Here is a 56922-nt window from a genome sequence, read left to right on the forward strand (position 1 = left end):
ACAACCTCTCGGGCGCGAACATGGACTTCGAGGAGTTCGCTCGCGCCGTCAACGACGACGGCGTGTTCCGAGGCTTCTGAGGCCACCAGGAGTGTCAGGCTGCGGGTGCGTGCAGGGCCCGTCAACGGATGCCCTTCTCGCTTTGGACGGGGCCGACTGCTGTCTGCGAATCGGGCGCGGTCGGAGCGTGGGGGTGGGAGCAGGGCGACGAAGCGGTCGAGCTCCTGCTGCGCCTCCTCGACGAGCAGTCCTGGATACCGGAAGCCGGCCGCGAGCGCCTGCAGCCGCCCGGCCCACGGCGACACGTTGCACGTCACCACCGCGTGGTCGGAGTGAATCGTCGCACCCTCAAGGCGCCCGAGGATGATCTCCTCCAGCGGATCCCACTCGGCGTGGGAGCTGACCGGCGAGACGAGCCGCTCCCCGGCGCCGTCGTCGACGGTGTCCGCTGACCGGCCGGGTCTCTGTTCTCGCGCCTTAGCTCAGCCGCTTTCGCGTCCTGAAATCCCGCTGCACGGATCATGGATCCAGGGCGGTGACATGATCACTCGCAAAGCGGGCTCCGGTCAGTGGCCCGTCCAGCCCGTGACGTCCTTCCAGACACTGCTGCGCGCCGAGCTGATCGGTATCTGCTCCGGTACATAGTGATCACATCGCGGGTTGTGGCAGGGGCCTGCGGTCCAGTGGGGGACGTAGACCCCCATGCTCTTGTGTCGTTCCACCACGGCATCCACCGGCTGCTTGCATGAGCGGCAGACGTATGCGGACGGCGTGGTCGCCGGGGGTTTCTGCTCACTACTCATAGTTAATACTTTACGACCGCTTTACGTGAAATTGGAGCCGCTTTGGCGTGGTTTTCCAGAGCTGAATCAGCCGCTGCGGTCCCCTTGCCTCCCGTAGGTGTGGTCACCGGACGTCGGGCGGTTCAGCGGGGTCCTGGGGAGCAGGTGGCGGGGCGGGGCCACCTAGGGGCGAGCTTTCGGCGCTGCCGGGCTCGGCGGGCTGAGCGGGATGCGTGCCGTCGGCCTGGTCGGGCGGTGGTCGCAGCATGCTGAGCGCGACGGAAACGGCCAGGACGGTGGCGATGACGGCGAGGCTGATGGGCGAGGGTATTTCGGGAACGGCGGTGCTGATCGTCTCGTGCGTGGCCTGGAGGATGAGCTTGACGCCGATGAAGGCGAGGATGACCGCCAGGCCCGTGCTGAGGTAGTGGAACCGGTCGAGCAGCCCCGCCAGCATGAAGTACAGGGCGCGCAGGCCGAGGATGGCGAAGGCGTTGCTGGTGTAGACGATGAAGGCGTCGCTGCTGACGGCCAGCACGGCGGGCACGCTGTCGACGGCGAAGACGAGGTCGGCGGCCTCGATCGCGGCGACGACGGCCAGGAGCGGGGTGGCAACGCGTCGTCCGGCCTCCTTGACGAAGAAGTGCGGCCCGGCGTACTCGTCCCGCACCGGGACGACCTTGCGGAGCAGCCTGACGGCCAGGCTCTTGCCGGGGTCGAAGCTCTCCTCCTCGCCCTTGAGGATCTTGTACGTGCTCCAGAAGAGGATGGCGGCGAAGACGAACAGTACGGCCGTGAAGCGGCTGACCACCGCCACGCCCGCGGCGAGGAAGACGCCGCGGAAGACCAGGGCGCCCAGGACCCCGAGGAACAGCACGCGGTGCTGGTAGGCGCGCGGCACCTGGAAGTAGCCGAAGATCAGTGCGAAGACGAAGAGGTTGTCGACGGACAGGCTCTTCTCCAGCAGCCAGGCGGTGGTGTACTCGACCCCTGCGGTCGTACCGACCACGAGGAACACCGTCGCACCGAAGACGATCGCCAGGCCCACCCACACCCCGCTCCACGCGGCGGCCTCACGGAAACCGATCACATGGGCCTGCCGGTGCGCCAGCAGATCGACCGCCAGCGACACCAGCACGGTGACGGCGAACACCGCCCACAACCAGAACGGAACGTCATACACGGGCCCGGCCCCTCGAGCGTGGTCGACCGGAGGTCTCTCTTCGAGTCTGGGGCACGCCTCGGCGGTTGTCGCCCAGTGTGGGAGGCGCCAGAGGCCCGGTGACCGGCTGTGGGTCCCCCGTCGCGACGTTTCTTGGAGGCCGAGGAGCCCCGTCCGGCTCGGGATGGCAGTGCCTGGCACTGGCTCACGCCGGTCAGACCGACCTCGGCTCGTCCACGCATCGTGCCGCCCGGCCGGGTCGTCGCCCCGTGACCGGCCTGCCTTTCTCGTGGCCGGGATTGCGCGGGACACGGGGTGCCGGGGAGACTCGAAGTGCACGATGTGGGAACCGGAAGAGGAGCCCTGACGCTCGAGGGCAGGCCGGAGGGCCGGACGCCCGGCTCCCTCATCTGAAGAGAGACCACGATGGCGCACGAAGACGACGCCCAGCAGGCCGTACGGAACACGCCGGGGATGCGCACCGACGGCGACGGCGTCACGCGCCGCCGTCGGCTGCGGGAGCGGCACGTCGAGGAGACGGTCGAGGTCGCGGTGCCGGTACGGACGGCGTACAACCAGTGGACGCAGTTCAAGACCTTCCCGCGCTTTTCGACCGTGGTGCACGGCGTCGAGCAGATCAGGCCCACCGTGGTCGCCTGGACCATCGGCTACGGGCCCCTGCGCCGCCGCTTCGCGGTCGAGATTCTCGAGCAGGACCCCGACGCCTACCTGGCCTGGCGCGGTCTGGAGCAGAAACCCTCCCACCAGGGCGAGGTCGAGTTCAGGCCGACGGAGTCCGGCGGCACCGCGATCACTGTCCGGATGCTCCTGGAACCGCGTGGAGCCGCACGGATCCTCACCCGCTCGTCCAGGGCAGCCCGGCTGACGGCCCGGCTGGTGCGGGGCGAACTCGTGAACTTCAAGCAGTTCATCGAGGGACTGGGGCAGGAGGGCGGTGCTTGGCGCGGCACCATCCGCAACGGCCGCGTGCAGCACGACCGTCCGGAACCGCCCAGGAGCCGCGTGGCCCAGTGGCCTGTCGGCTGACCGGCGTGCCGGACACGGAAAGAGAAAGGCGAACCGATGCAGAACCCGCCCGGCGAGGAGCCGGAGACCACCCTCTCCGTCACACCGCCGAAGAAGTGGGCGGCCGGAGTCCCCGCGGTCGTGCACGCGCTGGAGTACTCCCTGGAGCAGACATCCCCGCGCAACACCGGGGTGGACCTGCTGACCATGAACCAGGTGGGTGGTGTCGACTGCCCCGGCTGCGCATGGGCGGACCCGGCCCCGGGCCGCCGCCATCGCAACGAGTACTGCGAGAACGGCGCCAAGCACATCAACGACGAGGCCACCACGCGCCGGGTCACGGCCGACTTCTTCCGTGAGCACAGCGTCTCGGACCTCGCCGGCCGCTCCGACATGTGGCTCAACCAGCAGGGCCGGCTCACCGAGCCGATGATCAAGCGGCCCGGCTCCGAGCACTACGAACCCATCAGCTGGAACGACGCCCTGGGCGTCCTCACGCAGGAACTGAAAGCGCTGGACTCCCCCGACGAGGCCGTCTTCTACACCTCCGGCCGCGCCAGCAACGAGGCCGCCTTCGTCCTGCAGCTCTTCGCCCGCGCCTTCGGCACCAACAACCTGCCCGACTGCAGCAACATGTGCCACGAGTCCAGCGGCTTCGCCCTGAGCGAGACCCTGGGCACCGGCAAGGGCACCGTCAGCCTCACCGACCTCCACCACGCCGACCTGATCTTCCTGGTCGGCCAGAACCCGGGCAGCAACCACCCACGCCAGCTCAGCGCCCTGGAGGAGGCCAAGCACAACGGCGCCCGGATCGTGGCGGTCAACCCGCTGCCCGAGGCCGGTCTGCGGCGCTTCAAGAACCCGCAGAAGCCGAGCGGGGTCCTCGGACGCGGCACCCAGATCGCCGACCGCTTCCTGCACATCAAGCCCGGCGGCGACCTCGCCCTGTTCCAGGCCCTCAACCTCCTTCTGCTGGAGGCCGAGGACGCGGCGCCCGGCACCGTCCTGGACCACGACTTCATCGACGCCCACACCACCGGCTTCGAGGAGTTCGCCCGGCACGTCCGCACCGTCGACTGGGACGACGTGCGCACGGCGACCGGGCTGACCCGTGCGGAGATCGAGAAGGTCCGCGACGAGGTTTTGAACAGCGAACGGGTCATCGTCTGCTGGGCGATGGGCATCACCCAGCACAAGCACGGCGTGCCCACCGTCCGGGAGATCGTCAACTTCCTGATGCTGCGCGGCAACCTGGGGCGCGCCGGTACCGGCGCCTGCCCGGTACGCGGCCACAGCAACGTCCAGGGCGACCGCACGATGGGAATCTGGGAGCAGATGCCGGACACCTTCCTCGACGCCCTGCAGAAGGAGTTCGGCTTCGACCCGCCGCGCCCGCACGGACTGGACTCGGTGGACTCGATCAAGGCGATGCGCGAGGGTCGCGTCAAGGTCTTCCTCGCCCTGGCCGGCAACTTCGTCCGCGCCGCTCCCGACAGCAAGGCCACCGAGGAGGCGATGCGCTCATGCCGGCTGACCGCCCACATCTCCACCAAGCTCAACCGCTCGCACACCGTCTGCGGCGACACCGCGCTGATCCTGCCGACTCTGGGGCGCACCGAGCGTGACATGCAGGCCGACGGCGAGCAGTTCGTCACCGTCGAGAACTCCATGAGCGAGGTGCACACCTCCCAGGGCCGCCTCGAACCGGCCTCCCCGCTGCTGCTCAGCGAAGTCGCCATCCTGTCCCGGCTCGCCCGCCGCACCGTGGACGGCAAGGCGGACATCCCCTGGGACACGTTCGAAGGCGACTACGGCACCATCCGCGACCGCATCTCCCGCATCGTGCCGGGCTTCCACGACTTCAACGCGCGGGTGACCCGCCCCGGGGGCTTCCAACTGCCCAACCCGGTGAACGAGGGCGTCTTCAACAACAAGGTCGGCAAGGCCCTGTTCACCTGTAACGAGCGCGTGGTCCCCCGGGCACCCGAGGGCCATCTGCTGCTTCAGACGCTGCGCTCGCACGACCAGTGGAACACCGTCCCCTACACCAACAACGACCGCTACCGCGGCATCCACGGCAGCCGCCACGTCGTCCTCGTCAACCCGGTCGACCTGACCGAACTCGGTCTCGCTCAGGGAGATCGCGTCGACCTGGTGAGCGTCTGGGCGGACGGCACCGAGCGCCGGGCCGAAAACTTCGAGGTCGTTCCCTACCAGGCCGCCAAGGGCTCGGCCGCCGCCTACTACCCGGAGACGAACGTCCTGGTGCCGCTGGACAGCGTCGCCGACATCAGCAACCAGCCCACGTCGAAGGGCATCGTCGTGCGCCTCGAACCCACCCTCGACCGAACACAGCCCACCCCCGCCTGACCTGCGGCACGATCCCGACGGGGCCCGACGACATCGGGCCCCGTCGGGGTGTTCGGCGTGGACCTGGTATCGGAGCGGCTGCAGGACCATGACATCAGACTGCCGCTCGTCGTCGGTGAACTCCTGCCCGCGCAACTGGGGGACCAGCTTGCCAAGGTGTCATGAAGCTGTGGCAGGAACCGACGGGTCGAGGTACTCGACGGTGTGCTCGATCTCGCGGACGCCGGCGTGGTTTCCCTGGTCACCACCACACCAGGGCACACCGCTGTGATGTGTCGGATGCCCATCCCTCGAAGGTTGCATGAGGGTTGGCATCGGTCCAAATGCTCCGGGCGGGCCTGCAGGCCGGGGTCCAAGGCCAGCGTGCTGGTGAGCAACAGCACCTGGGCCGTCGGGTGTTCTGGAGCATAGAGGCTGTCTCCGCCGTCGTCGCCGGGGATCGGGTTGGGCTGGATTTCGATCCGCCCGTTGGGGCTCCCTATGCCGCGACGGTGGCGGGGCGCTCAACCGGTTGGCCGCGTTCGAAGCGGGCACCGGCTCGGACGAGGGCGACGAGAGGGGGGTGCATTCACGGCTCGCCACCGCTGCTGGGCGGACTCGACAAGCTTGAAGACCATGGCCAGGGCGGCGGTGCGGGGAGCCGGCGCCGCGAGGGACCTTGGTGCGAAGGCGGGCGGTGACGAACGTGGACTCGATCGGGCTGGTCGTCCGCAGGTGGATCCAGTGTTCGGCGGGAAAGTCGTAGAAGGCCAGCAGCTCAGCAGCTCTGCCTCGTCGTCGGTGATCTTCTTGACCGCCTTGGGGGAACTTCGCGCCGTAGAGCTGGGCGAACGTCTTGAACGCTTTGGCCGCGAGGCCGCGGACCTCGGTGTTGTAGATGTCTTGAAGCGCCTTGCGGGCGCCGGACTGGGTCGACTTCGGCAAAGCGTTGAGCACGTTGGCCGTTTTGTGAACCCAGCACCTCAGATGCCGGGAGGCGGGGAAGACTGCGGCCAGGGCCTTCAGAAGCCGAGCGCGCCGTCGCCGACCGCCAGGACTGGGGCACGCATCCCCGGCGGGCGTAGTCGCGCAGCAGGTCCGCCCAGGACTCGCCCGACTCGCGACAGCCGTTCTTAAGCGCGACCAGCTCCCTGCTGCCGTCGGCGCGCACGCCGAGGAGGACGAGCACGCAGCCAGTCCATCGTGGCCCCCCTGCTCGACCTCCTGACCGATGCCCATACCGGTGGCGGTGGCGAGGGATCTCCAGAGGGGTGGCACGCGACGTGGATGAGACCGGCGGCTACGGGGAAGTCGCTCAAAACCGCCACGCTGGACTGCACCCGGCGGAGCCGGAGGCCCAGCCATGACTCCTCAGCCCCCGGCCGCCGCAGACCGAGCCTCCCGCCCCACTGTTCGACACGCAGACAGCCCTCGTCCGCGCCGGCGAAACTGCGCCAGACCGGTGCCGGCGGAGCCGTCCTCGTCACTGATGTCGAACTGGTGGTTCTGAGTGGGCCGTGGAGTGCTCGGGATGCACACGGCGACGCCCTCGATTCCGCGGCGGACCCTCGGAGTCGCCGCCGTACTGATGCCGGCGTACCACCTGGCGAGCGGCGACGGAGTCAGGAGCGCGGGTTCTTGGTGTACGGGGTGGCGCAGGAATCCAGGGCCCGACCGCCCTCCAGAACAGCTACCTCGATCCGGGCACCCTTGATGCCGCCGGAGTCGGTGGCGTGGGTGCCGAACTCGTTGGTCTTGCCGCTGCCCGAGGCGTTCACCTTCCAGGGCCAGTAGCGGGTCGAGTCGTCACGGCGCACGGTCACCAGACGGGCACCGACGGCGTGCCCGTCCGCCCTTTTGTCGGTGATGGTGAAGGTGACCGGGTTGACGGTGTTGCGGCCGACCCAGGTCCAGGTCGCGCTGCCGCTTCCGGCCCAGTGGGTGCCCGTGAGCACGGAGCAGCTGTAGCCGCCCGCGGCCGAAGCGTCGGGGGCCGCCGGTCCTGCAAGCAGAGTCGCGGCGGCACCGGTGACGGTGAGCGTCACCAGCGTTGTGCGGGAACGGCTCATGATTGTCTTCATCGTCAACCCTCCGTTGTCCAGCGATGTTTCCTCCAGCCTGCCCGGAGCCCTGCGGGGTGTCCTTGGCGTGGAGTCCACACCTCTTCGGGATGCGTCCACTCCTGCGCGTGGGCCTCAGCGCGAGGAGGCGGCCGTAGCTCGGTACTCCGTGGGCGACATGCCGTAGGCCGTACGGAACGCGCGGGTGAACTCAGGGGCGCGGGAGAAGCCCCAGCGGGCCGCGATGGCGTGGACCGGGGTGGATCGCATGGCGGGCTCCGCGAGGTCACGGCGGGCGTGTTCCAGTCGCTGGCGGCGGATCCAGGCGGCGACCGTCTCTTCCTCGTCCTGAAAGAGGCGGTACAGGTAGCTGCGGGAGATGTGATGTTCAGCGGCGATGGTGCGGGGTGTCAGGCGTGAGTCATGAAGATGCTGCTGGACGAAGGCGCGGATGCGCAGGATGAGGGTCTGCCGGTGGGTTTCTGGCGAGAGCGAGTCGCTGGCGTCCAGCGCGTTGGCGAACAGGGCGGACAGCAGGTCGATCACCACGGTCCCGAGCCGGGGCCCGTCGTCCGGCGCGTAGGCATGGTTCTTCTGCGAGAGTTGGGTAAGCAGTTGTGCCAGCAGAGCGCCGAACCCGTCTTGCGTTGTCAGCCGCAGCCCAGCCACCTGGTCGAGCCGGCTGCGGGGCAGCGACAACAGTGCCTTGGGGACCTCCACCCCTACTCCCGCGTGTGGCTTTGCGTCGTCGCCTGCGTGGACGTCGACGGGCCGTGAGGTGTCGATCACACACAGGCTGTCCGGGCCGTGAACCGTCTCCTTCTCGCCCCGGACGGCACGCAGCGCCCCGCTCAGGGGCAGAGACAGGTGCAGGCCCTCCGGATCGGACTGCCGGATGAGTTTCGGTGTCCGCCGGAAGCACACCGGCTCGAATGTCGTCGGCCACACCGACACGGCGCCGAGGTCCAGTACACGCTGCGAAGCCCGGAACCCTGACCAGTGCTCACTGCGCAGCTGAAGGGGTGCGTGTGTCCGCCCGACCAGTTCGCGCCAGCAGTCGAACCGGTCCTCCGGCGGCAGCTCTTCACTCCGGAACACCCTCTCGGGCAGCATGGTTCGCTCCTCGGCCGCTTCACAGGTTCCTGAAAGTGTGCACCTTGCTCGATGCGGACATCGCAGGAGTACGCATGCGCCCGCGAGGCGATCCCCGTCCGGGGCAGCCCGGCCAGGCCTCGCCGCCGAAGCGACCGTGTGGTCGAGTGGCGAACGTGCGGGTGGAGCGGCATCCCCGCCCTGACACTCGTGGTGGTTGCCGGCGGATTCGCCGCCGTGGTCGCGCCCGACTCGGTGTCACAGGACAAGGCCAGCTCTGCCCGGCTCGGACGGCTTGCATCGAGGCCGAGGGTGCCCGGTGAGTGCGGGGATGTTTCGGGGCGCTCAGGGCGAGCGCTGTGGATCGTTCGAATGGGACGTGAAGAGGACCTCCTTCCGGGCGCCTCGTTTCCACCGTCGGGGGGCCGGGCGCAGGCAGGCGGTGATGTGTTTGCCCTCGGTGCGCAGGGCGACGTCGACGGTGTGGCTGACCCTGTGCACCACGTGCATTCCGTGGCCCCCGATGCGGTTCGGATCGCTTGCTTTCATCACCGGCCTGCGGGGTGAGGCGTCCCAAACGGTGATGGCCAGTTCGTCGTGTGTCCAGTGCAGGTTCATCCCGCAGGGGCCGGGTGCGTGCCGGGCGGCGTTGGTGACGAGTTCGCTGACGACGAGTTCGGCGTCCAGGAGCAAAGAGGGCGGTAGGGGCGCGAGGCCGGTGTGCGGGGCATGGCTGAGGAAGGCGCTCAGGGCGAGACGCGCCTCGGCCGCGCGGACGGCGCCTTCGGCCCATTCAGCGCTGAAGCGCAATGCGGCGTGCTCGTCCCTGCCCTGCTCATCCGCCTGCTTCATAAGCGGGATGACCATACGGGATCTTTCGTTGTCGTTTGCTGGATTGAGGTGGAGCTCTCCGACCGCTTACCCGGCCGCGGACCACACATACGGGGACGACGTCTCTTACCCGCCCCGCTGCCTTGCACTTCTCGTCCTCGTGGCCGTCTGGTCGTGGTCGGCGAACGGGCGTCATCAGTGAGTTCAGCGCGGCGTGCCCTGGCAGACATCGGCTTTACCAGCCCCAACCGGGCAGGAACAGATCGCCTCCACCCTGGGCAGACTGGTCCCGCGAGCCGCGCGGGGCGGGAGTTCACCGACGACGAGTGAGAGACCGTCCGCTGACAGAGCGGAGGAGAGCACCGTGCCCGGCGTGGAGTCCGGCCCAGCATGCCGTCGGTCTGCTGACCGCGCGGACGGTGTGCGTTGTCGTCCTGCTCACCGCTCGCTGAACAGCTCCGGGCACGCGGCCGAACCGGACGAAGCCGCCGGGCAGCAGCCAGAGCAGTCGACCTCCGCGATCAGCTGCGCCGACCAGCAGCGCCACACGTCTCAGCCTGACCAGGGCAGGGGAGCGGCCCCGCGGCCTTTTCCCCTTACACCCGTGGGTGATGACCTGGCCGGGAGCATGTCAGGCCACCCGCCCGGTCAGCGTTGGAGCGCGACCCGCCGGACCACGCCGTCGGATGTCCACCGTCGCTGGCGCCACATGCGGCACAAGCTCCTCCTCGACCACAACGATTGCCCTTGGCGCGGCCAGCCGCAGTGGATAACCGCCACGAAGGGGAACTCGGCAATTTCGGCAGAAGCAGGGAGGAAGGGCGTGGATGTGGAGCGAGAGGCGAGTGGACGGGCGATGCTCGCCGGTCTGCTGGACGCCAGTCACCTGATGCCCCTCGACGTGTTGCCGCAGAAGGCCAGCGAGTTTGCCCGGATCGGGGGTTTCACCGACCTGCTCATCTACGTGACGGACCTGGAGCGCCGAGAGCTGCACCTGCTGCCCGGGCCGAACGAAGTCCCTTCGGACACCGCAAGAGACATCCGGATCGAGGGCACCACCCCCGGCCGGGCCTTCCAGTACGGCCGGCTCGCCTCCTCCCTGAAGGAGGCGGCCGGCATCGATTGGTGGCTTCCGATCGTGGACGGCACCGAGCGCGTCGGAGTGCTGCGCGTGCGCTCCGTGTACGACGATGCCCGTGCCCGCGAGGACGCCGACCGCCTCGCCGCGCTCCTGGCGCTGCTGATCGTCGCCAAACGGACCTCAAGTGACACACTCGCCCGGCTGACGCGGACCGAGCCGCTGAACATCGGGGCCGAGATGGCGTGGAACCTGATGCCGCCGAGCACCTATGCCGACGGGCGCATCGTGATCTCGGCGTCGCTGGAGCCGGCCTACCGGATCAGCGGCGACGTGTACGAGTACGCCCTCGACGGCCCCCTGGTGCATCTGACGATCTTCGACGCGATGGGCCACGACAACGCAGCGGGGCTGTGCGGAGCCCTGGCCCTGGGGGCCTGCCGCAACGCCCGCCGCCAGGGCGCCGACCTCGTCGCCAAGGCAGAGGCCGTGGAAGCCGCCCTGATCGACCAGTACGGCCAGCGCCGCTACGTCACCGGCATCCTCGCCACCCTCGACACCCGCACCGGCGTGCTGAGCTGGGTCAACCGCGGCCACCAGCCTCCGATCATCATCCGTGCGAACCGCTGGAGCAGCCACCTCAAGTGTCCGCCGGCCCATCCCATGGGCACCGACCTGGGACTGCCCAGCACCGTCTGCTGCGAACAGCTGCAACCGGGCGACCGCATCGTTCTCTACACCGACGGCATCACCGAAGCGCGGAGCGCCGACGACACCGAGTTCGGCATCGAACGCTTCACCGACTTCCTCATCCGCCACCACGCCGACGACCTGCCCGTCCCGGAAACCCTGCGCCGCCTCATCCGGGCCGTCATGGACTACCACGACGGCCACCTCCAGGACGACGCCACCATACTGATGTGCGAATGGCTGGGCCCTGCCGTCGATCACACCGCGCCGGCAGCAGCCCTGACCGGACTGCCGGCCAGTGATCCACCACCCATCTCAGCCGGCACAAGGAAGGACGGGAGCAACCCGCGATGAACTCCGTCCTGCGCATCGACACGGCCGACACCCGCGGCCAGACCAGTGCCCTCACGGTGACCGGGGACATGGACCTGGCCACCGTCTCCGTCCTGAAAGGCGCCGTGGGCGAGGTCCTCAGCGATCACCGCACCGTGATCCTGGATCTGACCGGTGTCACGTTCTGTGACTCCTCCGGCCTCAACACCCTCATCCTCCTGCGCCGCCGCGCCCAGGACGCCGGCGGCCTGCTGATCCTGGCCGCACCGCCACGGCAGATGATGCGCCTGCTCAGCATCACCGGCGCCGAAAGCGTGTTCGCCATCTATGGCAGCCTGACCGAAGCCTGGCAGGCACACCCCCCTCCTGGCACTCCGCCCACGGCCTGACCGCCCTTGCCCAGGCCATCCCCGGCCCGGCACCTCACCACGGCCCGCCCGGAAACGACCTTCCCAAGACACGGGCGCCTCGAGGTGCCGCCCTACAGCTCGTCACGTTCGAGCTGCGAGGGGGGTGCCCCTATGTCCTGGGTCAAGGGATACGAGGGTGCGTCGGGTCGGTGGTCCGCGCCCCGCTTCTGACTCACACGGCCGGTTTCTCCGTCCTGGTGCGGCTGCGCGCCGGGTGAGCAGCTGGCTGTGCCATGAACTGGCCCTGCCGCGTAGGTTGTGGAAGTCATGCGGGGGAGTGGGAGGTAATGACGCGGAAGAGCCGAGGCTGGACATCGGTCACGATCTTGGCTGCGTGCCCCGGACCGCGGTGAAGACGTTGATCGGTGTGGCGACGGGACGGCCGGGTTCGATACGTGTGCTAATGGTCATGTCTGCTTGTTTCCTGCATCCATGTGCCGGTTATCGCATGTCACGTGCGGCAAGGGCAGCGGTAGACCGTTGGAGAGCAGTCCCCGGCCCTTCGCGCGGGGGGTGCCCCTGCGTGTTCCTGGCCCTTCCCGCTGCCAGGAGTCTCCTTGACCTGAAGTGCGATTGAGCTTTTAGCGTTCTCCTCAGGTTGATCATCTGACGACAGGAGAACGTGCCCGTGATCCTCGTGACCGGAGCCACCGGAAACATAGGAAGTGCGCTGATGAGGGAGTTGCACGCATGTGATGTGGGGCCGTTAAGAGGTCTCACCCGTGACGCTTCACGGGCCACGTTCCCCGAAGGGGTCGAGGCCGTTGAGGGCAACTTGGCGGAGCCGGAATCGTTGAAGCCCGCTCTGGATGGGGTGCGCTCGCTGTTCCTCGTGTCGCGTCTGGGTCCGGATGCCGAGATTGTCGAGGCCGCCCGGCTGGCGGGTGTGGAGCATGTGGTGCTGGTGTCGTCCATCACGGTCCAGACTCATCCGCACCTGGGCCCCGCCGACGAGAATCGTGCGGTCGAGCACCTGCTCCAGGACAGTGGCTTGGCCTGGACGATCCTGCGGCCGACACAATTCGCCTCGAATGCTCTGATGTGGGCGGCGTCGATCCGCGACCATGAAACGGTCCGCGCGCCGTATGCGGACACCGGGCTGCCCACGATCCACCCCGCGGACATCGCATCCGTGGCGCGGGTGGCGCTGACCGAGCCCGGCCACAAGGAGCGGACGTATGCCCTGACCGGTCCGGAGCCGGTGACCGCCCGTCAGCAGGTCGAGGCCATAGCGGCAGCAATCGGGCGGAATGTTCCCTTCGTCGAGATCAGTCGGCAGGAGGCTCACGCCCAGATGGCCGCGGTCTTCGGGGACGAGGCCGCGGACGCGGTGCTCGACGTCACGGGCGGAGACGTCAACGACGAACTGCTGGTGGTGCGCGACACGGTTTCACAGGTCACCGGCTCCCCGGCCAGATCGTTCCGGCAGTGGGCTGCGGAGAATGCCGACCTCTTCCGTTGAGGACACCTGGCCGGTCAGGATTGCGGGTCAGAGTGTGGCGGCCTTCTCGGCGCGGGCTTTGGTCTGGGCGAGACGGTAGGAGTCCGTGCCTGTATCGATGATGATCCGCCAGCAGTTCGCCGACCTCGCCGAAGGCGCCGCCCGTGACCAGATGCCATATCGAGCCTTTCTCGCCGAACTGCTGATGGCCGAGTGCGACGACCGGGCCCGCCGGCGTTTCGAGCGCCGGATCAAGGCCGCCTCCTTCCCCAGGGACAAGAGCCTGGCCAGCAGCGGGGCGAAGGCGGGTATCTCGTTGCTCTTCGCGGTGATCTGGCGCTGGGCGATCACGGTCTGGCAGGCGTGGCGCGGCGGCGAGCAGTGCACGGCGCCGAGGTCGTCACCGTAGCCGCGCACGGTCTTGCCATCGACAGCCAGGCCGATCAGCCTGTCGCCCGCTTCGTCGACCGGGTCGGCGGTGTACCGGGCGGGCCAGGCGCCCACCGCGTCGTCCCGGGCGTCGCCGTCCAGGCGGCCCAAGAGCCGTCCCAACGTGGAGGCGTTCGGTGTGCCGGCAGTCAGCCCGAACCGTTCACGCAGGTCGCAGTCGGTATCCGTGGCGAAGCGGGCGATGGCGGCGAGGCACGTGGTGCGCCGAGGACGGCGACCAGGCACAGCGCGAGCAGGGAGCCCAGACGGTAGCGGCGGCCTCGGACCCGGCGGGGGGATCGGGTATCCGGTCCAGCACGTCCGCCAGGAAGGCGAGCTGCAGCAGTTCCGGATCCGGGCAGGTGGGGTTCACTGCTTTCAGTCGGGCCATTCGGTCACTGGTCGATCTGGCGGGGTGAACCCGCTCGCCACTCACCTGCGAGCGCATCCGTCCTGGCTGCTCACGCTGCGGTCAACCGTTCGGCGGCATCCCAGAGTTCGCCTTCACGCCGTGGATCGTAGGACTCCTCCGACGAGCGGTCCACACGGCTGCGGTCGACGTAGGAACCGGTCGGCGCCCGGGGCGTGCCGAGGACGACGTCAGCGAGGTAGCGGCCCGCGGCGTTGCGGCTGGTGGCGAACGGGGTGAGGGTCATCACCGGCAGGATGCGCCGCATCGCGAACCGGGAGACGGGGTCGGCGTTGCGGGCGAGGCCGGTGCCAGGGACGAAGCCCGGGTTGTAGGCGATGGCGTCGATCCCGGCCGGAAGACGGCGCGCGTACTCGTGCACAAGGTAGATGGCCGCCAGCTTGCTCGTCGAGTACGCAGTGCGCCCGGCGACCACGGTGTGCGGGTTGGGGAAGGCGCCGGTGCGGGCGAGGACGTTCGGCGGCTTCCAGGCCGGGCCGGGCACCATGCCCATGTTGTGCTTGAAGTCGCCGAAGTGGGTGTCGCTGCCGGTGATCACGATCCGGGCGGGAGCGGCGAAGCAGTCCTGGAGCAGGCGAACGAACAGGTGGTTGGCGAGCACGTTGACCGCGAAGGTGGACTCGAACCCGTCGGGTGTCTCGGTGAGCGCGTTCGTGTACTGCATGCCCGCGTTGCCCACGAAGCCGCGCAGCGGTGGGAGGTCACCGCGATCGAGCCGGTCACGGATCTCGGTGGCGGCCGAGCGGACGCTGTCCAGCGAGCCGAGGTCCGCTGAGACGTGCGAGACCGTGTGCCCGCCCGTAGCGAGTTCCGCAGCGAGCTGTGCGCCGGAGGACCCGCGGGCGACGACAAGGAGGTGCACGTCCGGCGACCGGCGCAGGAGCTGCCCGGCGGCGACACGGCCGATCCCGCGGCTCGCGCCCGTCATCACGATGGTGTGCTTCATGGAAGGCTCCTTCACTGCTTCGCCGATGGCGTCCGGCTCGGACACACGTCCACGTTCGCCGCTCGCGCCACCGCCAACCAGTGCCGTCCCCGTCACTAGGACTGGCAGTACCCATGCTCGTCCTGGGCCGCGCGGCGAGAATGACCTCATGGCTTCCTCCCGCTCCGCTTTCGGCGCCCTCGTGCGCGCCTGGCGAGACCGTCTCTCTCCGGCCGACGCCGGCTTCGCCGTGACGGACGGCCGTCGTGCCCCGGGACTGCGCCGCGAAGAGCTCGCGCAACTGGCCGGCGTTTCCGTCGACTACGTCCTCCGCCTGGAACAGGGACGCGCGAAGAACCCCTCGGCCCAGGTCGTCTGCGCCCTCGCACGGGCTCTTCAGCTCTCCCGCGTCGAGCGCGACCAGCTGTACCGAAGCGCCGGGCTCCTGCCGCCGCAGGACGGGACGGTCAGCACCCACGTGCCCGCGGGCATCCAACGGCTCGCCGCGCGTCTGGGCGACGTCCCGATCGGCGTGTTCAGCGCAGACTGGACCCTGGTGCGGTGGAACACCATGTGGAGCGCCGTGTTCGGCGACGCCTCCGTCGTCCCGCCCGTCGAACGGAACCTCGCCCGTGCGCTCTTCGGCAACGGCGTTGCACACGCCTCGATGCTGCCCGTCCAATCCGACCGCGGACCAGACGTCTTCGAGGCGTCGATCGTCGCCGACCTCAAGGACGCGGTGTCTCGCTACCCCAGGGACGCCCAGCTCGATCGTCTCGTGCACGAACTGCGAGCTGTGTCCGACGCCTTCGCTCATCACTGGGCCACGCAGACGACCGCCGCCCAACACACCAGCGACCGCAAGACGATCCGACATCCGGAGATCGGCGACATCCAGCTCGACTGCGACGTCCTCATCGTCCCCGGCGCCGACCTGCGCATGGTCACCTACACGGCAGCGACCGGAAGCAGCGACGCGGGGAAACTGGACCTTCTTCGCGTAACAGGTGGCCATAGCGCCATCGCACTCCCCTGACCGGCGACTGCTGGGAGGCTTCACCAGGTCGACCGGGGCGAACCGTCGACGCCGACACGGCCCCGGCCGGGCGGCTGCTCAGTCGGGTGGGACGGCTGGGTCGATGATCCGATACCCCACCCCGGGTGTGGTGGCGATGACCGGGGGGTCGCCGAGTTTGCGGCGCAGGCGGCTGATGGTCACTGTGACGGTGTTGGTGAACGGGTCGGCGTGTTCGTCCCAGACCTGTTCGAGGAGGTCCTCCGTGCTGAGGAAGGCGGGGCTCGCGTTCAGGAGGGCTTCGAGTACCGCGAATTCCTTGACGGAGAGGTCGAGTTGATGGCCGTCGCGGCTGGCGGTGCGGCGCATCGGGTCGAGTTCGATGCCCGCCGTGCGCAGGGTGCGGGACCGGGCGGCGGGGCGGCGGCGGGCCAGGGCGCGGATGCGCAGGACGAGTTCGGGAAAGTGGAAGGGCTTGGCGAGGTAGTCGTCGGCGCCGAGGGTCAGTCCGCTGACGCGGTCCCCGGGTGAGTCGGCGGCGGTCAGCATGAGGACCATCACGCGGCCGTCTCCCTCGGTGATCATCCGGCAGAGGGTGTCGCCGTGGATGCCCGGCAGGTCGCGGTCGAGCACGACGACGTCGTACGCGTTGACGTCCAGCTTGGCCGCGGCGTCGAGCCCGTCGTGGGCCACGTCCACGGCCATGCCCTGGTCGCGCAGCCCCTCGGCGATGACTTCGGCGAGTGTGCGGGCGTCCTCGACCATCAGGACTCTCAACGCGCCACGCTCGTCTCTGTGTCGGGGGCTTCCGCCGTCGCCCTGCCGTCCGTACGGGGGAGGGTGATGGTGACGCGCAGGCCGCCGTCGGGGCGGGCGCGCAGGTCCAGGGTGCCGTGGTGGGCCTGGGTGATGGCCGCGACGATGGAGAGGCCGAGGCCGCTGCCCTGGCCGGTGCCGGTCCGGTCGGCGCCAAGGCGACGGAAGGGCTGCGTGAGGTCTGCCACCCGCCGCTGGTCGAGGACCGGTCCGCTGGACTCGATGACGAGGGACACTGCGCCTGCGTCGTCTCCTTCGGCCTGTACCGCGACACTGATCCAGCCCTCGGGGTCGTTGTGCGCGATCGCGTTGTCGACCACGTTGTCGACCGCGCGGCGCAGCAGTGTCTGGCTGCCCCACACCCACGCGGAGTCGTCGATCCGGTTCTCACGCACGGTCAGGCCCTTGGCCGCGATGTCCTCTGCCCGTCCGGTGAGGGCGGTCAGCGCGAGGTGGCCGAGGGGGAGGCGCGCCGAGTCGGTGAACTCGCCGTGCTGGGTGCGCGCCAGGACGAGGAGGCTCTCCAGCAGCCGGTCCACCTGGTCGAGTTCGGCGCGCATCCGGGCGGCCAGCGTGGCCGTGGTCTCGGGTACCGGGCCCGGCTTGGCGAGGGCCACGTCCAGGGAGGCCCGCATCGTGGTGAGCGGGGTGCGCAGCTCGTGGGAGGCGTTGGCGACGAAGAGCCGCTGGGCGTCGAAGGAGCCCTCCAGGCGGCCGAGGAGGTCGTCGATGGTGTCGGCGAGGTCCTTCACCTCGTCGCCGGGGCCGCCGATGGCCAGGCGTTCGTGGAGGCTGTCGGCGGTGATCCGGCGGGTGGCCGCTGTCATCACGCGCAGCGGGCGCAGCACCCGGCCGGCGACGAACCAGCCGAGCCCGACCGAGAGCACCGCCATGACGCCGAGGGCGATGGCGGAGCCGACGAGGATCTGCCGGGACTGGGTGTCGTGCGCCTGGGCCAGCTGTTGCTCCAGCTCGTCGATGCGGCCCTGGGCGTGTGCCGCCGTGGCGGGTTGATCGGTGCCGCCGCCGGGGGCCGTTTGGCTGGAGCGCGATCCGCCGGATGCCACCACGGCCGCGATGGCCAGCAGCGCCGTTCCCGACAGCAGGAACAGAGTCACGTACAAGGCGGTGAAGCGGGTGCGGGCAGTGCCACGGCGCAGGCCGAGCCGGGCGGTCAGGCCCATGAGCCGTCGGGGCGGACCCCATCTCATCCGCATGCTCCCCTCTCGCCACCGCACCAGGACACGTACCAGGTCAGGCTAAGCCGAGGCGCCTAACAGCGAGATGACAGTGACCGTTCGGCCCCTGTAACTCGCTCCGTCACAGGGTGGGGCCCATGAGCGATGAGAGTACGAAGGCGACGATCGAGGTCATCGGTCTGCGTAAACGCTTCGGGCCACAACTGGCTCTGGACGGCATGACGTTCATCGTGCGGCCCGGGCGGGTGACCGGCTTCGTCGGCCCGAACGGCGCGGGCAAGTCCACCACCATGCGCGTGATACTGGGCCTTGACGCGGCTGAGGAGGGAAAGGCCCTGGTCGACGGGGTGCCGTACCGCACCCTGCGCCGCCCGCTCCGGCATCTGGGGGCGCTGCTCGACGCCTCCGCGCTGCAGCCGAGCCGTACCGCCCGTAACCACCTGCTGTGGCTGGCCCACTCGCAGGGCGTGCCGGCCCGGCGGGTGGACGAGGTAATCGATCAGGTTGGCCTGGGCAAGGCGGCCCGCCGTAAGGCCGGCGGCTTCTCGCTGGGCATGCGCCAGCGCCTGGGAATCGCGGCGGCGCTGCTCGGTGACCCGCCAGTGGTCATGCTGGACGAGCCGTTCAACGGCCTCGACCCCGACGGCATCGTGTGGATGCGCGGCTTCCTGGCGGAGCTGGCCCGGCAGGGCCGTGCCGTCCTGGTCTCCAGTCACCTGATGAGCGAACTCGAGGACACCGCCGACCATCTCGTGGTGATCGGCCGCGGCCGGGTCGTCGCGGACACCGGCGTGTCCGAGCTGCTCGCCGAGGCGTCCGGCGGCCGGGTCACCCTGCGTACCTCCGCGCCTCCGCGCGCCGCCCAGGTCCTGCACGGCGCGGGTGCCACCGTTCTCGCCACCGGCCCCGACACCCTCGGCGTCACGGGCCTGCCCGACGAGGAGATCGTGGCCCTGCTCGCCCGGAACGGGGTGCCGTTCTCCCAGGTGTCCGCGCACCGGGCGACGCTCGAAGAGGCGTACATGGAGCTCACCCGCGACGCGGTGGAGTACCGGGGCATCCCGGCGGGGGAGGCCACGCGATGACCGCCACCCTCACCCCTCGCCCCCCGGCCGCGAGGCGCGCTGAGCGGGGCGGGTTCCTCAGGGCGCTGCACGCCGAGTGGACGAAGTTCCGTACGGTGCGCGGCTGGGTCCTTGCCATGGCGGGGGCGCTCCTGGTGACGATCGTGGTCGGCCTGCTGGGCACGGCCGCCCCAGCCCCCGGCGGTCGCGGCGCCGACTCCGCCTCGTACCCGAGGGGCCCCGGCGGCGAGGCCGTCAACGACAGCTTCTACTTCATCCACAAGACGCTCACCGGAGACGGCACCCTCACCGTTCCCCTGCGGTCGCTGACCGGTGTGGCCGACACCGGGACCGGCAAGACGGCCCAGGGGGCCCAGGGGGCCCAGCCCTGGGCGAAGGCCGGGATCATCGTGAAGGAAGGCCTCGCCCAGGGATCCCCGTACGCGGCGGTCATGGCCACCGGCGGCCACGGCGTACGCATGCAGTACGACTACACGCACGACACGGCGGGTCCTTCCGGCAAGGTCTCCCAGGAGTCCCCGCGCTGGCTGCGCCTGGTCCGCTCCGGTGACAGTCTCACCGGTTCCACCTCCACCGACGGCTCCCACTGGAGCAAGGTCGGCCATGCGAAGCTGCCGGGGCTTGCGCGCACCGTGCAGGCCGGGCTTTTCGCGACGTCACCGCAGGCGAAGCAGGACACCGCGGCGGGCACGGGCTTCAGCCCTGCCGTGGCCACAGGCACCTTCGGCCGCCCCGCCCTCACCGGCGACTGGTCCCAAGAGGCGTGGCGCGGCACACAGGTGGGTGGCGACGCGGGCACCTCCGGCAGCTACACGAACACCACCAAGGGCGGCTTCACCCAGACCGACGGCGGCGGGTTCACCGTGACCGGGGCCGGTGACATCGCACCGGTCGTCGGCGGGCCCGTCATGGGCGTCGGCTTCTCCGTCGAGAACTTCCTCGTCGGCACCTTTGCCGGGCTGATCGTGGTGATCGCCGTGGGCACGGTGTTCATCACTGGCGAGTACCGGCGCGGTCTGCTGCGTACGACCATGGCGGCAACTCCCCTGCGAGGCTGGGTGCTTGGTGCCAAGGCGCTGGTGGCCGGGGGCGTCGCGTTCGCCATGGGCCTGGTGGCCGCCGCGATCACCCTTCCCGTCGGGGAACGCAGCGCGCTCGGCAGGGGCTTCCATGTCTTCCCCGCCACGTCGGCGACCGAAGTGCGCGTCATGGCCGGCACCGGCCTGCTCTGCGCGGCCGCCGCCGTGCTCGCCCTCGGCGTCGGTGCCCTGCTGCGGCGCAGCGGCACGGCGGTCGCCCTGGTCATCGCGTCGATCGTGCTGCCCTTCCTGCTTGCCACCTCCGGCGTACTGCCCCCGGGCGTCTCGGAGTGGCTGCTGCGGGTGACCCCGGCTGCGGGCTTCGCCATTCAGCAGACCCTGCCGCGGTACGCGCAGGTGCTCAGCGTGTACGAGCCCTCGACCGGCTACTACCCGCTGGCGCCATGGGCCGGCCTCGCTGTGCTGTGCGGATACGCCGCGCTCGCCTTCGGTCTGGCCGTGGTGCGGCTGCGCGGGAGGGACGTATGAGCCTCTTGAGCGGTGCACGACTCACGAGCACGGCGGACGGCGCGTGGCGAGGGGACTTCGGCCGCGCCCTGCACGCGGAGTGGACGAAGCTGCGCACCGCAGGGGGAATGGGCAGGTTGCTCCTGCTCGCCGTCGCGCTGACCGTGGCCGTCGGCTGCGGCACCGCCAAGGCCGTGAAGTGCCCGGACGCGGGGTGCGGCCAGGACGCCGTCAAGCTCGCCCTGACCGGCGTCACCGTCGGGCAGGCGGTCATCGCCGTCTTCGCGGTGCTGGCCGTCAGCGGCGAGTACGGCACCGGCATGATCCGCACCACGTTCACGGCGGTGCCGAACCGGCTCACCGTCCTCACCGCCAAGGCGACGGTCCTCACCACGGGAGTCCTGGCCTCCGGGACGGCTGCCGCACTGGCCTCCCTCCTCACCGGCCGCTACATCCTGCCCGGCAACGGATTCACCGAGGCGCACGGCTACGCCCCGCTGTCCCTGGCCGACGGCCCGACCCTGCGCGCGGCCGTGGGCTCAGTCCTCTACCTCGCTCTGATCGCCCTGATCGGTCTCGGCGTGGCGACGGCGGTACGGGAAGCGGCGACCGCCATCGGGATCGTGCTCGGGCTGCTCTACCTCTTCCCGGTCGTCACCCAGGTCGTCAACGACCCGGAGTGGCAGCGCCACCTCCAGCAGATCTCGCCCATGACCGCCGGGCTCGCGGTCCAAGCCACCGTCCATCTGCGCGAGCTGCCCATCGGCCCATGGGCCGGCCTGGGCGTGCTCGCCACGTGGGCCGCGGCCGCGCTGCTGGTCGGCAGCCTGCTGCTGCACAGGCGCGACGCGTAGCCGAATCGAGCCGTCCGTGAGCACGGTGGCTTCGGGCCTGACACGGTCAACGATCCAGCCGACCGGGAGCGACGCCGGGCGGGTCTTCAGGATGCCGACCCGGACCCACCGTCCGGCGCCGATCGGGCCGCTTCCGCCTCGGGCACGGTGCGGGGGCAGGGCACCATGGACGCCGTGGCGGCGAGGGCGAGGTGTGAGTTCATGTCCAGCTCGAACCGGCCGTAGGGGTTCACGTGGGTCCAGTACAGCGGGGACAGGGCCCGCCGGCGGGCGTCGGTGAGCCGCTTCTGCCACTTCTCCTCGCTCAGTATGTCCTGAAGCAGCAGGGTGTTGACGTGCACCGACGCCGACTGGAGCAGCTGCGGGGCGAGCATGGTCCGGGGGACAGCCGGGTCGGGGGCGTGGGATCACAGGAGGCGGAACCGGCCGCGTCGGCCGGGCGCTCCAGGGGGCAGCGGTCTGCTCCGGCGGCTACCAAGGCGGCCGCGGCGATCCATGCTTTGTGCCATGCCTGGTCCAGGAAGGGGCCTGCGCCCGGGCCCGGGTGAGCCACTGCGTCTTGCCGCTGCGGTGAGCGAAGCGGACCAGGGCGGGGGCGGCATCGCTGGTTTCGCGCCAGTGGCCGGCGCAGCGGTCGGCCACGTACTGCGTGATGGCGGAAACGGCGAGGGCGGCGGCCGTGCGGCGCCAGGACAGGCGCAGCCCGAGCTAGTGGGAGGCGGCCGCCAGAGCGAGGCCCTGCGTTGCAGTGTAGGAGGCGACGTGCCTGACTCAGGCGGCCCCGGTCGGCTCTGGATCGACCGACGCCGGCTGCGGACCACCTACATCGCCCAGCGAGGCAAGCGCGGATGGTCCCTGCCACCGACGATCGACCCCAATCACTCGCCGCAGGTCGAAGGTGATCACTACCTGTCTGCGGCGACACCGGCCCAGCGAGCCGTCCTCGAAGAGATCATCTCCGACGCGCAAGGCGATTTGTGGCGTCAACCTCTGACGTGAGCTTCACCGAAGCGGATCTCCACGGCACCGATCTCCGTGGGACCAAGAATCCAACTGCCGACCAACTCCTGGACGCATACCCGGACACGTCCACCAAGCTGCCTCCCAAACTCGCCCAGAACGTCAAGGTGCGCGCTCGGATCCGGGATTGCGGGTCGCACGGGTATCAGTGCGCGAAAGGGTAGATGAGCCGACCTGACTTGCCCCGTCGAGTCCGAGGGCGGCGAGCTGGATGAACGACGGCGGCCGGTTCCACCGCCGGCACCTGCTCGCCGAAGTCCGCCGTCAGCTCGCCCTTGTGCTGCGTGGACCCGGGCCCGGAGGACCGTGCGGGGATTGCCTCGTACAGGTCCTGGGCGCGGCGGTGGACCAGGCCGGTGCGGTAGCCGTCCGGCAGCGCGGTCAGGGCGGCGATCGCGCAGTCCAGGCCTGGTCGCCGTCGTCATGGGAACAGGCGGCCGTGTCGATAGCAAGGTGCGCGGCATGCTGCTGCCGCATCCAGGAGAGACCGCACGATCCGTGTGCCGACCAGCGGCCCGCACCTGTGTTCGCGGTCCGTCCTGGACAGCACCGGGCGTGGGGCTAGGAGTTGAGGTTCTGGCGCACGTCCAGGGAGCAGCGCAGCCGTACGCCGGGCCCGGGTCGTCCGATCAGCGGGAGCCGTGACACCGTCCTCACCGAACTCTGCTTCTCGCCCAGTGGTGTCCAGACCGTCCTCCCGTTCGCGGCAGAGCGGGTCGAAGGGTCCGTCGGAGCCGAAGGTGCCGCGGGTGCTCTGGACGAGGACCTGGAAGCCGCGCTCCGCCAGCGGCCTGGCCATCTGGCCCCCGACCAGGCCGGCCCTGCCGTAGGGAGTGCGGACCAGTGCGGTCGGCAGGCCGTCGCCGCCGGACTTCGGAATCCAGCGGTCGGCCAGCAGGACGGCCCCGTCGCGCATCGGCACGCGCAGGTCGCGCTGGATGGTCAGGTTCCTGGTGACGGGTGGAGGAAGGCGCAGGGTGCGCTGGGTGATGTGGCTGCCGAGGTTCATCGGAGGTGCCCTCCTGGTGAGGGAGCGGGGGTGGGGCGGTTGGGGGTGAGCGCCGAGGTGAGGCGCAGCAGGCGGTCTGCCAGTTCTTCGGGGACCAGGGGGTCCTCCGCCTCGATCACCCAGTCGTTGACGATTGCGCCGGTCCCGCCGGTGACCAGGCCTTCAGATCCTCGGCCGTGGTCTCGTCGAGGTCGCCGAACTGTTCCCGCAGGCCCGCCGTGGTGATGAGCGAGCCGAACAGCCTGTTCAGCGCGCGTGTCATCGGGAAGGCGCAGGACCCGGTGAGCATGGCGCGGTAGACGGGCCGGTGCCGGGCGAAGTGCCGGGCCATGGCCAGCAGGCGCTCGTGGGGCGAAGAGTTGTCGTCCCCCGCCTCGGCGGCGATGAGCTCCCGCTCGACCAGGTCGGTCGCGGCCGCCACGAGGAGCGCGTCGCGGTCCCCGAACTGGAGGTACACCAGCTGCCTGCTGACGTCGGCGGCCTCGGAGAGGTCGATGACGGGGAGGGCGGTGGTGCCGCGCTCATTCACTATGACCAGGGAAGGACCAGCGCGCCCCAGGCGACGATGGGTCCGAGGGCGACGATGCCGCCGGTGTATCCGATGACCTGGCGGTAGAAGCGGCGGGGGTCCACACCGCGGGCGTTGCTGAGGACCAGTGCGCCGTTGGTGGAGAAGGGCGAGGTGTCCACGATCGTCGTGGAGACGGCGAGAGCGGCGATGAGCCCGGCGGCGCTGAGGTGGCTGGAGAGCAGCAGCGGTACGGCGATCGGGATGATCGCGGTGAGGATCGCGGTGGAGGAGGCGAAGGCAGAGGTGATGGCCACGGTGAAGCACAGCAGCAGGGCGACGGCGATCGGGGCGCCGAGGTTCGCGGCGTGCTCGGAGATGTTCTCGATGATGCCGGCCTTCTCCAGCATGGCGATGTAGGTCATCATGCCCGCGACCAGCAGCAGGGTGGACCAGCTGACACCGTCCACGGCTTTTTCCTGCCGCTTCATGTCCACAAGGGCCAGCAGGGCACCGGCCGCAAGGGCCAGGAAGCCGATCTCCAGATGGAAGCCGAGAGCGCCGACCACGAGGGCCACCAGGCAGGCGAGGGTGAGCCACTGGCGCCAGTCGGGACTGCCGGAGACGGCCGGATCCTCGTCCTCCGCGGCGTCCTCGGAGCCCTCGGCCAGCGGGGCGGGGCGCTTGGCGAGCAGCGCGTAGGTGAGTGCCGACAGCACCAGGTTGATCAGGAAGCTCGCGCTGAACAGCGTCACCGCGGAGACCTGCAGTTCGGTCTTGTCGACCAGGCCGAGCACGAGCGCACCGGAGACGGCTAGCGGGGAGAACGCGCCCGCGTGCCCGCCGCTGATGACCATCATGCCCACGACCAGCGGGTTGAGCTTGTAGCGGTAGGCGAAGTTCATGCCGATCGGCGCGAGGATCGCGACCGCGGCGGGAGTGAAGGTGCCGAACGCGGTCAGCAAGGCGGCCACCAGGAACAGCACCCAGGGGATGAGCGCGACCTTGCCGCGCACCAGCCGTACCCCGGCCGCGACGAGCCAGTCGATGGTGCCGTTGCGGCGGGCGACGGAGAACAGGTAGGTGACCCCGACGATGGTGACGAAGAGCTTCGCCGGGAACCCCTCGAAGATCTCGTCCTCGGTGAGGCCGAGCGAGGCGGTGCCGACGGCGAAGGTGGCGACGAAGGCGAGGATGCCCAGGTTGATCGGCAGCACTGTGCCGACCACGAACATCACCAGCAGCGCGCCTATGGAGATCACTTCAGCAGACATCTTTGTCCTTGGGGCGAGGGGGAGGGGCGCGCCCCGGGGGCGCGAGGGTATCCCGGTGCGGACGGCTGGGGGACCGGCCGACCGAGGTGATGTCCGTCCCGGTTCAGGCGGCTTGCGTGCGGCCTGTTTCCGGGACGTGGACGCGTCCTGTTTCCGGGACGTAGATACGGGCGTCGGCGAGCAGCCGTGCCGCGCGTTGCACGGTGACCCGCCTCGGCAGGCCGTCCCGTACGTCGGTGCAGCGGACCGCGACGATGCCGGCGGGTGTGCCGAGCCGCAGCCATTCGTCGGCCGGGCCGCCCGCGGTCCGGCAGACCACGGAGCCCTCGACGAGCCCGGCCGCGGCGACGGCGACGGCGGAGGTCAGGCCGATCGCGGGGTGCGGGGCGTTCATGCTGAGCATGCGTACCGAGATGTCGTAGTCCTCGGCCCCGAGCCGCTCCCCGAGGGTGGTGGTGTACGGAACGGGCGGGCCCACCAGGCCCACCTTGGGTACCGCGTCGCCCGGTTCTTCGCCCGGCTTGAGCAGCCCCATCGGCGGTGCGGCGGTATGGCGCACGGTGCGCAACCAGGGCACGTCCGTACTGATCCGCTCCAGTGGCTCGGCGCCGGTGCGTCCTGCGCTGAGGGCGTCGATGAGGACGACGGGCGCTCCGGCGTCCACCATGCTCACCCGTACCGGCTCGGCGGCAGCGACCGGCAGGTCCTGCGCGGCCTGCCCGGTGGGGAGCAGTAAACCGGTGGCGCCGCCGGCCGGATCGCGGAAGGTGAGGCCGACGGCGACCCCTCCGGCGCGGGTGCCGGGAACGGCTTGGCGGCCGAAGTGGTGCACGACGCTACCGGTGGTGTCCACGAAACCTTCGAGGACCGCGCCGGTGTTGGTGTTGCGCATCACCACACGAGTCCGGTCACCGGTGATCGCCACCATGCCCTTCGCCACCGCGTACAGGGCGACCCCCGTGGCGCAGTTGCCGCAGTTGCTCGTCCACTCGACCGAGCCCGTGCCGATGCCCACTTGGGCGAAGAGATAGTCCACGTCCACGCCGGGCTCGGGGGAAGCGCTCACAACCGCCGCCTTCGAGGTGGTGGGAGTCGCCCCGCCCACGCCGTCCAGTTCCCCGGGGTCGGTGGCGCCGTACGCGGAGACCAGCAGCTTCTCCAGTTCGCCACGGCCGGATGGGACGTCGACCTGGTTGAACAGCCAGCATTTGCTGGTGCCGCCACGCACCAGGGTCGCGGGAGTGTGCACGTCTGAGCTCTTCCTTGATCAACGAGGGGAGGGAAGGGCCGAGGCGGTGGTTACGGGCGCATTGCGGGCCGGTGAACCGCTCGGCGATTGCGGAGACCTTCGCAGAGGCGTGACTTCGGAACAATCGCAGTTTGCTTCACCTGGGTTTAGCTCAGCTAAAGTCGTCGGCATGCTGAACGTGCGTCGTCTGCTGCTGCTCACCGAGGCCACCGAACGCGGTTCGCTCACCGCCGCGGCGGATGCGCTGGGCATGACCACCTCCGCCGCCTCCCAGCAGATGTCCCTGCTGGAGCGGGAGGCCGGTCAGCCCTTGCTCGAGCGGCTGCCGCGCGGGATCCGTCCCACACCGGCGGGTGCCGCGCTGGCCGAGCGCGGTCAGGCGATCCGCCGTGAACTGCGCGCCGCCCAGGCCGATCTGGACTCCTTCACGGCCCTCGACCAGGGCACGCTACGGCTCGGTTCCTTCCCCACGGCGAGCGCGTCCCTGTTGCCGCTCGCGCTCACCCGCTTCCGCCGCCGCCACACCGGCATCCGCATCGAGGTACGCGCCGGGGTCCTTGCCGAGCTCCGCGAGATGCTGCACACGGGCGAGGTGGAGCAGGGGCTGCTCTGGGACTACGAGTGGAATCGCCTCGACGATCCGGCGCTCTCCCTCACCCACCTCCTGGACGACCCCACGGTCTTGGTCGTCCCCGCCGACTCACCCCTGCGCACCCACCCCTCCGTGCGCCTGGGCGACCTCGCCGAACAGGAGTGGATCATCCGTGCCGACAACCACCCCGTCGCCGATGTCCTTCGCCGCAGCTGTCGCCAGGCGGGCTTCGAGCCGCGGATCGCGTATTCCTCGCACGACTACCAGGAGGCGCAGGCCATGGTCGCCGCCGGGCTCGGTATCGCCCTCGCCCCCCGGCTGGCGCTCACCAGCCGGCGTAGCGACGTACGTCTCCTGCCCTTCGCGTCCGACGTCCCGGCCCCCACCCGCCGCATACTTCTCGCCCGTGCCGCGGCACGCACCGCCACCCCACCCGCCCAGGCGATGGCCCAGGTCCTGCGCGCGGTGGCGCAGCGGTTCGCCGCCCCGGGCCTGCACCGGGCCCAGCTCGGAGCGGTCCGACGGGGCTGAGAACACGGACCAGTACCGGGGCCCCGGCGCGCCCTCGGGCATGGAGCCACGTGGGTACAGGGCATATCGGCTTGATGGTGCGGTGCGCGCCCGGAGACTGAGTGATTGTGTCGGTGAGAAGCAGCAACATGTGACGGTGAGTTCTGGGAACGCCCGGGGGCACTCAGCTGTCGGAATGTCGATGAGTTTCAGCAACGCCGCGAAGTCCACGCCTTGTGGCTCGCTCACGTCTTCGTCATGTAGGTGTGGGTTCGGGTGTAGGGCGTGAAGCCCATGGACTCGTAGAGCTGTCTCGGGACGGGGTAGGCGGCATCTCCGCGGCAGCAGACGCTGATCGTGCCGTAGAAGGTGAGCCGGTCGACGAAGGCCGTGCAGAGCCGGGAATCGGTGAAAATCTGGGCCCAGCCGCCGAAGGCTTCGTCGGAGGCGATAGCGACGCTGTTCTTCTCTTCGCGTTCGGTCAGCACCTGGAACAGCAGCTCGGTGCCGTGCTTGTCGCGAGCATCCATAGCCTCTCGTCCTGCCCGCCCGCGGAACCGAACGCCCAGCCGCCTCCGTGGAAGTGCAAGTACACGCCGTCAACGTGGTCCGGCACGAAGACCCGTGCCTTCACCCCGCCCTCAACGACGCGGTCCTAGGCAGTCCTCGTCAGTGATCGTCACGCTGCCGACGCTCGCAACCGTCCGCGACAACGCCCTGGCACCGTTTGTCGGTGAGCCCCCGTCACACTCCTGTCGTATCAGCGACCAGGCCACCGCGCTCGAGCGCCGGCCTCGCCACGTACAGATCTCCATGGTCGGGACTGGAGCAGCTCCGCGACGGCGAACTGCTGCGTGAGGTAGACGGTTCGCCGCCGTTGCATCGGTCGGCTGAGGCATGTCTGTGCGTGCGAGATCCGCCCAGGGAGAGGCACAGGGCTGGGGCGTGTGTGGAGATGTTGATCAGAATGGAGGACGGAGTCGGTCGGCCCGCCTGGCTTCTGCAAATCGGTGATGAGGAGCCGGTAGCCGACGTCGAGTGCTTCGTGGTCGAGCAGGTCGGCATGTCGGTGGTGTTACCGGCTGGATGACAACGTCGCTGATCTGGGCGAACTTCGGCCCGGAGCTGCGGATCGAGGTATGCCTCGGGCCGGGCTCGCTGCCGTCACTTGCGCAGCCGACACCGGCCGTTCTGCACGCCGGTGCACGATGCACGACTCCGCGATTTCGACGCCGTCGCGGCCGCAGGCGGAGGGCTTGTGGGTCAGGCGGCTTCGTCCCATTGCCGGGGTAAGTCGTCGTCCTCCCGGTGGCCAAGCTCCGCCCTTGTGCAGGACTCCCCTGCGATGAGCGAACCGGGCAGAACCCTGCCCTCCTGCCGCACCAACACCGCCTCCGACCGGCTCGCCCGAGACGCTGCCGGATACCTCGCGCGCAACAACTCCGCCAGGCGCGGGTTGATCTCCACAGCCAAGTGCCGGCCGCGCCCGGCGGGATGTCGTGAGCGCGTGTCGGTGAGAGCCGACCCCCGTCGGGCAAGTTGTGTGCCCATGGGGTGGTGGGGTGGCGGTCAGTGCAGCCGTCGCACGTAGGCGTCCGCTTTCGGGCTGCGCGGGCCCGGGGTGAGGTTGTCGGCTGTGGAGGAGAAGGCCACCGCCCGGGCCCGGGCATCGAGCGGCCGGTCCCCGGAGTCGGCCTGGACCGGCGTGCCGGCGGTGTCGGTGATCGCCATCCTGGTGCGGCCGTTGCGCAGGTCGCGCAGGTACCAGGTGCCCGGGTCCGAAGTGCCCGCGAACGCCCGGAAGAGCAGGTACCGTCCGTCGGGGCTCAGCGCCCCGTCGGCGGTCGACAGGGCGGGGTCAGGCGCCTCGACGATGCGCAGGGTGTCGGTGCGCAGGTTGCGGACGAAGACGTTGGAACCGTCGCCGTTGGTGTCCTCGGGACCGAGGTCGGTGGATGTCGAGGTGAAGGAGGCGTAGCGGCCGTTGCCGCTGATGCCGGCCTGGGAGGCCCTGCCGTTGCCGCGGGCGCCGTCGGGGGTGGTGTGCAGCGACCGGTGGGTCCCGGTGAGCGGGTCAGCCACCTTTACGTCGGAGGCCGGATTGGCGTAAGGCCAGTAGCTGCTGTTCGTGTACACCATGACGCTGCCGTCGTCGCTGAGCAGCGGCCTGGTGGCCCGGTGCAGGGCGAACGGGTGCTTCGTCAGCTCCCCGGTGCGCATGTCGCGCACGGCGACCAACGCGCCCGGTCGGGGGACCGTCTCGCTCACGGCGAACGCGACATACCGGCCGTCGGCGCTGACGGACGCATGCAGCGCCCACGTCAGGTAATTGCCGAGGTCGTTGCCGACGTATTTCAATTCCCTGGTCCGCAGGTCGCGCCAGTAGACCGACTGCTTGTCGTGGACTTCGCCCGGAACCAGGTCGGTCGAGGCCGACACGAAGACCACGTACCGTCCGTTCGCGCTGATGGCTCCCTCGGTGCCGCCGAGCCCGGACTGCCCTCCGGCGGCGTCGGTGCTGACACGCTGGATGCGGCCGGTCCTCAGGTCCCGCAGGAAGACGTCCGGGGCACCGTTCGTGTCGCCGGGGACCAGGTTGGAGGCCGACGACGTGAAGACCGCGTAGCGGCCGTCGGCGCTCAGCGACGGGGCGTCCGACGCGCCATCGCCACCTTGGCTGAGGCGGACGGTGTGCCAGGCGCCCGGCTTCGTCCCGTGGTGCTCGCGGTGCGGGTCGTGCGGTGCCGCCTGCGCCCCCGCGGGCGCCAGCAGCGCCGCCACGCACACACAGGCGGTGACGGCCACGGCTGCTACTCCAAGTCTGCTCCGCATGGATGCCTTCCCCCTTGACTCGCGCGGACGTGGCCGCCGCCCGGGCTCGGCGTGCCCCGCACCAGACATCGGCGGCGGCCGTGGGCGTCGACCGGGGGCTCATCGGACGTCGCGGCGGCCGGCGGCGAGCCCGATAAAACTCCAGCTGCCGCCCCTGAGCAATCCGATGAATGCTGTACAACCAGGCAGCGAGATCAGCGGTCCGTACGCGCAACCCCCCGGGTGTGCGGCAGTTGCTACGAGAAGGGCTCGCGATCGCTGGCCTGAACTCGACGGTGGCCCGAAGCACCAGGGGCTCCCGACGCAGGCTGGCCCGGTGCATCTGCAGAAGCCGCCCGAGCCCGACTCCCAGGCCGCTGTCGCCCACGCCCGGGGACTCCTCACCGACGCCTGGCGCCTCAAGCCCCCGGCCGGCGGGACCTCAGCGGCGACGTCGCCGACGGCCCTTGCCCCGGTCGACGACGACCAGGTGGTGGGGACTCCGCGAGGCCCACGAACACCACCTGCCGGGCCAACGAGCTGCGCGGCCGCCGGCCCGCGCGTGCGGCCTCGACCGGACCGCCCCTCAGAGATGATCTCGATTGGCGTTGTGGGGCGGCCGTGGCCGCCGGGCTGGGGCTACTGTTCAGCCGCGCGCGGTGATGCCGGGTGGGGCTGACTGTTGTCTGTGGGTCGGGCACATCGGTGGGTGGGGGAGAGGCTAGCTGTAGTCGTTGTGGTTGATGTGTCAGCGGGCGGGTTTGGTGGTTGGGGTTGTCGCCGCGCGGGTTGTGGATGGAGGCACCGCTGCTGTGGGTGACGGCCAGGTGCGAGTCGCTGTGGTTGCGTTTGTCATGGATGTGGGTGGTGCGGTCGGGGTTGGTCTTTGGGCGGATGCAGACGTGGCCGGGCGGGGAGTCGATGCGATGGCTGTTCACTGCATCGGAAGCGGGGGAGCGGAGGGGGGAACGGTCATCGGGGGTGAGGGCCGGGGGCGGCGATTGCCACGGCCCGTATGAGGTTTTGATCGCGCACTGCAGGTACTGGTTGCCGGGGCCGGGACGGTGTTGCGCGGCGGGTTCACTCCACTGGGCGCCCGGGGCGCCTGTTTGTGGTCCTGATGCCTCATACGTGCCGGGGATGTTGTCCTCGGTGCGCAGCCTGGTGGGGCCCTGCTTGCCGTGTACCGCGAATGGCGCGGAGCTGGCATGTTCGGCTGATGATGTTGCTTGGGTCGTTTTTAACTGCCGGACGTCGTTTTGTGCGAGGCAGCCGGGGTGTCAGGTGCTGTGGGCGGGCTCGGGGGCGGTGGGGTGCGGTGCTGAGGTGGTCAGTTCTCGGGGGGCCGGGCCGGGTGGGTCTGGCCTGTGGCGTCTGGGTCCTCCGGCCATCTTGATCAGCAGCGCTGTCGGTAGGAACACGGTGTCGCATACGACCATGACCAGGGACAGGAACGGGATGCCGAGCAGGAGGGCGATCCCGAGGTGCTCGGTGATCATGACCGCTAGGAGGATGTTCTTGGCTTTGCGGTTGCCGAGGACGAAGGGGAAGGCCACTTGCGTCGAGACGGTGAGGTAGGTGAGGGCCAAGACGAGCACGGCGTTGGCCGCGACGGCGGCCGAGAGCCCGGGCCAGGGGGTGAAGTAGTCGAGGTGCAGTGCGTAGTGGAGGGCGGAGCCCTCCTGCCAGCGCAGGCCCTGGATCTTGTACCAGCCGGCTGTGGAGTAGATCAGGCAGACCTGCGCGGCGATCACCAGCATCGCGGCGTTGTGGAGCATGGCCGCGCAGCCGTCCAGTACGGTGCGTGCTTCGTGCTTCGCCAAGCGCTGGTTCACCGCGTACCAGAGGCCGTGCACCGCCCACAGGAGCCACAGGATGAGCGGCCATCCGCCCTGGACGGGAAGGCCGAACGCCCAGAAGAGCAGGGCGCCCGCTACCGACCAGAGCACGACACCGGTCCTGTCGGGCAAGTTGGTGTCCTCCGCCCGGGCAGCACGGGTGCGCAGGGCGTCGAGGGACCACACTTGGGCGCAGCGGGTGAACACCAGATAGATCACCATGATGCGGATGATGTTGTCGCCACCGTCCCCCACCAGGGTGTTGCGGTTCTCCAGCGACATCACCCCCACCATGAGCAGGACGGTCATGGTCCGAGTGCGCCAGCCGAGCATGACGGCGAGTGACGCCACGATCGTCAGCGTGTAGACGATCTCGAACCAGAGCTGCCCGCTCCACCAGCTCAATACGGTGAAGGTGTCCTCCTCCTGGATCAGGGTGAGGGCCATGTCGTGTGACAGGGGGCTGCGGTCGCCGTACAGGACGCGGCGGTGCGGCCATTCGCGCAGCAGGAACGCCGTGATGACGGCGGCCAGTCCGATCCGGAAGGCCGCGGCCTGGTAGGGGGCCTGTGTGACGCAGGCGAACCGGGCAAGTCGCTGGAAGGGTACGGTGCTCAACTCACAGCTTTCTGTAGTCCTGGTCCGTGACCGGCCACCAGGGCAGTACCCGGTAGGTGGTGGTGTCCGGGGTCTTGTGTGTGCTCCACGACGGCGGTGGCACCACTGTGAAGCGGCCGGCTACCTGGAGGCCGACGATGGGCCGGCCCTGCCGCTCGCGTCCGATCCGTTGGAGGACGACGCGCTTGAGGTAGGTGCGGGACAGCTCGCTGAGCCGGCCCCTGTGCGGCCGGTCCTTGGGGCTGTGGCTGTTGATGTAGCCGTCCCAGGCCCGGCGGAGCATGTTCTGGTCCGCGTGGCTGGGCACGGGATTGCCCCTGATCGCCTCGATGTCCTCAGCTGTGATGTTGACCCATCCCGAGACGACGGGGGTGCCGTCGTCGCCTGCGGTGCGCAGCCGGACACCGACGACCTCGTTGCGCTGCTGCGGGTTGGGCGCGAACAGCCTCCAGTCCTGGCCGAACTCCGGCTGCACGTAGGCATTGACCACGTCGCGGTGCCGGGTGGTGACGGCGTTGGAGGGGGCAAGGCTGAGGAAGATCATGGCGAGGTGGAGGATCACGGCCCCGGAGAGGAGGAGCCCGATCGCCATGAGCGTGCCCACCGCCCACGGGGACCAGCGCGGTCCCGCGCCGTCGTCCTGCGCCGGGCGGGGGTGGGGAAGCGCGGCGCTGGGTGCCGTGGAGGGATGCATTGACGTTCCTTCCGCGAAGGTGAAATGGCTCGTGCGGCGGACGTGGGATGTCCACCGCACGAGCCGTCTGTTACAACGGGCAGTTGTCGACGCGGCTACCCGTGAAGTTGATGTCCGGGTGGCGGTCGCTGAGCTCGTCTGCGATGCGGTTGGTGTCGTCGCCGCCGTAGTACTGCGGGTTCTGCAGGACGAAGAGGATCGTCGGGTTGGTCGGCGCCCCTGCGTTGATACCTGCCTGCGTCCGCGACGGCAGGTCACCGCCGAACACCGAACTGTAGGACTCGTTGCCGGTCAGACCCGTGGGGCCCCAGGCCTCAGGGTGGTGGTTGCGCCAGAAGCCGGGCGAGCACCACTCGGCGTCCCCGGGCGGGGTGGTGGTGCCGTTCGTGGTCGGCGGCGTGGTGGTGCCGTTCGTGGTCGGCGGCGTGGTGGTGCCGTTGGTGGTCGGCGGGGTGGTGGTCGTGCCGATCAGGCCGATCAGCCCCGTGGTGACATCGCCGATCAGCTCCTGCTTGAACTCGATGTGCTTCGTGCAGTAGCCGAACGACTTGCCCACGCAGCTGTGGTCCAGGTTGTAATTCTCGACATGGACCTTCTTGCCGCCCTTGTGGCCCTTGTGCCCCTTGCCGTCCTTGTGGCCCTTGTGGCCGTGGCCCTTTCCGTCTTTGTGGCCCTTCCCGCTTCCCTTGTCCCCCTCCTTGGCGGGGAGGTGTGAACGGACTTGCGTCCCGCCCGGGTGATGCAGGTCGATCGCCTGCGAAATCGTGGTGATGCCCATTGTCAGGGCGCCTACGGAAACAGCGATGGCGAGGGCTCTAATAGAGCGCATCAGTTCCCTTCCTTCTCGGGGAAAAGCAGAATTGAATCTGGCGATCCAAGAACGAAGGGCTACAGAAAAGGTGGCGACCACGAATGCGCCGAATGGGTCGGTTTCCGGGCCTTCTCACCTGCATGGCCCATCACCGAGACGGCTGGACACGCTCCTCCTGCGCTGACGGAGGCGCGCCGAAACCTGAAGGATCGGAGACGCCGACGGCGGCAGGTCCGCGAACGAGATCGGCCACGCGACGTCATCGATGGGGAGCCACGGCGCAGCGGCCAGGCGGTGGATGTCACCCCGGTGAAGGCTTTGACCTCGCGGTGGAGGTGGGCCTGGTCGACGTAGCCGCTTGCAGCCGCCACCTGGGCGGCGGCGCTGCCCGCCGCGAGGAGATGGGCGGCATGGTCGAAGCGCACCAGCCGGGCGGCTTGCTTGGAGGTGAGGCCTATCTGGGACCGGAAGGCGGGACCACAGGCGCTTACGGCTCCATCCGACCTCGTTCGCCAGGCTGTCGACACGTACCCGTCCCCGGCTGGTGAGCATCAGCCACCAGGCAGCAGCCACCTCTGGATCAAGCGACGGGCGGGCGCTCAGCCGTCGGTCAAGGGCATCCCCTGCGATCGTGAACCGCTCGTCCCACGACGCGGTGGTTCGCAGTTTCTCCTCGGCTCGCCCGGCATCGCGGCTGCAGACATCCTCCAGGGAGACCACCGTCCCGCTGAGGTCGGTCGATGCGCGGAACACCGCAACCACCAGGACCGGCGACAACGGGATCTGGAGGCACTCGATCTCCCCCCCGGCCGCCCGGCCTCCGAGCCGAAGGTCGCGCGGTGCCAGTCCAACGACCGTGCTGCCGCATTCGCGCCGACCGTGGGAGTCGTAGACAAGGCTGTCTCTCACTCAGGTCCACGAACAGAGTGACCGAGGGGTGCGCGACCATGGCGATATCCACGCGCGCCGGGGCACGTTCGCGGAACCCAGCCATGCTGACCCCCGGGAGTCGGCCCACCTGCCGGGGCACGGCGACCTGCACCGACGCCCAGTCAGGTGGTGATTCGGTGGACCTCACAGCACCAGGCTAGGCGATGGGCGTCAGCGGCCCGTCGCCGTGAAGCCCAGCAGCAACTTGCCGGTCGCCTCCGGCGCTTCGAGCATGGGGAGGTGCCCGACGTCCGGCAGCTGCTCGACTCGCGCGTTCGTCACCGTGTCGTATTGGTGCGCTGAAGACGGATCCCAGCGACGGTCGGCAGCACCGAAGATCACCAGAACTGGGACGTCGAGTGCGGTCAGGCGCGCGGGTACGCTCCTCTCGGCGATGTACGCGCCGTTTTGGCGCAGCACCGTCCTGAGCGTGCGGTAGCCAATGGCCCGTGCCTCGGCGACCAGGTCGTCCGGGACGTCCACCGGGCGGTTGCACACCACGGTCACCCCCCGGCGGAGCATCGCGTCGGAACGGACTCTCCACAGAAGCGGGCCGAGCGGCGGGGCGATCAGCACCCGAAGGAGGACGGGCTGCGGAAGAAGCGCGTCGGGACTGGGGCCACTGCTGATCAGCGCGAGCGAACTCACTAGGTCCGGGCGCTGTTCGGCGAGGGCGGTGGCGATGTATCCGCCGCTGGAGTGCCCGGCCACGGTGACCGGACGAAGGCCGAGCTCATCGAGCGCCGCGGCCAGGCGGGCTGCCTGCTCAGGCACGTCGTACGACGGCGCGGGCGGGGACTGACCGTGGCCCGGGAGGTCGACCCGGATGACGTGATACCTGCTGGCCAGTGCCGGCACTACCGGACCCCAGGAGTTGCCCGAGGCCCCCGATCCGTGGATGAGCACTAGCGGCGGCGCCTCCCGCGGGCCGTCGTGGACCATGTGCATCCCGAGCAAGTGCTCGCCGTCGTAGATACCCATGCACGTGAGGATGCCTGCGCTGCCGGCCTCGGTCTTGTACAAATGTCGTCACGGGGCCGACGATCGCCAGGACTTCCGTCTCCACGGCGAGCGGGACTTCCGCGAAAGCCAGGCCGTTTGAGCCGCCATCTGCAGTTTCGAACTGCCGGGCATTCATACAGGTCAACGAGTCCCTATGTGCTAGCTGCACCGTGACAGGGCAGCCGGGGCACGGGGCAGCTCAGTCGGCTGCGGAGCACGGGAGGCGGTGACGATCGCGATGTTTTGCGCACTGCTGGTGACAACAGCGCGCCGCGTCGGTGACAACTACCCTGCCTCGCCCGACTGAAGTCGCAGTTCAGCGGGCTCCGGAGGTGACAGCTATCGTGCTTCGGCTCACCGTTTTCGAGACGAAAGAAGGCGGCCGAACCGACGGGCCGCCGAATGCCTCACCCACGGCGAAGTTACCACGCGCCCGTCCCGCCGGCCTCGCCCGCTCCGACCACGGCCGCGCAGCTGCTCGCCCAGCTCTGCGAGAGCAGCCGCGCCGGCACGTGGGTGCCGGCCTTCGAGCCGGACTGGGCACGGGCAGCGAGGATTCCCGGCACAGCTACAGCCTCAGCCCGCTCCACGATGTCGTGATCACTTGGCAGGCCCGCCTTGCAGCGGCCCCGGCCGTGGAGGCGTTCCTCGCCGACGGCTGCGACGACTCCGACGGCGTCGGCCTGGCAGCTCACTCGACAACCTCGCCCGGGACCTGACCCGGAACTTCTGGTCGGATCTGGAACTGCACCACCCCAGCATCTCCTCCCTCGATCTGCCGCCCGGGTTGCGGGCGCGTGGAAGGAGCGGATGCGTACCCGCATCCAGCGGCAGATGGAGGAGCCTGCCCGGTGGGGGCCTTGGGCAGCCCCCTGCCCGATCAAGGAGGCGGAGACCTCCAACCGCAAGAACGTCAAGCGGACCAAGGCCCGCATGGACCAGCGCACCCGGGAGCGGCTTCCGGCCCTGCAGACCTTCGCGAAGGCCGCGGCCGATCACCTGCGTCATCACACCGTCGGGCTCCAGGCCCTCCTGGCCGTGGAGCCCGGCGCCACCTTCACGCTCGGCGACGAGGTCTTCGTCCGCACCAGGAACGCGACCACAGCGGCAGCCCGTGACGCCCAGGGCAACCTTGTTCGTTTTGACTTCGCCGAGCATCGTGCGTTCTGGGCCTGGGCCGCGGTGGAGTTCCTGCGCCACACCGGCGCCCGCATCGAGGAGATGCTGGAGACCAGTCATCACGCCATGATCCAGTACCGGCTTCCCACCACCGGCGAGGTCGTCCCCTTGCTGCAGATCGCTCCGTCCAAGAACGACCAGGAGCGGGTGCTGCTCGTCAGTCCCGAACTGGCCGACGTCCTGGCCACGATCATCCGGCGGGTCCGTGGCCGCAAGACCGGCACTATCCCGCTCCTGGCTGCCTACGACTACGAGGAACGCGCCTGGAATCAGCCAGCACCGCTGCTGTTCCAGTGGGACCGGGGTGGGGAGATGTCCCGTATGAGCGGCGAGTTCATCCGCAAGGCGCTTGGTGATGTGCTTGCCTTCACTGGGTTGACTGACTCAACCGGTCAGCCCCTGCATTTCGCCCCGCACGATTTCCGGCGCGTTTTCATCACGGATGCTATTCGTTCCGGTCTGCCGCCACACATCGCGCAGGTCATCGCAGGCCACGCCAACATCAATACCACCATGGGCTATTACGCCGTCTACCCTGCCGAAACCATCGAAGCCCACCGCGCCTTCATCATCCGGCGCCGCTCACTGCGCCCCGCCGAGGAATACCGCACGCCGACCGAGGCCGAGTGGGAGGACTTCCTCGGTCACTTCGAGCGTCGCAAGCTCTCCGTCTGCACCTGTGCCCGCGCCTACGGCACCGCCTGCGCCCACGAGCATGCCTGCATCCGCTGCTCGATGCTCACCCAGGCCGAACGCGAGGGCTGGCTGGGCGAGATCGAAGGACTCGAAGTCAGCCTCGCCGGCGCCCAGGACAAACTCGCGCAGCTCGACGCGCAAGCCCGCAACCGTCAGGTCGTCGATCTCGGAATGCCCCCCTTGTCCATTTGACCGGGCAGGTCTTCAGCCGTCGGATCGGACGGCGCCATCTCATCGTGCTGCGGTTTGGTCCACAGCGCGATGACTGCTGCGAGGCGGGAGACGATGGCCAACAGGCCGAACAGGTTCGGGTAGCCGCCGAGGAGGGGTGCGAGGCGGCGCCCGCGAAGGGCGCGAGCGCGGCTGCGTTGGTGGAGGGGGCTGCCAGGCGTGCTGCGGGTACCGGTCACCGCCACCTACCCGCTGGAGCAGGCCGCGGAGGCGTTCGCCGCCTTCGGTGCCGGCACCTCGGGCAAGATCGCCGTCTCCTGCTCCAGACCATGCCCGACGAAAGAGGTAGGGCATGCCCGCCAGGGAGTCCGCCCATGTCGCCTGACCAGCTGCTGATGGGCGCCGTCCAATACGACCGTTACGGAGGCCCCGAAGTGCTCTCCGTCGGTGCCGTTCCGTGTCCGCCCCCGGGGCCGGGCCGGGCCAGGTGCTCGTTCCGGTCCACGCATCCAGCGTCAATCCGATCGACGTGAAAATCCGCTCCGGTGGAATGCGTCTGCGCCTGCCTGTACTGGGACCCATACGAGCGCCGCGGCCAGGCCGAAGGCGTCTGCTGCAGCTGCCTCAGCGAGAAACCCGCCCCGCGCAGCTCCTACTTCAGAGAAGTGACCAAACCAAAGCTGATCGCACCGCTCCAGATGTTCCGGGGCATGACAGACCTCCGCGGCCACCCCGAGCAACACCAGGCTATGAAGGCAACTGCAGACGCGCACCTGCACTCGCGTCGGCATCGCCGGACCGTTCGACTTCAGGACATCGGGGAAGCTGACGGCAACCAGCCGCTGCACCTTGCTCCAGGTCGTGAGCCGCGGGGACCACCTCTACCTTGAAGGCCGCTGAGGCACTGGGCTGAGGGACTGCGCGGCCGCAGAAGCCGCCGGCGGTTCCCCGCCACGGCGGCGTCATGGCTCGATGGTGTTGCGGCCCTTCCGCGTCCGTGGTGCCGGACGCGAAGGGCGGTGCGTGTCTGCCACGGGCCGGGCAGTACCGGACTGGTGCCCGGCCATCGCCATGGGCCACGTACCAGGCTCGGCCCGCCAGAAGGTCACTTCAGCGACTTCGGAAACGGGCACTCAGGACCCCGTTTCCCCGGCTTGTGAGACGCCCGATGTCCTATGGGGCGGTGTGCGGGCCTCGAGCGCCTGTGCGCCCCGTCGGGCACCCTGCCGACCAAGAGCAGGCGCGGCGCACGGTCGACCCCATGGGGGATAACAGGTGTGTTGGGCGCGGGGATGGCACGGACTGCCCGAACGGGGAGGACGAGACGCTCGTGGACGGCGTGCGGTGTGAGGAGTGCCGGCACCACTACGGGCTGGATGAGACCGAGCGCGGCCGGTGGGCGGAGGTGGGTGACGGGCTGACACGGCCGATGGGGGATACGGACGAGGCCGGGCACCGCGGCGCCGCGTAGGGGGCAGACAGGAATGTCCTGCATAAGGGTCTCCCGGCTGGTGGCCACGATCTGTCCGTAGTCGCCTCGCCCTGGAGGGGCTTGGCGAGGACCGCCGCCTGTGGATGAGCGACCTCCAGAGCACGCTGTACCTGCGCCGTACCGGCGGTGACGGCTGACCTGTGGGGCCCGGCCGGGACTTGCCTGGGAAGGTTCGGGCCCGGCCGGGTCGTGCCAGTCCACCTTGAGCGGTACGACGGCTGATCGAAGTCTCTTGCCGCCCGTGTAGCGGCCTCGACGCATGGCAGGGGCTTGGAAGGGCACGTCATTCGCTTGCGGTGTCCTCGGCTTCCCAGCGCAGCAGGTCGCCCGGCTGGCACTCGAGTACCTCGCAGAGTGCGGCGAGCGTCGCGAAGCGCACCGCCTTGGCGCGGCCGTTCTTGAGTACCGCCAGGTTGGCGGGCGTGATCCCTACGCGGTCCGCGAGCTCGCCCACGGACATCTTCCGCCTGGCCAGCATCACGTCGATGTCGACAGCGATCGGCATCAGATCACCTCGTCCAGCTCGGCCTGCATCTGCGACGCTTCGACGTCGCGCGCGACGGCCTGGGCGAGCAGCATCCGCAGCACGAGGACGATGAGCGCGACCCCCAGGATGGCCACACCGATCCCGCCCATGATGACGGTGACGCCCGGGTCGTCCCGCTGGCCTGGCGCATTGATGACCGTGACCGCGAACCACAGGAGGGCAGCCCCGACGATCGCTCCGATCACGCCGTCCACGTACCGGAAGGCGGCGTGGGAGAACACGGTTCCGCGTCGCACCATCGTCACCAGCCGCCATACGCAGATCAGGGCGACCTGGGCCGACAGCATGCCCATGATCGTGATCGCCCGCAGCGCGGTCAGCGGGAGCGACCCGTCCTCCGGGTCGCTCCCGCTGACCAATGTCCACACCATCAACGCCTGCACGAACACGGTGCCGACGAGCACCAGCACGAGCACGGTGCGCAGTGCACGCACGGGCAGCTTTCCCATGACCCATCCTTCCATCGAAACGCGATGGGAATCTATCGAGATTCGATAAGCAGAGCAAGGGCTGGGATGAAAGGTGAGCGGCACTCTTGCTGTCTGCGAATCGGGCACGATCGGTACGTGGGGAGGGGTCAGCCGCAGTCGTTGCGGTTGATTTTCAGGGAGCGGTCTGGTCGTTGAGGTTGTAGCCGCGCAGGGCCGCTCGGGGCGGGCGTGGTCGGCGGCGGATGCCGGCAGGGTGACCACCGAGACGAGAGCGCCGACGGTGAGTGCGGCGGCGGTGAGACGGCGAGCGATGCCAGAAGGAAAGCGGACATGAGGTCACGGGGGCCTCGGTGTGGGTGCTGCAGTTGGGCTGTTGGGGTGCTCAGTGGTCCGCGGCTGGCGTGCCGCTCTCGGTCGGGGGCGACCGGTCAGCAGACTGAGCGGGCAGCGGTGCCCGGGTGGACCGCTCTGCCGGGATGTGGCGAGGGTTAGCCGGGGGAGCGCCGGTTCCCGTCGGCGAGGCAGCCGTGGTGCGTGCGCAATGAGGTTGCGGCCGCCCTGGCCCTGGCTGATATCTCCCAAGTGGCTTGGGTGTCACGTCGTGACGCCGCAGGCAGGGCAGAACGTGAAGAGGCGGTCGTGACAGACGGTGAGGTGGACCGGTCGGAAGGCATCGGGGAGCGGCTGCTGGGATTGCTGCTGGACCGGTCTCATCTCATGTCGCCGCAGCTGATGGCTCCATTGATCGCGGAGGAAGTGGCCAGGATCGGCGGGCGTGAGGTATCGGTACTGCTGCAGGACTACGCGCAGGAGCTGCTGGTGCCGCTGCCGGGCAGGAGACTGGTGGTCGGTGAGCCCGAGACCATCGGGGACTCACCGGCCGGGCAGGCTTTCCTGAGGATGGACATCGTCGAGGTAGCGCAGGACGGCGCCGTACGCATGTACCTGCCGTTGCTGGACGGCAGCGACCAGGTCGGTGTGCTGGCCGTGACCCTGGACGTCGTGGACGACCACGACCGGCGTCTGCTGCGCAGACTCGCCAGTCTGGTCGCCGACATGATGGTCACCAAACACGCCTATACCGATCTCTTCTTCCAGGCCCGCCGCAGGGAGCCGATGAGTCTGGCCGCGGAGATGCAGTGGACGCTGCTGCCGCCGCTGGCCATGTCTGTGCCGCAAGTCGCCGTGGCCGGCATCCTGGAGCCCGCTTACAGCGTCGCCGGCGACAGCTTCGACTACGCCCTCAACGACAACATCCTGCACGTGGCCATCATCGACGCCATGGGCCACGACCTGGACGCCGCCACTATGGCCACCGTCGCCATCGGCGCCTACCGGCACGCCCGGCGTGCCGACATCAGCCTGGCGGAGAAGTACGCGTTCATGGACCAGGCCATCAGCCGGCAGTTCGGGCCCGACCACTTCGTCACCGCGCTGATGATGCACCTGAACATCGCCACCGGCCACCTCGAATGGGTCAACGCGGGCCACCCCTCACCCTTGCTGATCCGGGGAGGCAAGGTCGTCCGGCCACTGCGGGGCCCGACCACGCTTCCGGTGGGCTTCGGCGGTGAACAACCCCGGATCAGCGAACTCCGCCTCCAGCGCGGCGACATGGTCCTGTGCTACACGGACGGCGTCATCGAGGAACACGAGCCCGGCAGCGAGCCCTTCGGAGAGAACCAGCTCATCGAGTGCGTCAACCGCATGGAACAGGTCGAGCACGGAGTACGGGCGAAGGTGCGCTGGCTGTCTCACACGCTGAAGGACGAGCGCGGCGGACGCACGAGCGACGACGCCACCCTCTTCCTGATCGAATGGCGAGGAGGCGCCGCCGACCACCTCACCGAACTGGACTGACCGCTGGCTCTGAAATTCTGTTCCGCAAGCGCACCGGCGCCTCCGCCGAGGTCCGCCGGTACCTAACCGCGGCAGATGCCGAGCTCGGCTACCAGGTCCGCGGGCTGCGAACCGCGCTGTCGAGCGCGGCCGGCAGTGGGAGGCGCGTGCCACCATCGTCGCCTACGCCAACCACATCCAGTCGCTGAGCCTGCGCAACGCCGAACTCGAAGCGGAGAACGCCACCCTGCGCGAAACTCTCCACCAGGGGGCGGCACCGTGGCCTCCCTCCCTGTGACTCCTTGAATGCTGCCGCCGGAAGGACTGCCGGGCCTCCTCTCACGGGAAGAGGCCCGACCAGGCCATAAGCCGGCCAGAACCGCGATGGCAGACCACTCCGGCTGCACGCCGGGTATTCCTGGAGCACCACGCCCCTGGCCGTGGGTGACGCTCAGCTGTGTGGTCCTGCGCCGTGCAGGAGTGTGTCGATGACGAGGGTGGCCAGCATGTCCGGATCCTGATCGGCCGGGTCCTAGATCCCTCATGGCCTGCGCTGGCTTCCTGCCGCGCCCGACGTCTATCCGTCACTTCGCGGAGCGCCTCCCTTTACAAGGTACTGACACGGCTGTTCGCCGCTCCGGTCACCAAGGCGATCGCCCCGATGATCGAGCTGATCGACGATCTTGTCGTTCGAGAGCGGAAGCGATACGACTGATCAGCGCCCAGCGGGCTCCCACCACACCAGATTGGCGGCCGCCTGGGCCACCGGCTCGATGATCTCCCAAGCCTCGGCGACCAGCCCCTCGTCGATCCGCCAGATATCGACGACCGCGATCTCCGGCCCGGCATCGGGGAGCTGTCGCCGCGAGTGCATCACGACATGATTACCGTCGGCCAGCAGGTGGTGGACCTCCACTCGCATACCGGCGAGCGGGGTGAGTGCTGCTTGTACGGCGGCGAGCCATTCCGCTTTGGTCGATGAAGTCGAGTCCGGCCTGTGATGGACGAAGTCATCGCTCAGCACCGGTTCGAGCGCGTCGACGCTGCCCGTCTCGATCAGTTCCGTCAATGCCCGTTGAACGATGCTCTTGTTGTCTGTGGTCATGGACGCAGTGTTTCTGCGGTCACAACGGTTGTCGATGAAGTCGGATTTCATGGCGTGCGGCTCCACGATGAGTACTCTCGATGACCGTGCATACGGTTGGGGAGCTCTTGCGGCAGTGGCGGCATCGCCGACGACTCAGCCAACTCGATCTCGCGATCGCGGCCGACGTCTCGGCCCGTCACGTCAGCCTGGTCGAGACGGGCAAGTCCAACCCGAGCGCCGACATGGTCCTCCGGCTCGCGGACCAGCTCGATGTGCCGTTGCGTGATCGCAACCGGCTGTTGCTCGCGGCCGGCTTCGCACCCCGGTACGCCGAGCGGCCACTCGATGACGGTGCGCTGTCGGCGGCCCGGGACGCGGTCGAGAGGGTGCTCCGTGCGCATGAGCCGTACCCGGCGGTGGCCTTCGATCGCCGGTGGAACATCGTGATGACCAATCGCGCGGTCGAGCCGTTCTTCGCGGACGTCGATCCCGACCTGCTACTGCCGCCGATCAACCTGGTGCGGCTGGGGCTGGACCCACGTGGGTTCGCCCCTATGGTCGTCAATCTGGCCGACGTGCGTGTGGTGTTCCGCTCCCGAATCAGGCGTCAGCTCGCCGTTGCTCCCGACGCTGAGCTCACCGCGCTCTACGAGGAACTGCTGGAGCCCAACTCCGAGGACGCGTCGAGCCGATCGGTCGAATCCGATGTCCTGATCCCGATGATCCTTCGCTTCAACGGACGGGAGCTGCGGCTGTTCTCGACCATCACCACGTTCGGTACTCCGATGGACATCACGCTGGACGAGGTCGCGATCGAGTCGTATTACCCGGCGGACGCAGAGAGCGCCACCTACTTCGGGGAGCCCAACGGTGACGTTCGAGCAGATGCCTCCCCCTGATCGGTTGGATCGGATGGCCACGCCCTCGCCCGGTACACCGACGAGCTGGGCAGGGCGCAGCACCGGTGACGGGCCCGCATCCGGGCCCCGCCACCCGGGCGGGAGCCAACCGATGGGTGAAGACCGCCTGTGACAGATCACCACACGTTCCCACCGCCGCCGGGATTGGGACCTGCAGGGCAGCCTCGCCGCTACCGTCCGCTCCGACGTTGGCCACCGACCTGACCAAGCCAACACAGCGCCAGCAGTGCGTCCTGCACCCGCAACACAAAGAGCGTCCGTGCCGGATGCGTCCGGCACGGACCTCGCTCAGACTCTCACGCGGGGCTACGTCCTCGCCCAGTCGAGTCCGAGGTCGGCGAGCTGTTGGTGTCCAGGCGCCGTGTTTGTGATCAGGAGCGAGTGTTCTGGCTGGGTTGATCAGTTTTGGTGTGCGTCTGTGGTCGGACGGTGCTGGTGCCTCGGTAGCCGTGGCGGCAGCGGCTGCCGGCCCTTGGCTGGGGGCCTGATCTGCAGGGTTTGTCAGGTAGCGGGCCGGGGTGATCAGGTCGTGTCAGCTGCGCTGTGCAAGGTGCATGTTCAGTGATCGTTTGTATGCGGCGGTGCTCGAACGAGCCGCCCGAGTTCGGGGCCGGGGCACAACGCGCATGGCTCCCCGTAGAGGGCTGCCCAGTGGCGTTGCCGACCCGTACCGCGTCCTCGGGATGCTCGTCCGAGTGGGGCGGTCGAACATGAGGGCACCGGCTACCGGATCGCGTTACGGATGATGGCCATCGCTGCAGCGTCTCCCGAAGGAGCGGTCCGCCGCGTCGCGGTTCCGTACCTGCTGGACCTGCACCGGGCTATAGGGCACACCGTCCATCTGTGCGTCCTGTGCGGCCGCCGGGCAGCACCACCGGCATGACATGCCGGTCCCGCCGAATATACCGCCGCCCGCCCGCGTTCGGCGCACCACAGGTGGTCTGGGAGGATGGCCGGCAGCCGTCCGTTCGGGTCCGGGAACCCGCGGGCGGCGAGAGGCGGGCGGGGACGGGCAGCGGCCTGGCGGGCGGGAGAGCGGAGCGGTGCGGCACATGCCGGAGTACCCGGAGTATTTCGCCGCGGTCGTGTTCGCAGCGGGCGGCGTCGTCAACGCCCTGCTGGCACCGCACCGGTTCTCCCCCGCCGTCCTGTTCTGCCTTGCGGTGACTTCTGCCGGACTCGGCGTGGCCGGTCGCAGTGCGGCGGCCCACCCGACCATCGCCACCGTTCTTGCCGTCGCCGCCTTGCTCCTGGCGCTCGCGTTGGGCCTGCTGTTGCTGGCCGACGGCGTTTTTCTGGTTCGGCGCTACGGACCGCAGGCAGCCCTGCTGGCCACCGGGGCCGCCGGCTGCGCGGTGCTTGCGGTGCTCGGCCTCGACGCAGTCTTCCACGCGGTCGGCGGCGAGGCGTTCGGTGTCCTCATGGTCGCGGTGAACGCGGCCGCGGGATACCTCACTTTGCTCTTCCTCGTCTTCGCCGCCTACGTGTTCGTCCGGGGCCGTAGCACCCCGCTGCCGGAAACCACCCATGTCGTCGTCCTGGGCGCCGGGCTCAACGGCGACCGGCCCGGCCCGTTGCTGACCCGCAGGCTGGAGCGCGCCCTTGCGATCGACGCCGCCCGCGCACCGGACACGCCTCGTGTGGTGTTCGTCGTCTCGGGCGGCCAGGGCGACGACGAGGTCCGCTCCGAGGCGGACGCGATGGCCGACTATCTGCGCGGACGCGGAGTGCCCGCCGACCGGATCGTGCGGGAAGACCGCTCGGTCAACACCGGGCAGAACCTCCGCTTCAGCGCGGCCCTTGTGCACGGCACCACTCCGGGCCACCGTGCCACCGCGGTCACCAGCAGCTTCCACGTCTACCGCACGACCCTGCTGGCCCGCCGCGTCGGCGTGCCCGTGCACGTCGTGGGCGCGCCGACCTCCCCCGCCTACTGGCTGGCCGCGACACTGCGCGAATTCGCCGCCATCCTGTGGCTGGACCGCCTCTCCTTGGTTGGACTCAGCCTGCTGCTGGCAGTGCCGGTGGCGACGGCGGTCTTCGAGCACTGAAGCGCCGGCCGCAGACCTCGTCAGAGGTCCTGACAAAGGCGCCGTGCATGGCGCGGTTGAGGAGGGGAGAGTGCTGGCCGGGCTGCCTGACCGGTGCGTGCAGCCCGCTGCGCGGGGTGCACGCGGCTAGCTCGTCGAGGTCGGCGTCCAGGTTGATGAGGACAAGGACAGCACTAGAACTTGGGCCCGGGGTCCCTGGGCCGCCCTCCCATGCGGTGGTCGCTCCAGTCGATGCCGTCGTCGCGCTCCTTGCCCGAGGCGAGCCCGAGGAACCCGAGTAGGGGAGCTGCGACGAGGATGGCCCCGCACAGGCTGCCGATCGTGACGTAGGCCGCCGCGGCGGTGAGGGCCCAGAACAGGACGTCGCACACGATCCTCGCCCACAGCGGGAACGGGGTCCGCCACGCGTGGTAACGGCGGTATAGGCGCACGAGCTTGCCGGAGGCGCGCTTGGATCGGCCAGCCTGTCCCTGACCTGCCCTTACAGCGTGGCCGTTGCCGTACCCGCGTCCCTTTTTGTCGCCCATGGAACTCTTTTGTCCCTTCGAGTGTCCGTGACCACAGCAGCTCTCTATCCTCTGGGCGAGCAGCCGTCGCTCACGACCCGATGCGTGCGAGCGGGAGCGTGAATCTGCGCGGGCAGTCGTCGCTCGCCGGCGGGCCGGTTGGTGGTGCGCTGGGCACGGAGGCGCGGTGTTCGCAGTGCTGGCACCTTCGCCCCACCGACGACCCCAGGGTCCAAGGCGGACTAGACAGCTGGCCGGAGAGGGGTGATCTCAGCTGTGGAAGTTGATGTAGCCGTTGTGGTCGGGGTTGTCGTTGCGGTTGGTGTAGGCGTGGACGTCGGCGCGGCTGCCTGAGGGCTTGTACAGGTAGATGGTGTCCTTGTCGTTGTTCCACAGAAAGTTGCAGTTGTCGCGGTAGACGACGTTGTGGGTGTCGGAGTCGCTGCCGTGGCCGCCGCGCAGCTTCACATAGTCACCGGGCTGCAGGTAGTGGTTGGGCGGCTGCCGGCGGCGTCCTTGATGACGTAGCCCTTGAGGTTGATCGTCGAGCGGGACGAGTAGTTCTTCACCGTCAGGTACTCCTGGTTGGTGTTGCCCGAGGAGCAGCTGTTGGAGTCCCGGCCCGGCGCGTCGTACTGCACTCCGCGAATCTTCAACGCCGAGCTGTACTCGGCGGCGTGTGCGGGAATGAAGGACAGGGCGGTCAGCGCGCCGGCGGCCACAGCGGCAGCCGTGGCGAGGTTCTTGCGCAAGAGCGGGCTCCCCATGGTTGAGCGGGTGGTGTTGCCTGTGCAGGACACGCCCTCGGGTCCCGCGGTTGCGCGGAGAAGAGGACGTTCACTCGTTCGAAGGACGCGAGGGTGACGGCCAAGTGTCGCCACAGCGGTTCGGTGTCTGCTTGCTGAGCCTGCGTGCGGCCCTGGCCCCTGAACAACATGGCGGGGCCGCACTCGGGCGAAGACCTGAGCGTCCCGCTCGCCGTACCGGCGAGACCGCCAAACGCACGGCGCGGACGGCGAATGGTCGGCGGAGCGGGTCTCCTGGGACTGAGCAACGTTGACACGCTTCGCGCCGCGGAGCGAGCGCGATCCCGTACACGCTGGGGTGCCACGAGCCGAGTTCCCGGCGTACCTGCAGGTAGCAGCGCAGTCGTCGCCGGACTCGCCGGGAGCCTGCGTCGTATGGTCCGCCGTCGCCCACTGCGTGCTGAGCAGTTGCTGGACGGCGAAGGCGGTCTGGTCGTCGCAGACCGCGACCTCCACCACGGCCAAGCCCGGCTCCGCTACGTGCACTTCGTTGATCGGCGTCCGGGTCTCGTGGAAAAAGAGAATCGGCGGGCAGCACCCGGACCGGCATCGGCACAGGGTGTCCAATAAGACGCGTCAGAGCTCTCAGTAGATCAGGACAGAAGGGCCTGGCTGTCGACCTCGTGTCAGAAGGCGTCGACTCGTATGTTGAAGACGTCGGGGACTCCTGGAACGGCTGGTGGGCGTCTCCCACCATGACCTCGAAGCGGGCGCCTGGGATGGCCTCGGCCGTGACCCGCCCGAGCCGCGGTGGTGGGGCGATGTCCTGTTCGCTGGCCAGAACGAGGGTGGGTGCGGTGATGCTGGCGGCGTCGGATGGCCCAGGTGCGTGGCCGCCCGCAGGCTCCGGCCGACGTGGGTGAGGTGCTCCACGAGTTCTTCGGGTGTGGGCCTTCTCGGCGGTGTTGTGCTCACGTGCGTCACCCTGGTCGTGGGCCCGCCGACGTGTACAGGCCGGATGGTGCAAACCACCTGGTGGGGGAGGGCCGCAGGGCCGCTCGCAGTTTACCCAGCGTCGAACCCTGCCCGCATACAAGGGCCGGACGTGCCTCAGATCGCGGGTCGCCTAGGGCCGGTTGGAGGAGCCCTTCGACGGCTTGCTTTTGCTGCTCGGCTTGCCCTGGCCTTTGCCGGTCCTGCTCGGCTGCGGCGGCGACGGGTTGGTCTTGTCTGCTGGGCCGGTCATCTGAGTGCAGTAGGCCGCCCACCTGCTGTTCACCGCCAGCGGCGTGGATGAGGCGTTGCCAGGCCGTGGCGTCCAGGGCGTGGCCTCGGTTATTGATGCGCTCGTAGGCACGGCAGTGCGCCTGGACGTTCTTGGCCGTGTCGGGGCGCTTGGCGGGCGTGGGCGGTGCCGTGCTGGCCCCGGGGCTCTTATGTGGCTCAGCGGAGGCTACGCGAGAGCGGGTTCGCACCGCTGTTGACCGCTGTTGTTCGCCCACCGGGCAGGCGTCCAACGATCAAGAACCACAGCTGCCGTGTCTGTTCTGTCCAGCGTTTCGGGCGGTAGCTTGGTGGAGAAAGGCCCTAAAGGAGGGCGATTCGATGCCGTGGTTTGTATGGCTACTCACCGCCGCGGCACTGCCGAGACGACCAAAACGGTCGTTGGCCGCACGCGCCGGATCAGCGACAGCAGGGCGACGGCCCTGACGACAGCGGCGGTTCGTACGCCGAAGCCGGCCCTCACGGCGTCGAACAGCCCCGCCAGTCCGGCGAGGACGACGACGAGCAAGATCTCCCCGGCGATCCGCCCGCGACTCCAGGGACGCGCGACGGCAGGCCGGAGCCGGAGCAGTAGCGACCGGGCGACGCGGGCGGTGTTTCCTTCGTCCACTCTCACGGGCCGACGATAGACAGCCCCCGGGAGCGCCCGCGTCATCCCTGCGTCGTGCTGGCGGACGACGAAAGTAAACAACCCCGTTCAGGACATGGGCGGTTGGGGTCTGCCGCACTGTCGTCCTTGGTGGTTGCGGGCCACGACTTCCGAGGGCTGATCCGGGGCGCCCGTCGTGGCGACGATGGTTCGGCAGAGCACGAACAGCGGTGAGCAGTGCACACCTGGACCGAGCAGGCCTTGCAGTGCCAGAGACCGGAAAAGCGGGAGACGTCACGTGGACAACGCACACCTGCAGGCGCACGGGGGGTTCAACATCCGGCAGAGGACGGCCCTCATGGTCAACCGATACGGGGTGACCGTGGCCCGTCCCGACGGCTCCGAGGGCGAGGTCGTCGCCTTCGCCGAGCAGAAGCGGATGACCCTCAAGGAGCAGGTGACCATCTACACCGACGAATCCACGGACCACGTCCTGTGCACCTTAGAGGCCCGCCAGATCGTGGATCTCGGCGCCGTCTACGACGTACGGGACGCGCTGGGCAACACCATTGGGTCCTTCCAGGAAAAGCCCGTCGCCTCCTTGCTGCGCTCCACGTGGAGCATGGACCAGCCGGGCACGACAGAACTCACCCGGCGCGAGCGCAGTTGGGTGGTGGCCGTCGTCCGCCGGGTCTGGGACCGGCTGCCGTTCACCGACTTCGTGCCGTTCATATGGCCGTACCACTTCGATTTCACCGCGGGCGACAAGCGGTTGATGGCATTCGACAAGAAGTTCGGACTGCGCGACCGGTACGTACTCGACATCGCAGCCCCCGACCTCGACCGCCGCCTCGCCATCGCACAGGCCGTGGCCCTGGACGCACTGCAATCGCGCTGACCACCAAACGTGATCGCCGAGATCCTGCGCAAGTTCCACCGCCAGGCCGACCGCGAAGCGGTGTTCTCGGCAACCTCGCGCGGCTGCCCACCTCCTCCGGGCAGACCGCCGACCCCTCAGCGTTCAAGGCAGGTTCCCGGGCGGAAGCACGTGTAGCCCCAATTCGCGGTACACAGTTTCCGGGCGCCGGGATGAGACCCGCCAAGCCAGGTCCTCGAAGTAGCGCATGGGTTGCCGCTGATGTTCTTGACGCTCCAGATAGACGTAGGGGGCCAGCAGATTCCACGCCCGCAGCAGGCTCCCGCCGTAGGCGCCGATGATCAGGGCCTCGTCAACCAGACCGTGCGCGACCAGCTTGCCGAGGTCGTTGTAGAAGAGACCGACACGCTGGATGTACCGCCTGCTTTCCTCAGGGAGCTGCTGATAGGCAACGGGCTGTGGGTGTTCGACTGTCAGCCGGTACAGCACGTACTCCACTGCTTCGAGGTAGTCATCGCCTCGTGTGTCCCGAAACCCCTCCAGGATCATCGCCAGCACCGTCGACTTCCGAGATGACCTGAGCTGACTCCACGCCAGCCAGGCTGATGTGACAAGCGCGATCACTGAAACCAGCAACGTCACAAAGTTCAGATCCATTCGTCCCCCACTTCTGCCGAATCACAGTGCCAGCACAGTGCACCGCCCGGCTCTTGAAGGGCATACCCGCGCAGCTCAGCGTGACGGACTTCGACGTCCACATCATCTGCGACGGCCCCGCCACTCTGGTGGCCTCACCTCCGGCGCCCGCGAGAAGTTCGCCACCGTCCTCCTGCCCGGGGCAGCGCCGGCACCTGGCAACGGCGAGCAGCCCGGACCGCCACAGCCCCGCGCCGCTGCAGCCGTTTCTGCAGGCGTTCGAAGGCGAGCCGGTCCGCCACCCACACGACGAGTTCGCCGTTTATGTGGGCTACCACATCTGTCTCATCGAAGGCTCTTCATCCGTCGGCGGATCACTGGCGTGAGTGGTTCGGAGGCGTGGGGAAGGGGTTGCTGCGGGCCGCCCGGGACGATTACCCGGACAGGCTGAGCACGGCGATGCAGGCCCGGCTGGGCTTCACCGCGGTCCGGGTCGGCCGGGGCCGGGGCCGCCCGTTGGATGCCTACTCCGATGCGCTGTTCGATGCGGTGCAGGCTGCGGCCTTGGCCGATGTGCGGGCGGTGCGCGATCGGATGCTGGCCGGTGACCGACGCCTGGACGAGCGACGACGGGACGACTCCACTGTCCCGCTCGTGGAACAGGTCATGGGCACGCTGAGCGAACTGAACGGCCCCTTCTGATCCGGCGAAACCGCCTGTCGGCGGCTCGTCAGACACCGCAACCACTATGTGGCAGTCCTGTCATGATCCGTTTCGTCTGGTGGTGATGTTCTCGGTGGTGGCGGATGGTTCGATCCATGAGCTGAGGATCCGGAGTTTCTCCTCGCTGGGGGAGCCGGGGGCGGGTGACCAGACGGTGAGGTGCTGGTCGGGGTCTCCGCTCCAGTAGAAGCTGTCCCAGTCGAAGGTGAACTCGCCGAGGTCGGGGTGGTGGATGGTCTTGCTGCCGAAGTTCTGGCTGGCGACGTGGCGGCTTGCCCACCATTGCCGGAAGAGGGGATAGCCGACCGAGAGTTCGCCGACGAGGTTCACGAGCCGTGGGTCCTTGGGGTTGTCGACGGCCTGCATGCGCAGGAGGGCGACACCGGTACGGGCCATGCCCTCCCAGTCGGCGTAGAAGTCCTTCATGCGCTCGTCGGCGAATAGCATCCGGACGTAGTTGCGCTCGTGTGGGGCCATCTTGTCGATGTCGATGAGCAGCGCTGCGGCGAGGGGGTTCCAGGCGAGGTAGTCGAGGTATTTCCCCACCACGAACGCAGGCGTGAGGGTCAGCTGGTCCAGGAGGCGCTGGATCTGCGGTCGCACCGGCGTCGGCCGGCGTCTGGGTGAGGTGCGTCGGTCGGCCTGTCGGGCGAGCCCTTCGACGTAGGTGCGCTCGACCGGTGTGAGGCGCAGTGTGTGAGCGAGGGCGTCGAGTACCGGTGGGGAGGGTGCGAGACGGCCCTGTTCGATGCGGCTGTAGTAGTCCTGGCTGATCGAGGCGTGCGCGGCGACTTCTTCCCGGCGCAGGCCGCTCACACGCCGCGATCCAGGGTCCCCCGGGGGCAGACCGAGCGCGGCCGGGCTGAGCTCGCTGCGGCGGGCCTTCAGGAACTGGCCCAGCTCCTCCAGGTGCGGGTTCTTCGCGCTCACGCTCACATCTCTCATTGTCGCCCCTGTGCAGAACCGCGCCCGGGTCAAGAGGGGGGCGGACGCGACTCTGCCGGAGCGAAGTACGTGTGGGGCTGGCGGCGAGCGCCTAGACCAGGTGGGCGCGGAAGAACCGCGTCACGTTCGCGACGGCGTTGTCGATCTGCGCGGGCGAGTCGTAGTAGTCGTAGTGGGTTCCGTCGGCCCACACGAGCTCCTTCTCGCCCTGGACGCTCTCGTAGAGTGCCTTCGCCTTGGCCGGGAACGCTGAGCCGTCGGAGTGCACCACCATCGTCGGTGTCGTGACCTTCGGGGCCTGGCTGAGCGGGTCGAGGGAGAACCACGTGTCCCAGGACGAGACATCGAACTCGTTCTTGTACTGGGGGACACCTCCGCGCGCCGGGTTGGTGTAGTAGTCGTAATTGCCGGGCCTCGGGCTGTAGTTGGCGGCCTTCCGGTCGGTTTCGCTGTACACCGGGATGATCGTCGCCTTGCCCGTGCGCTCGAACTTGCGACGGGCGGCAGCGGCGTCCGCGAGACGCCGGGCAATCCCGTCCTCGCCGTAGGTGCCCTTGAACGTGTCCTCGTCGGCCAGGAAGGCCGCGACCGTCGCGAAGCCCTTCACGCGCGGGTCCTGCGCGGCAAGGTAGGTGCCGTTGCTGGCCGAGGTGCACACGCCGACCATGCCGACGGCATCCACATTCGGCTGCTCGCTCAGGTAGGTGACGGCGGCCTGGAGATCGCTCAGCTTCTCGTCCGGCGACTCGAACTGACGCGGCGCGCCGGCGCTCTCGCCGTAGTGGGCGTAGTCGAAGGCCAGCGCGACAAAGCCCTGCTCAGCGAACTTCCGCGCATAGGTGCTGGACATCATCTCCTTCACCGAGCTGAGCGAGCCCTGAACGATGACCGCCTGGTAGTGACCGTTTTCGTTGAAGCCGTCGGGAGTGAACAGGTCACCCACCAGGGTCAGACCATCACGATCAAAATTGATTTTGCGCTGCACGGTTGTGTCTGCCTTCGAGGTGTCGGCGTTGATGGGCTTTGGCTTGGTGGCCGCCGTCGCGGCGGGGGTGAACGCGGCGCCTGCCGCGATCGCGCCTGCGGCGCCGATCAGGCCGCGCCGCGTGACGCGGGACCGGGGGCGACGGGACGTGGGGGGAACGGTCATGGGGCGTCCTTACCTGCCTTACGTCTTCCTTGGAGATGCGCATTCTTTGGTCGTTCCTGATGCCTGCAAGGCATCCGTTCCCGCGCGCCAGCCTTACGTGAAGTCACAATGGAGATCACGGTTCCAGAGAACGTTGTTTACCTTGTGCTTCCCGGTCGGGTGTCGCCTCCGGCGAACGATGCCGCGGCGCGCAGCGACACCCCAAGGGTCTGCCTTGCCGCCGAAACCGACAATGGGAAAGAATTTTCCTAGGCAGCAATACGCAGGTCAGCGACCCATCGCACTGCCGCGCGCCCCGCCTCGCCACACCTCCAGGACGTTCCGATCAAAGCCCGCGACTGGAGTCCACAGACAGAACCCCGCCACTTCTGCCGCGCGGCTGCGGGACGACCGGGGCGACGGCGAGGCCGACACCGAGATGCGCCGCCAGCTGGCCAACCGCTACACCACCGTGCCTCCGTTCCTGCCCTGCCGCGGGCGATGCGGTTGGACGATGCCAGTCCGGGGAGTGTGAGACACCAACGAGCTGAGACACGTCTACAGGTCACATAACGCCGTCCAGCCCGGTTTCCTCTGGCAGCTGCGCCAGGGCCGCCGCCCGGATCTCGGGGAACGCGGGCGTCATGTCCGTGCCGCGCCGTGAGCGCAGCAGCACGCGCCCGCCCTCCGTCGCCGTTTCGATCATGTGACGGCGGGTGAGCACCGTCGGTAATGAGCACGGGGGCGTTGGCCTGCAGGGCACCTCGTGCAGCGTTACGGTTTTTATAGGGCCGCTCAAGTGAGGAGGCCGGAAGGATGCTGGTGGAGTCGCTGACGGCGCTGGCTGCTGCTGGGGGCACTGCGGTGGTGCAGGCTGCGAGTACGGACGCGTGGACGGGGTTCCGGCAGGCGGTTGCGCGCTGGTTCGGGCGGGGCGACGCCCAGAGGGAGCAAGCGGAGTTGGAGCGGCTTGACCGGACCGCCGCCGCCCTGGAGACCGCTGATCCGGCCCAAGTGGAGAGGGCGCGGATCAGCCAGGAAGCCGCCTGGCAAGCCCGCATCGAGGCGACGCTGGAGCGCCTAGATGAAACAGAGCGCGACCGGGCTGCTGATCAGCTCCGTGTCCTGCTGGCCGATCAGGTCCCGGGAGTCGCTGTGACTGCTGGGCCGGGCGGAGTGGCCACCGGGGGAAACCTGCACATCCGCGCCGAGCAGGGATCGATCGCGGGCGCTGTCATCCGGGATGCACACATCGGCCCTCATCCGGCGCCGGATCCGCCCCAGGACTGAGCGGACCGGCCAGCGAACCCCGGGCACCCGACGCCATCGGGGTGCCAGGGAGTATTACGGCCAACGATCGCAGCATCGCCGCCCACTGGATCGGCAAGATCGTCCACTACGCCGCCCCACGTCCCCCGGTGACCTGGCCGCACCAGGTCGGCACGTTGCCGCGGGAGGCCGGCTGGTTCCAGGGCCGAGCCACGGTCCGGCAACTGGAGCAATCGCGGGACAGTGGCGGGATCCAGGTGTTGGTCGGCTTGGGCGGAGTTGGGAAAACCCAGCTCGCTGCCCACCACGCCCGTACTTTGTGGCAGACGAGGCAGCTTGACCTGCTGGTGTGGACAACCGCTGCCACCCGCGACGCGATCATCGCCAGTTACGCCCAGGCTGCTGTTGAGGTGATCGGCGCTGACCCCGCCAACCCGGAGTCCGCAGCGTGCGCGTTTCTGGCCTGGTTGGAGCCCAAGCCGGGCATGGCGCGGCGCTGGCTGGTGGTACTCGACGATCTTGCCGAACCAGCCGACCTTCGCGGCCTGTGGCCTCCGAGCAGCACATACGGCCGCACACTGATCACTACACGCCGCCGCGATGCCACTCTCACCGGTCATGGCCGCCGCCTGGTGCCGGTTGGCCTGTTCACGTCGGACGAGGCAACCTCTTATCTCACCGCCGCGCTGGCCGGCCACGGCCGTTACGAGCCCGTCGATGTGCTCGCCGATCTTGCCGACAGTTTCGGGTACCTGCCGCTGGCGCTAGCCCAGGCTGTCTCCTACCTCGTCGATACCGGCCTGGGCTGCACGGAGTATCGGGCCCTGCTTACAGACAGTGTTCGTAGCCTCACGGATTCGCTGCCCGACTCCTCTGGACTGCCCGACGACCAGACCTCCACAATCGAGGCCTTGTGGTCATTGTCCGTGGAGCGCGCTGACCAGCTCCCGCCGGCGGGGCTGGCCCGCCCCATGCTGAGACTCGGTGCGATGCTCGATCGCAACGGCATCCCCGCGCCCGTTCTGATCAGCGCGCCGGTACTCGCCTACCTCACCCTGTGGCGCACCCTGGCTGCCTCGGGGCAAGCGCAAACAACAGAGGTCACGGCTCAGGACGCCATACAGGCGCTTCGGGCGCTGCATCGGCTCAGCCTGATTGACCACACGCCCAGCAGCATCAATGAAGCAGTCCGCATCCACCAGCTCGTCCAGCGCGCCGTCCGAGAACACATATCTGCTGACCTGTACGAGCAACTCGCCCTTACGGCCGCCGACGCCTTGATCGCCGCCTGGCCCGAGGTTGAACGAGACGCCGCCCTTGCCCAGGCTCTGCGTGCCAATACTGCTGCGCTCACCTTCCACGCCGAAGACGCCCTTTATCAGACA

The 56922-nt window shown here is 69.0% G+C and carries 49 protein-coding genes and 6 pseudogenes (2 of these 55 running past the window's edge); 22 read left to right on the forward strand and 33 right to left on the reverse strand.

What is annotated here, in order from left to right; all coding sequences use genetic code 11:
* Positions 1-80: the 3' portion of a DUF6924 domain-containing protein gene (locus tag AC07DF_RS11150; RefSeq protein WP_478969301.1), read on the forward strand. Its footprint begins 331 nt before the window's first position; the window shows 80 of its 411 coding nt (coding positions 332-411); its start codon lies off the left edge, out of view; the stop codon is at positions 78-80.
* Between the two features lie 117 nt (positions 81-197).
* On the opposite strand, the pseudogene AC07DF_RS11155 reads toward AC07DF_RS11150, so the two are convergent.
* Positions 198-377: pseudogene (locus AC07DF_RS11155) on the reverse strand (amidinotransferase); the annotation flags it as partial.
* Between the two features lie 529 nt (positions 378-906).
* On the reverse strand, positions 907-1965 hold the full coding sequence (locus AC07DF_RS11160; RefSeq protein WP_478969303.1) for a TerC family protein: 1059 nt from the start codon (positions 1963-1965) through the stop codon (positions 907-909).
* Positions 1966-2370: 405 nt separating this feature from the next.
* On the opposite strand from AC07DF_RS11160, the gene AC07DF_RS11165 reads away from it, so the two are divergent.
* Positions 2371-2991 carry an SRPBCC family protein gene (locus tag AC07DF_RS11165; protein WP_478969305.1) on the forward strand — a complete coding sequence of 207 codons (621 nt, stop codon included), beginning with the start codon at positions 2371-2373 and terminating at the stop codon, positions 2989-2991.
* A 36-nt stretch (positions 2992-3027) separates the two neighbouring features.
* Positions 3028-5340, forward strand: a complete 2313-nt coding sequence (locus tag AC07DF_RS11170) for an FdhF/YdeP family oxidoreductase (protein WP_478969307.1) — start codon at positions 3028-3030, stop codon at positions 5338-5340.
* Between the two features lie 478 nt (positions 5341-5818).
* Here the strand turns inward: AC07DF_RS11170 and AC07DF_RS11175 are convergent.
* The 4 genes and pseudogenes from AC07DF_RS11175 to AC07DF_RS11190 all read right to left on the reverse strand — a co-directional run.
* A pseudogene (locus tag AC07DF_RS11175) lies at positions 5819-6511 on the reverse strand (transposase); the annotation flags it as partial.
* Positions 6512-6941: 430 nt separating this feature from the next.
* On the reverse strand, positions 6942-7388 hold the full coding sequence (locus tag AC07DF_RS11180) for a hypothetical protein (protein ID WP_478969309.1): 447 nt from the start codon (positions 7386-7388) through the stop codon (positions 6942-6944).
* 126 nt (positions 7389-7514) lie between these two features.
* On the reverse strand, positions 7515-8492 hold the full coding sequence (locus AC07DF_RS11185) for a helix-turn-helix domain-containing protein (RefSeq protein WP_478969311.1): 978 nt from the start codon (positions 8490-8492) through the stop codon (positions 7515-7517).
* 324 nt (positions 8493-8816) lie between these two features.
* On the reverse strand, positions 8817-9323 hold the full coding sequence (locus tag AC07DF_RS11190; RefSeq protein ID WP_478969313.1) for an ATP-binding protein: 507 nt from the start codon (positions 9321-9323) through the stop codon (positions 8817-8819).
* Positions 9324-10158: 835 nt separating this feature from the next.
* Here AC07DF_RS11190 and AC07DF_RS11195 point away from each other — a divergent pair.
* The 4 genes and pseudogenes from AC07DF_RS11195 to AC07DF_RS11210 form a co-directional block, all read left to right on the forward strand.
* Positions 10159-11424 (forward strand): PP2C family protein-serine/threonine phosphatase, encoded by a 1266-nt coding sequence (locus AC07DF_RS11195; RefSeq protein WP_478969514.1) that lies wholly within the window; start codon positions 10159-10161, stop codon positions 11422-11424.
* Positions 11421-11792: an STAS domain-containing protein gene (locus AC07DF_RS11200; RefSeq protein WP_478969315.1), complete on the forward strand. Its 372-nt coding sequence runs from the start codon at positions 11421-11423 to the stop codon at positions 11790-11792. Before AC07DF_RS11195 ends, AC07DF_RS11200 begins: the two co-directional genes overlap by 4 nt.
* 649 nt (positions 11793-12441) lie before the next feature.
* Positions 12442-13275, forward strand: coding sequence for an NAD(P)H-binding protein (locus tag AC07DF_RS11205; RefSeq protein ID WP_478969317.1), 834 nt, complete (start codon positions 12442-12444; stop codon positions 13273-13275).
* A gap of 103 nt (positions 13276-13378) precedes the next feature.
* A pseudogene (locus tag AC07DF_RS11210) lies at positions 13379-13544 on the forward strand (IS21-like element helper ATPase IstB); the annotation flags it as partial.
* A 600-nt stretch (positions 13545-14144) separates the two neighbouring features.
* On the opposite strand, the gene AC07DF_RS11215 reads toward AC07DF_RS11210, so the two are convergent.
* Entirely contained in the window at positions 14145-15059 is a 915-nt protein-coding gene (locus AC07DF_RS11215; RefSeq protein ID WP_478969319.1) for an SDR family NAD(P)-dependent oxidoreductase, read from the reverse strand.
* A gap of 148 nt (positions 15060-15207) precedes the next feature.
* On the opposite strand from AC07DF_RS11215, the gene AC07DF_RS11220 reads away from it, so the two are divergent.
* Complete coding sequence (locus AC07DF_RS11220; protein ID WP_478969321.1) at positions 15208-16074, forward strand: helix-turn-helix transcriptional regulator; 867 nt, start codon at positions 15208-15210, stop codon at positions 16072-16074.
* 78 nt (positions 16075-16152) lie between these two features.
* Here AC07DF_RS11220 and AC07DF_RS11225 read toward each other — a convergent pair whose 3' ends face one another.
* Together AC07DF_RS11225 and AC07DF_RS11230 are read right to left on the reverse strand one after the other, a co-directional pair.
* Positions 16153-16830, reverse strand: coding sequence for a response regulator transcription factor (locus AC07DF_RS11225; protein WP_478969323.1), 678 nt, complete (start codon positions 16828-16830; stop codon positions 16153-16155).
* Positions 16827-18080 (reverse strand): sensor histidine kinase, encoded by a 1254-nt coding sequence (locus AC07DF_RS11230; RefSeq protein WP_478969325.1) that lies wholly within the window; start codon positions 18078-18080, stop codon positions 16827-16829. The genes AC07DF_RS11225 and AC07DF_RS11230 overlap by 4 nt, the downstream gene beginning before the upstream one ends.
* A gap of 125 nt (positions 18081-18205) precedes the next feature.
* Here AC07DF_RS11230 and AC07DF_RS11235 point away from each other — a divergent pair, with 125 nt between their 5' ends.
* The 3 genes from AC07DF_RS11235 to AC07DF_RS11245 are packed head-to-tail and all read left to right on the forward strand — an operon-like array spanning position 18206 to position 21554.
* Positions 18206-19153: an ABC transporter ATP-binding protein gene (locus tag AC07DF_RS11235; protein WP_478969327.1), complete on the forward strand. Its 948-nt coding sequence runs from the start codon at positions 18206-18208 to the stop codon at positions 19151-19153.
* A complete protein-coding gene (locus tag AC07DF_RS11240; RefSeq protein WP_478969329.1) occupies positions 19150-20721 on the forward strand; it encodes a DUF1349 domain-containing protein in 1572 nt (523 codons plus the stop codon). Before AC07DF_RS11235 ends, AC07DF_RS11240 begins: the two co-directional genes overlap by 4 nt.
* Positions 20718-21554 carry an ABC-2 transporter permease gene (locus AC07DF_RS11245; protein ID WP_478969331.1) on the forward strand — a complete coding sequence of 279 codons (837 nt, stop codon included), beginning with the start codon at positions 20718-20720 and terminating at the stop codon, positions 21552-21554. Before AC07DF_RS11240 ends, AC07DF_RS11245 begins: the two co-directional genes overlap by 4 nt.
* An 86-nt stretch (positions 21555-21640) precedes the next feature.
* Here AC07DF_RS11245 and AC07DF_RS11250 read toward each other — a convergent pair whose 3' ends face one another.
* The gene (locus AC07DF_RS11250; RefSeq protein ID WP_478969333.1) at positions 21641-21928 is read right to left on the reverse strand and encodes a Tn3 family transposase; all 288 of its coding nucleotides are present in this window, start codon (positions 21926-21928) and stop codon (positions 21641-21643) included.
* A 388-nt stretch (positions 21929-22316) separates the two neighbouring features.
* Here AC07DF_RS11250 and AC07DF_RS11255 point away from each other — a divergent pair, with 388 nt between their 5' ends.
* Positions 22317-22553, forward strand: coding sequence for a hypothetical protein (locus AC07DF_RS11255; RefSeq protein WP_478969334.1), 237 nt, complete (start codon positions 22317-22319; stop codon positions 22551-22553).
* Positions 22554-22995: 442 nt separating this feature from the next.
* Here the strand turns inward: AC07DF_RS11255 and AC07DF_RS11260 are convergent, their stop codons facing one another.
* From AC07DF_RS11260 to AC07DF_RS11275, 4 genes are all read right to left on the reverse strand, one after another.
* The gene (locus tag AC07DF_RS11260) at positions 22996-23583 is read right to left on the reverse strand and encodes a CocE/NonD family hydrolase (RefSeq protein ID WP_478969336.1); all 588 of its coding nucleotides are present in this window, start codon (positions 23581-23583) and stop codon (positions 22996-22998) included.
* 115 nt (positions 23584-23698) lie between these two features.
* Entirely contained in the window at positions 23699-24112 is a 414-nt protein-coding gene (locus tag AC07DF_RS11265; protein ID WP_478969338.1) for a TetR/AcrR family transcriptional regulator, read from the reverse strand.
* The gene (locus AC07DF_RS11270) at positions 24112-25353 is read right to left on the reverse strand and encodes an SLC13 family permease (RefSeq protein WP_478969515.1); all 1242 of its coding nucleotides are present in this window, start codon (positions 25351-25353) and stop codon (positions 24112-24114) included. Before AC07DF_RS11270 ends, AC07DF_RS11265 begins: the two co-directional genes overlap by 1 nt.
* Before the next feature lie 115 nt (positions 25354-25468).
* Complete coding sequence (locus tag AC07DF_RS11275; protein ID WP_478969340.1) at positions 25469-26614, reverse strand: PrpF domain-containing protein; 1146 nt, start codon at positions 26612-26614, stop codon at positions 25469-25471.
* Between the two features lie 169 nt (positions 26615-26783).
* Between AC07DF_RS11275 and AC07DF_RS11280 the strand changes: the two genes are divergently transcribed.
* Positions 26784-27737, forward strand: coding sequence for a LysR family transcriptional regulator (locus AC07DF_RS11280; RefSeq protein ID WP_478969342.1), 954 nt, complete (start codon positions 26784-26786; stop codon positions 27735-27737).
* 332 nt (positions 27738-28069) lie between these two features.
* Here the strand turns inward: AC07DF_RS11280 and AC07DF_RS11285 are convergent.
* The 8 genes and pseudogenes from AC07DF_RS11285 to AC07DF_RS11320 all read right to left on the reverse strand — a co-directional run.
* Positions 28070-28234: pseudogene (locus tag AC07DF_RS11285) on the reverse strand (ATP-binding protein); the annotation flags it as partial.
* A 1051-nt stretch (positions 28235-29285) separates the two neighbouring features.
* A complete protein-coding gene (locus tag AC07DF_RS11290) occupies positions 29286-30548 on the reverse strand; it encodes a hypothetical protein (protein WP_478969344.1) in 1263 nt (420 codons plus the stop codon).
* Positions 30549-31807: 1259 nt separating this feature from the next.
* The gene (locus AC07DF_RS11295) at positions 31808-32983 is read right to left on the reverse strand and encodes an HTTM domain-containing protein (protein WP_478969346.1); all 1176 of its coding nucleotides are present in this window, start codon (positions 32981-32983) and stop codon (positions 31808-31810) included.
* A 1-nt stretch (position 32984) separates the two neighbouring features.
* Positions 32985-33677, reverse strand: coding sequence for a DUF5819 family protein (locus tag AC07DF_RS11300; protein ID WP_478969348.1), 693 nt, complete (start codon positions 33675-33677; stop codon positions 32985-32987).
* 70 nt (positions 33678-33747) lie between these two features.
* Positions 33748-34506, reverse strand: coding sequence for a hypothetical protein (locus tag AC07DF_RS11305; protein ID WP_478969350.1), 759 nt, complete (start codon positions 34504-34506; stop codon positions 33748-33750).
* A gap of 59 nt (positions 34507-34565) precedes the next feature.
* Positions 34566-35015, reverse strand: coding sequence for a helix-turn-helix domain-containing protein (locus AC07DF_RS11310; RefSeq protein WP_478969352.1), 450 nt, complete (start codon positions 35013-35015; stop codon positions 34566-34568).
* A gap of 574 nt (positions 35016-35589) precedes the next feature.
* On the reverse strand, positions 35590-36399 hold the full coding sequence (locus AC07DF_RS11315; RefSeq protein WP_478969354.1) for an alpha/beta fold hydrolase: 810 nt from the start codon (positions 36397-36399) through the stop codon (positions 35590-35592).
* 443 nt (positions 36400-36842) lie between these two features.
* Positions 36843-37115: a hypothetical protein gene (locus AC07DF_RS11320; protein ID WP_478969356.1), complete on the reverse strand. Its 273-nt coding sequence runs from the start codon at positions 37113-37115 to the stop codon at positions 36843-36845.
* 115 nt (positions 37116-37230) lie between these two features.
* On the opposite strand from AC07DF_RS11320, the gene AC07DF_RS11325 reads away from it, so the two are divergent.
* Positions 37231-38487 carry a tyrosine-type recombinase/integrase gene (locus AC07DF_RS11325; protein ID WP_478969358.1) on the forward strand — a complete coding sequence of 419 codons (1257 nt, stop codon included), beginning with the start codon at positions 37231-37233 and terminating at the stop codon, positions 38485-38487.
* Between the two features lie 1754 nt (positions 38488-40241).
* Here the strand turns inward: AC07DF_RS11325 and AC07DF_RS11330 are convergent.
* Both AC07DF_RS11330 and AC07DF_RS11335 read right to left on the reverse strand, forming a co-directional pair.
* On the reverse strand, positions 40242-40463 hold the full coding sequence (locus tag AC07DF_RS11330; protein ID WP_478969360.1) for a helix-turn-helix domain-containing protein: 222 nt from the start codon (positions 40461-40463) through the stop codon (positions 40242-40244).
* The gene (locus AC07DF_RS11335; RefSeq protein ID WP_478969361.1) at positions 40463-40954 is read right to left on the reverse strand and encodes a DUF2975 domain-containing protein; all 492 of its coding nucleotides are present in this window, start codon (positions 40952-40954) and stop codon (positions 40463-40465) included. Before AC07DF_RS11335 ends, AC07DF_RS11330 begins: the two co-directional genes overlap by 1 nt.
* A gap of 621 nt (positions 40955-41575) precedes the next feature.
* Between AC07DF_RS11335 and AC07DF_RS11340 the strand changes: the two genes are divergently transcribed.
* Positions 41576-42796 carry a PP2C family protein-serine/threonine phosphatase gene (locus tag AC07DF_RS11340; RefSeq protein ID WP_478969362.1) on the forward strand — a complete coding sequence of 407 codons (1221 nt, stop codon included), beginning with the start codon at positions 41576-41578 and terminating at the stop codon, positions 42794-42796.
* Positions 42797-43490: 694 nt separating this feature from the next.
* Here the strand turns inward: AC07DF_RS11340 and AC07DF_RS11345 are convergent.
* Positions 43491-43946: a nuclear transport factor 2 family protein gene (locus AC07DF_RS11345; protein ID WP_478969363.1), complete on the reverse strand. Its 456-nt coding sequence runs from the start codon at positions 43944-43946 to the stop codon at positions 43491-43493.
* A 14-nt stretch (positions 43947-43960) separates the two neighbouring features.
* Here AC07DF_RS11345 and AC07DF_RS11350 point away from each other — a divergent pair, with 14 nt between their 5' ends.
* On the forward strand, positions 43961-44761 hold the full coding sequence (locus AC07DF_RS11350; protein WP_478969365.1) for a helix-turn-helix domain-containing protein: 801 nt from the start codon (positions 43961-43963) through the stop codon (positions 44759-44761).
* Positions 44762-45834: 1073 nt separating this feature from the next.
* Complete coding sequence (locus tag AC07DF_RS11355) at positions 45835-46833, forward strand: YdcF family protein (protein WP_478969367.1); 999 nt, start codon at positions 45835-45837, stop codon at positions 46831-46833.
* A gap of 173 nt (positions 46834-47006) precedes the next feature.
* Here AC07DF_RS11355 and AC07DF_RS11360 read toward each other — a convergent pair whose 3' ends face one another.
* From AC07DF_RS11360 to AC07DF_RS11375, 4 genes and pseudogenes are all read right to left on the reverse strand, one after another.
* Positions 47007-47264: a hypothetical protein gene (locus tag AC07DF_RS11360; RefSeq protein ID WP_478969369.1), complete on the reverse strand. Its 258-nt coding sequence runs from the start codon at positions 47262-47264 to the stop codon at positions 47007-47009.
* A gap of 345 nt (positions 47265-47609) precedes the next feature.
* Positions 47610-48106, reverse strand: a pseudogene (locus AC07DF_RS11365) (lamin tail domain-containing protein).
* A 447-nt stretch (positions 48107-48553) separates the two neighbouring features.
* Positions 48554-48631: pseudogene (locus tag AC07DF_RS11370) on the reverse strand (DUF6207 family protein); the annotation flags it as partial.
* A gap of 1081 nt (positions 48632-49712) precedes the next feature.
* Positions 49713-49985: a hypothetical protein gene (locus AC07DF_RS11375; protein WP_478969371.1), complete on the reverse strand. Its 273-nt coding sequence runs from the start codon at positions 49983-49985 to the stop codon at positions 49713-49715.
* 271 nt (positions 49986-50256) lie between these two features.
* On the opposite strand from AC07DF_RS11375, the gene AC07DF_RS11380 reads away from it, so the two are divergent.
* Positions 50257-50856 (forward strand): LURP-one-related family protein, encoded by a 600-nt coding sequence (locus AC07DF_RS11380; RefSeq protein WP_478969373.1) that lies wholly within the window; start codon positions 50257-50259, stop codon positions 50854-50856.
* A gap of 123 nt (positions 50857-50979) precedes the next feature.
* Here the strand turns inward: AC07DF_RS11380 and AC07DF_RS11385 are convergent, their stop codons facing one another.
* Complete coding sequence (locus AC07DF_RS11385) at positions 50980-51492, reverse strand: DUF4760 domain-containing protein (protein ID WP_478969375.1); 513 nt, start codon at positions 51490-51492, stop codon at positions 50980-50982.
* A gap of 80 nt (positions 51493-51572) precedes the next feature.
* On the opposite strand from AC07DF_RS11385, the gene AC07DF_RS11390 reads away from it, so the two are divergent.
* Positions 51573-51857 carry a hypothetical protein gene (locus AC07DF_RS11390; protein ID WP_478969376.1) on the forward strand — a complete coding sequence of 95 codons (285 nt, stop codon included), beginning with the start codon at positions 51573-51575 and terminating at the stop codon, positions 51855-51857.
* Between the two features lie 25 nt (positions 51858-51882).
* Positions 51883-52173 carry a hypothetical protein gene (locus tag AC07DF_RS11395; RefSeq protein WP_478969378.1) on the forward strand — a complete coding sequence of 97 codons (291 nt, stop codon included), beginning with the start codon at positions 51883-51885 and terminating at the stop codon, positions 52171-52173.
* A 60-nt stretch (positions 52174-52233) separates the two neighbouring features.
* On the opposite strand, the gene AC07DF_RS11400 is transcribed toward AC07DF_RS11395, so the two are convergent.
* The 3 genes from AC07DF_RS11400 to AC07DF_RS11410 form a co-directional block, all read right to left on the reverse strand.
* Positions 52234-53139, reverse strand: coding sequence for a helix-turn-helix domain-containing protein (locus AC07DF_RS11400; protein ID WP_478969380.1), 906 nt, complete (start codon positions 53137-53139; stop codon positions 52234-52236).
* Between the two features lie 91 nt (positions 53140-53230).
* Positions 53231-54289, reverse strand: coding sequence for an alpha/beta hydrolase (locus tag AC07DF_RS11405; protein ID WP_478969382.1), 1059 nt, complete (start codon positions 54287-54289; stop codon positions 53231-53233).
* Between the two features lie 544 nt (positions 54290-54833).
* Positions 54834-54974 carry a hypothetical protein gene (locus AC07DF_RS11410; protein ID WP_478969384.1) on the reverse strand — a complete coding sequence of 47 codons (141 nt, stop codon included), beginning with the start codon at positions 54972-54974 and terminating at the stop codon, positions 54834-54836.
* Positions 54975-55084: 110 nt separating this feature from the next.
* On the opposite strand from AC07DF_RS11410, the gene AC07DF_RS11415 reads away from it, so the two are divergent.
* Together AC07DF_RS11415 and AC07DF_RS11420 are read left to right on the forward strand one after the other, a co-directional pair.
* Positions 55085-55558, forward strand: a complete 474-nt coding sequence (locus AC07DF_RS11415) for a hypothetical protein (protein WP_478969386.1) — start codon at positions 55085-55087, stop codon at positions 55556-55558.
* A gap of 128 nt (positions 55559-55686) precedes the next feature.
* Positions 55687-56922, forward strand: the 5' end (the start) of a protein-coding gene (locus tag AC07DF_RS11420) for a tetratricopeptide repeat protein (RefSeq protein WP_478969388.1). It continues 1476 nt past the right edge of the window; the window shows 1236 of its 2712 coding nt (coding positions 1-1236); its start codon is at positions 55687-55689; the stop codon falls past the right edge of the window.

It is taken from the genome of Streptomyces sp. NPDC044719 (genome assembly GCF_056433405.1).

Bases quoted from the DNA above. Each gene is read 5' to 3' on its own strand.
- AC07DF_RS11250 (WP_478969333.1), bottom strand. From the start codon at position 21,928: ATGCTCGCCCCGCAGCTGCTCCAGTCGGCGTCGGTGCACGTCAACACC.
- AC07DF_RS11330 (WP_478969360.1), bottom strand. From the start codon at position 40,463: ATGCCGATCGCTGTCGACATCGACGTGATGCTGGCCAGGCGGAAGATG.
- AC07DF_RS11190 (WP_478969313.1), bottom strand. From the start codon at position 9,323: ATGAAGCAGGCGGATGAGCAGGGCAGGGACGAGCACGCCGCATTGCGC.
- AC07DF_RS11170 (WP_478969307.1), top strand. From the start codon at position 3,028: ATGCAGAACCCGCCCGGCGAGGAGCCGGAGACCACCCTCTCCGTCACA.
- AC07DF_RS11410 (WP_478969384.1), bottom strand. From the start codon at position 54,974: ATGATCGAAACGGCGACGGAGGGCGGGCGCGTGCTGCTGCGCTCACGG.
- AC07DF_RS11165 (WP_478969305.1), top strand. From the start codon at position 2,371: ATGGCGCACGAAGACGACGCCCAGCAGGCCGTACGGAACACGCCGGGG.
- AC07DF_RS11200 (WP_478969315.1), top strand. From the start codon at position 11,421: ATGAACTCCGTCCTGCGCATCGACACGGCCGACACCCGCGGCCAGACC.
- AC07DF_RS11325 (WP_478969358.1), top strand. From the start codon at position 37,231: ATGCGTACCCGCATCCAGCGGCAGATGGAGGAGCCTGCCCGGTGGGGG.
- AC07DF_RS11415 (WP_478969386.1), top strand. From the start codon at position 55,085: ATGCTGGTGGAGTCGCTGACGGCGCTGGCTGCTGCTGGGGGCACTGCG.
- AC07DF_RS11240 (WP_478969329.1), top strand. From the start codon at position 19,150: ATGACCGCCACCCTCACCCCTCGCCCCCCGGCCGCGAGGCGCGCTGAG.
- AC07DF_RS11405 (WP_478969382.1), bottom strand. From the start codon at position 54,289: ATGACCGTTCCCCCCACGTCCCGTCGCCCCCGGTCCCGCGTCACGCGG.
- AC07DF_RS11355 (WP_478969367.1), top strand. From the start codon at position 45,835: ATGCCGGAGTACCCGGAGTATTTCGCCGCGGTCGTGTTCGCAGCGGGC.
- AC07DF_RS11220 (WP_478969321.1), top strand. From the start codon at position 15,208: ATGGCTTCCTCCCGCTCCGCTTTCGGCGCCCTCGTGCGCGCCTGGCGA.
- AC07DF_RS11185 (WP_478969311.1), bottom strand. From the start codon at position 8,492: ATGCTGCCCGAGAGGGTGTTCCGGAGTGAAGAGCTGCCGCCGGAGGAC.
- AC07DF_RS11290 (WP_478969344.1), bottom strand. From the start codon at position 30,548: ATGCGGAGCAGACTTGGAGTAGCAGCCGTGGCCGTCACCGCCTGTGTG.
- AC07DF_RS11215 (WP_478969319.1), bottom strand. From the start codon at position 15,059: ATGAAGCACACCATCGTGATGACGGGCGCGAGCCGCGGGATCGGCCGT.
- AC07DF_RS11245 (WP_478969331.1), top strand. From the start codon at position 20,718: ATGAGCCTCTTGAGCGGTGCACGACTCACGAGCACGGCGGACGGCGCG.
- AC07DF_RS11195 (WP_478969514.1), top strand. From the start codon at position 10,159: ATGCTCGCCGGTCTGCTGGACGCCAGTCACCTGATGCCCCTCGACGTG.
- AC07DF_RS11315 (WP_478969354.1), bottom strand. From the start codon at position 36,399: ATGGGTATCTACGACGGCGAGCACTTGCTCGGGATGCACATGGTCCAC.
- AC07DF_RS11260 (WP_478969336.1), bottom strand. From the start codon at position 23,583: ATGAACCTCGGCAGCCACATCACCCAGCGCACCCTGCGCCTTCCTCCA.
- AC07DF_RS11305 (WP_478969350.1), bottom strand. From the start codon at position 34,506: ATGCGCTCTATTAGAGCCCTCGCCATCGCTGTTTCCGTAGGCGCCCTG.
- AC07DF_RS11350 (WP_478969365.1), top strand. From the start codon at position 43,961: ATGACCGTGCATACGGTTGGGGAGCTCTTGCGGCAGTGGCGGCATCGC.
- AC07DF_RS11280 (WP_478969342.1), top strand. From the start codon at position 26,784: ATGCTGAACGTGCGTCGTCTGCTGCTGCTCACCGAGGCCACCGAACGC.
- AC07DF_RS11400 (WP_478969380.1), bottom strand. From the start codon at position 53,139: ATGAGAGATGTGAGCGTGAGCGCGAAGAACCCGCACCTGGAGGAGCTG.
- AC07DF_RS11385 (WP_478969375.1), bottom strand. From the start codon at position 51,492: ATGGATCTGAACTTTGTGACGTTGCTGGTTTCAGTGATCGCGCTTGTC.
- AC07DF_RS11230 (WP_478969325.1), bottom strand. From the start codon at position 18,080: ATGAGATGGGGTCCGCCCCGACGGCTCATGGGCCTGACCGCCCGGCTC.
- AC07DF_RS11300 (WP_478969348.1), bottom strand. From the start codon at position 33,677: ATGCATCCCTCCACGGCACCCAGCGCCGCGCTTCCCCACCCCCGCCCG.
- AC07DF_RS11335 (WP_478969361.1), bottom strand. From the start codon at position 40,954: ATGGGAAAGCTGCCCGTGCGTGCACTGCGCACCGTGCTCGTGCTGGTG.
- AC07DF_RS11180 (WP_478969309.1), bottom strand. From the start codon at position 7,388: ATGAGCCGTTCCCGCACAACGCTGGTGACGCTCACCGTCACCGGTGCC.
- AC07DF_RS11235 (WP_478969327.1), top strand. From the start codon at position 18,206: ATGAGCGATGAGAGTACGAAGGCGACGATCGAGGTCATCGGTCTGCGT.